The organism is Candidatus Zixiibacteriota bacterium (assembly GCA_040756055.1).
GTDB lineage: Bacteria > Zixibacteria > MSB-5A5 > GN15 > FEB-12.
Genome location: JBFLZR010000006.1, coordinates 115343 through 173013, shown reverse-complemented (window position 1 = coordinate 173013; position 57671 = coordinate 115343). Strand labels below are relative to the sequence as shown.

Sequence of the window (57671 nt, the reverse complement as noted above, 5' to 3'; positions counted from 1 at the left end):
GAGCATGTCATCGCGCCAGTCCTCATGGCCGGGATGGAGTTCTCTGAATTTGATCTCAAGAAGTTCCGGAATCTTTCCGTGAGTCAGCTCAAAAGCGGCATCATTGTAATCCTTCAGAACGAATTCGTCGTCGACCCACTGCCATATATAAGTCGGGATCGGCACGGATTTATAGATAGTACGGGCGCGCTCTTCACTCTGGCGCAGGGCCTCTTCGCGATGCTTCAACTCCGTTATATCGGCGAAGCTGGCAATCACCCCCTGCACCGAACCATCAAGCCCCCGGTATGGAAGCGCGGTCGCAGAAAGAATGGAAATGCGGCCGTCTTGATGAATATACTCCCGCTCGTAACTGCAATACTCTTCCCCGGCAAGCACTACCGCCAGGGGGCAGTGGGATGTTTCACAGATGGCGCCGCCCCAGACATCGTGACATTTTTCCCCGACTATCTCACCCGGCCGTACCCCAAGGTATGAACAATACGTGTCATTGACCCTCAAGATGGTCCGGTCGCTGCGAACCACATACAGAGGCGCGGCTGAATTGAAGATCTGGTTGAGGTCCGAGTGCGCTTCCTTCAAGGCGACTTCAGTCCTTTTGCGCTCGGTAATATCGAGAAGGGTAGCCATAATGGCCGCGCGGCCGCGGTATATCATTCGTGAACCGTAAACATCGACCACCCTCTCCTCGCCCTTTTTAGTCAGTATCCGCAATTCATAATTGGCATAAGCAAGCGTTCCTTTGAGTCTTTCACTCATTTTCCTGCGCAGGGACTCCCTTTCTTCGGGATGCGCGAAATCGAGAGGACCCAACCTATCGACAATCTCGCTTTCCGTATATCCAAGCATCTCGCACAGCTTGGGATTTATATACCGGCAGACTCCATCCTGTACAACGCTGATGCCAACCATCGATCGCTCCGCGAGAACTCGGAATCTTGCCTCAGATTCCCTCAGAGCCTGACGTCCCTTGACCCGGTAATGATTGACAATCAACAGTCCCACTGCCGCCAGAAAAGCAGCAGCCAGTATCTCGTCGTGGTAAGCATACGAAAGATCGCGAAGGTAGGTAATTACACCTTCCCAGGAGCTTACGTGCTCTGTCTTCGTGGGTGCAACTATAATCAGCAGGGGCTTAGAGACAAACCGAACCCCGCTGTTGAACAGAGTAATCAGGTCTATCACCATCAATACTAAATTACTCTATTTTCTCCAATTGTCAAACAATACAAGCGGAGACAGCCTTTGCCGAGAAGTCGCCAAAATTAAGCACAGACTCCCATCCCTGTAGCCAGTCCCCAATTCTGATACGCCCCATGGGCATAAGACGCTTTTTTATTGAACAGCAACCGCTTACGTCAGAATTGTGGAGCCGCCAAAGGACTGAGGCAAAAACTTCGGGCGGGTCTTGGGCACACTGTTGGACACACCGATGGGCTTTTCCGGGAGAATTCCGGTTCCCAGACAAATAGAAAGTCACCTGGGGGCAATGTTACTTGACGAAACCCGTCGGATTTCGTTGCTTCTATCAAGAAAGGATTAACAACGACACCTCGGGACAAAACATACCATGATTAAAATTCCCAAATTTATACAGGAACTCAAAGCGTACAAGGCCGGCAAACCAATCGGCGAATTGGCCCGGGAGAGAAACCTGAACCGCATTGTCAAGCTTGCCTCCAATGAAAACCCGCTGGGACCTTCGCCGAAAGCCGTGGAAGCTGTCAAAGATGCGCTTGGAGAATTGCATCGCTACACCGATCCGAGATCGCACGATCTGGTCATGGCGCTGGCCAATAAATATGATATCCGACCGGAGCATATTGTCTGTGGTCATGGCACCGATTCGCTCATAGCTTATGTTATCAACGCTTTTACCGAGGAACAGGATGAGATCTTGACCTGCGAAGGAACGTTCATAGGAATTTATGTCAACACCCGGAAATTCGGACGTCGACTGAAACAGATTCCCCTCAAGGATTACGGCTTCGATCTCAATGCGATTCTCAAGGCGGTATCACCGTGCACCCGGATAATATACCTGGCCAATCCCAACAACCCTACCGGCACCATGTTCGGCAAAGCCGAATTCGAGGCCTTCATGTCAAAAGTGAGCGACGACATCCTGGTAATTCTCGATGAGGCCTATACCGCCTACGCCGGGGACATTGCCGATTATCCAAACGGAGTCACCTACTGGTATGACAACATGGTCGTCATGCGTACGCTTTCGAAGGCCTACGGCCTGGGTGGACTGAGAGTTGGTTTTGCGGTTGGACCAAAACACGTGATAGACGCCCTGTATAAAGTAAAACTTCCCTTCGAACCAAACATTCTCGCGCAGAAAGCGGCTATCGCCGCGCTCGATGATGACGACTTTCTACGTCTCACGGTCGAAACAAACCGCCGCTCTCTGGCCGCAATGAGCGCGAAGTTCAAACAACTGGGTATAGCGCAGGTAGAAACATCGGCAAACTTCATACTGATGCTGATGCCGGACGAGCAATTCGCGGCTGACTTCACTGCGGAGTGTTTAAACCACGGCCTGATTCTGAGGCACGTCGCCGGCTTCGGGATCCCGAACGGTGTAAGGATTAATTCGGGCACCGATGACGAAACGGTGTTCGCGCTGGATGTCATCGAGAAAGTGTACTCAGATATTGTTCAGAAAAGGTCTGCGGCGGAGCCGATTCAATCGAACCAATAGCGGTCAGGGGGGGGGCGAAGACTCAGGCGTGAGTTATGGGCTAAAGCGTACCGGTGATATCACCGACCGATATGTTTTCCACGAGGACTTTTGACGGTCGTTCGATGGCAAAGGCCACCGCCTCGGCCACTTCTTTCGGGTGAAGCATCTTCTTTTCCGGCCATTCGCCCGGGACCCTCTTCCACAATCCGGTAGCGGTGGCGCTGGGGTAAATGTTGATGACCCGGATATTGCGGGGACGCAGCTCCTCGCGAATGCTCTGCATCATCCCTTCGAGCGCGAACTTACTCATACTGTAGCTGCTCCAGTTGGCGAATCCGGTCTTTGCCGCAATGGACAGAATATTAACGATACAGGCGCCTTCAACCATCACCGGAAACAATTTCTTGACCAGCACAAAAGGAGCGGTAACGTTGACAGCCAGTGTCTCCTGCCATTCCTGCGATGTAATCTCTTCAAATGGCTTCACATGCGCCACTCCTGCATTATTCACCAGTAAGTGGAGCGGCACAGCAGTGACATCGTTCACCAACGTGTCTACGCCTCGCAGGTCGGACAGATCAGCCACCACAGGCGTTGCTTTCCCACCGTTTACCTCAACCATCCGGCAACTTTCGGCCAGGGCGTCGACGTCTCTGCCCTGAAGCATGAGATTATAGCCCTGGCTCGCGACTCTCAGAGCGACTTCACGTCCAATACCCCGACTGGCGCCTGTAATGAGTCCGTTTTTCATTGACTTATCTCCTATCTGTAGCCGCCGGTTACCGACCGCCTGAGCGTGAATCTGTTATTGGGAGTCTCCCAGAGCCTCAGGCGGACAAGTCTCTCGCCAAGCTTCGCATTCAGTCTGGGCCACAGCACGTTTATTATGTTCTCGCCGGTCGTCACCCGATTTTTGAATTCCTCAATCTCCAGGTCCAGATGCTTGTAATTCCACTCATCCACCGTCTCGAAAACCGCTTTCTCCAGATCAGCCAACCTGAACATGGTTCCCGTTCTTTTGTTCAACTCGCCACCGATGCTTGCTTCCACCTTGTACAGATGGCCGTGCCCATACCGGTTGTTACACTTGCCATAAACCGAAAGGTTGTCGTCATCCGAAAGCTCGCTCGAATGAAGGCGGTGCGCGGCGTGAAATTGCGTCGACACTCCCATCAAACACCCATCGCGACCGGAGAATTCAACAAAGAAATGATCGTGCTCAAACAGCCTCACCCTCCCCACCGGCATCTTCTGGCTGAGATGTTTCAAAAAATGGCGCGCAAGTATTTCGGTAGTCACCGGAGAACCACTCAATTCGGGTACGTCGACATTGAGATTGCGATGATCGAATCTCCCACGCAGGTCATCGAGGATCCGTCGTCCCTCAGCCTCCGGGAAAATCATGCCGGAGTCCCCGTCGACAGCCCCCCCGAGTGTAACACGCAGCCGGTAATGATGACCGTGGCCGAAAGCCGATGATGCCTTTCCGAACAAATCCTTGTTTTCAACCTGGGACAGGTGTGGCGAGTAAGTCTGTCTGGCGGCCGAGAAGTCTGTCCATAGATGACGCTCAACCCTTCCATCAGCGTAGGCTGTAGCCTCACTCTGCGGTGACTCGATCAAATGACATGCGGTGGGCCTGGCGGACATATCCGCAAACAGCGGTCGCACATCGGTTAAAAGACCTTTCGCCACGTTTTCGGGAGTCGGCACGACATCTCCGAAGAGAGGAGTGTCGGTATTGAGATATTTGTGATCATACTTGCCGTCGATGAGCGGCTTAACCTTGTCCTTGATGCTGGTAACGTTAATCATCATGCCATTGGATGTATCGACGGGACCGTTAAACACAAAGAAAGCCTCGAAATTGTGTCCATGCCCCCAAAGGCCGGCAGACTCCCTGCCAAAATACTCCAGGTTCTTATCGTCGCTCCAGTTCCTGACGAACAGACGATGCGAACTGGAAAACTCGAAACGCTTGCTTATGAAAAGATACATGGTTTTATCAGGCTGAAAAATTCCGCTCGCGTTGACGGATCTTCATGGAACTCGCCAAGCACACATGATGTCGTCATTACCGAATTCTGTTTTTCGACCCCGCGCATCATCATGCACAGGTGCTGAGCCTCAATGACCACGGCAACACCGACAGCGTTGGTATATTTCTCAATCGTTTCGGCTATCTGCTTGGTCAGTTTTTCCTGGATTTGAAGGCGCCTTGCGAACACATCCACAATACGCGCCACTTTCGAAACTCCGATAACTTTGCCGTTGGGTATATAAGCCGCGTGACATTTGCCTATGAAGGGCAAGAGGTGATGTTCGCATATTGAATACAGTTCGATGTTTTTCACCAGCACGATCTCGCTGGTATCGGATTCGAACAGGGCGTTGTTGACCAACTTGTCGAGATCTTCGCGATACCCCTGGGTGAGAAACTCCATGGCCTTTGCCGCCCGGCGAGGAGTGTCTCGAAGTCCCTCCCTGTTAACATCTTCGCCAATTTTCTCAAGTATTCTTCGATACAGGTCTTCCATCTATTCACCTTTCACTCTGATCCACACGGTTTTCACGGTTTTGCATCAACGGACTTTTCTGTGATCGCGCTGATACCCTAATAACAAAGAGAATCCTCTGAGGTTTACAGAATAATCAGATTTGTGTTTTCTAACAAGTAGATTCGATTTTGTGCCACCATGCCGGAGCCCCATACATTTCTTATCGGAGGACGTCTTTGGATTTGCCGCCACGGAACTATCGCCAGAATGACTTGAGAAGAGCGGACACCGAATACAGCCGACGAGGATTATCACTGTGCGTGATAAACTCGGTACATACCTGGAGGAGAAAGGGACTCCGTTTGACGCGCCAGGCCACAAAATCGTTCAACCACTTTCTGGAGGCCCACTTCTGGGCATATTCGTAACCCTCATGCCGGGGCTTTAATTCCGAGTCAACCCTCGCCTTATATTCCTCAAGGGCAGTATTATCACCGGTAGATAGCGCCCTGTCGATTGCGCCGGCCGCCAGCTCGCCGCATGTCATCGCCTGCCCTATCCCCTCTCCGGTCAGAGGAAACGTCGCTCCAATAACTTCGCCCACCATAAGAACGCGTTTATTGATTATCGGACGGGCGTTTTGAAGGTCACAGCGAAGGGCGGCACTCCTCGAAGGCGAGACTATTTTCGAATCACTCATAATCTTCTTTGCCGCCGGGAATGTTGTCGTAAAGGACTCAAAACATTTATTCAAATCCACGTGTTTGTTATTGTTCAAGAAGTAGCCGCACCCGAGGTTGTACTCATCATTTCCGAGCGGCACAATCCAGCCGTATCCCGGCAGCAAATGTCGCTCGTAACACAGCAGAAGGTGATTTATCTTCACTTTGGATTTGACATAACACCGCATGGCTATGGCGCTGGGCTTGTTGCTAACCACACCCCCGATCCGGCGGGCAAGCCCTATATGTGATCCGGTCGCAACGACAACATAGCGCGCCTTTAATCCAGCCGTGGATCCGCGCACAAACAGCAGCACGCTCCCGTCACTTTCCACCTTCAGATTATCAATATGACCATAGCCGAACGCCGCCCCGCTCTCGACCGCGGCCCGCACCATAATTGTGTCGAGTTGTCTGCGCTTCAGGGTTACGAAGTCGCCGTCGATCGTAAAATTGACTCCCCCGGGGCTGAAGATAGTGATTCCGTCCAGCACTGAGCCAACCGCGCGAATCATATCATAAAGTCCCATCCGCCTCAGGATACCGGCAACATCGGTAATCATACAATCGCCACAGACCTTTTCGCGTGGGAAGCGGGCCATATCCACAACAAGTACCCTGTGCCCTTTACGAGCCAGTTGAAACGCCGCAACCGAGCCGGCCGGACCGGCCCCGATTACCACCACATCCCAGCTCCTGACAGGGATATCGCTCAGGGATAACTGCCATGGCACAGGCGAATCATATCTTGTGGTGTCCAATTCCAATTAGATCCTCATCCCGGCTATTCGACGGTCGTATCAAACAAAGCAGGCAAAACCGGTTGTAATCTCCGATTTTAGCGTTTAGATTAAGTAATCGATTCGATATGTCAAAATTAGAAAAAAAATCCCTGACTGGCAAGCTGATCGTTCTGGCAATATTCGCTGTCGCGATGGGCTACTTTGAGGCTGCCATCGTGGTTTACCTGCGTCGCCTGCTATACCCCGAAGGATTTTCATTTCCCCTCGTGCCGATCGACACGGAGCTCATAATAATCGAACTCTTGCGCGAACTCGCCACCATGATAATGCTCGCCAGTGTCGCCGTTATAGCGGCCAGGAAATTCTGGGAACTCTTCGGCGTATTCGTATTCATCTTCGGTATCTGGGACATCTTCTACTATGTCTGGCTCAAAGCTACAATTGGTTGGCCGGCATCGCTCGTTGACTTGGACATTCTCTTTCTCATCCCGATTCCGTGGATTGGACCGGTTATCGCTCCCGTTTTGATCTCCGTTTTGATGATTGAAGTCGGATTCGTCCTGATTCGCACATATCACCGCGGAAATTACTTCAAGCCTCCGCTCATATCGTGGCTTTGCGGCATACTGGCCACAGGGCTGATTTTGTTTTCGTTTATGAGAGACGTCGATGCCTCGCTCCGGCAGCAAATGCCTCAGGATTACCTGTATTCTCTGCTCGCGACAGGCCTGCTTCTCTATGTAATTGGATTCGTCACTGCTTATCGAAAGTCCAGATCGACGACACCGACGGAGTCCTGAATCAGCCCTTCACGACACCCAGCGGCTTGAACCTGACTACCTTTCGGGCAATTCCGGACCGATCGGAAATGTCAACAACCTCGTCAATATCTTTGTAGGCGCCGGGAGCTTCTTCAGAAATCACCTTACGGCTCTGGGCCTGGAGATATATGCCTTTTGCCTGCATATCCGACAGGACTTTGTTGGTCGGGTACTTTTTTATCGCCGCGTGACGCGACAGGCTGCGACCTGCGCCATGACATGAAGAACCAAAAGTCTCGTTCATGGCTTTTTCGGTACCAACCAGAAGATAACTGGCGGTCCCCATATCCCCCGGAATGAGCACCGGCTGGCCCACCCCCCGATATTTTTCGGGAATATCCCTGTGTCCCGGCCCAAAAGCTCTGGTGGCTCCCTTCCGATGGACATACAGCCAGCGTTTCTTCCCCTCAACGAGATGCTCTTCAAGCTTGGCTATGTTGTGAGCGATGTCGTATATCTGGAACATTCCCATCTCGCCCGCCGATTTGTTCAGCACCGATGAAAACGATTCGCGCACCCAATGCGTAATCATCTGACGGTTCGACCAGGCAAAATTGGCGCCGCACTTCATAGCCGTGAAGTATTGCTGTCCTTCAGGGCTGCCGGCCGGGGCGCATGACAATTCACGATCAATCAATGGGATACCGTATTTTTTGTTTGCCCTTCTCATCATTTCCAGGTAATCCGTACATATCTGATGACCACATCCGCGTGAACCGGTATGAATCATGATCGTGATCTGGTCGGGTTCGGTTATACCAAAAGCGGCAGCGACTCCCCTGTCATAAATCTCATCTACCTGCTGGATCTCCAGAAAATGATTCCCGGCTCCCAACGTGCCGAGTTGATTCGAACCTCGCTTCATGGCAGCATCACTGACCGCAGCGGCATCACCACCCTCGATGCACCCCTGTTCCTCCGTCATAACCAGATCTTCCGGCCAACCGTAACCGTTCTCAACCGCCCACCGGGCTCCATTTTCGAGGACATATTTAATTTCCCGATCAGAAAGGCGCACCCTTCCCTCGGAACCAACCCCGCAGGGGATATTATGAAACATAGCGTCGATCAGCTTGCCGATTCTTGGCTTTATATCGGAAACCGAAAGATCGGTGCGAAGCAGTCTGACGCCGCAATTGATGTCGTATCCCACCCCACCCGGTGAGATTACTCCGCTCGAGGCATCGAAAGCCGCCACTCCGCCGATAGCGAACCCGTAGCCGTGATGTATGTCGGGCATGGCAATAGACTTGCCGACTATGCCGGGTAATGTGGCAACATTGGCGACTTGTTCCGGGGAATCATCAAGCTTAATCGCTTTAACCATACGGTCGTCGGCATATATAACGCCCGGAACGGTCATCCGTACCCCGTGCTGCTGCATAACCTTGCTTTCGTAGGAAGCCGGTATTTCAAACCGGAAGGAATCAATCTTTTTCAACGGACCAGTCCAGGGCATAGATATTCGTTCCTATTTGATGGTCTCTTTCAACAATTCTCTCAATGGTAATCAACCCGGAGCCTGTTCACACGTCGAACAACACCTGAACATAAGCAGGCGTCTCACCTGCCGGGTCAGCTATCTCCATCATATGATACGAAACACCTTTTATGTGGTGACCCGACGCATGCTTTTCTTTGTCGTATTTCTCGCCAAAACCTCTCGCTGTCAGGCGGTTCTCACTCAGAAGAGTCACCTCGAAATCTGTCAGCACCCAGCCGTCAACCTCCCAAAGCAGAATCAATTTCGACAGAAAGCCAACGAGCAGCCCCTCCCGGTCGACAGATTCAACCTCAACAGCGATTTCCTTGTCGGGTCGGATTTTGGAACCATCGGTCATTATGTCAAACATGGCGTCGCCCGCCACGGCGTAGGCTTCTTCCACGGTTTTGCCATACGCCTTTATCGCGATATCGGCGGTGTGTTCCACGAATTCGTAGTGGCGCGAGCCTCCAGCGGCTTTCTTCCTCTCGGCGACCATCTAACTCTCCAGTCCGTTCAAATACGCCTGCACACAATAGGGCATTCCCGATGAATACCCACCCTCCAGCAGTGAAAATGTCGGGACACCCAAAGAGCTAATAGCCTCACCTATTCGCTCGAACGTTTCGATGTCCAATCCCAGATTGGTTATCGGGTCTTCCTTGAAGGTATCAAATCCGGCGGAAACCGCAACCAGTTCCGGCGAAAATTCCCTTACCTCGTCAAGCGCGATCGAGAATATTTTCATGTAGTCGTCGCCGGAAGTAAACGCGTCAACCGGAAAGTTGCGGCAGTTCAGTTCCGAGCGATACCCGGTTCCAGGGTATAATGGGCTTTGGTGCAGGGATACATACAATACTCTATCACTACCCATAAAAATATCCTGAGTACCGTTTCCATGGTGGCAGTCGAAATCGATAATGGCCACCCGCCTCACCTTATCCAGAGCTTTAGCGGCGGCAATCGCGACGTTATTAAAGTAGCAAAAACCTCCGAGGAAATTCTTACCGGCGTGGTGTCCGGGCGGTCGCATTAGTGATATGGACGCGGTCCCTTCCAGAGCTAGCTTCAGAGCCATAAGGGCAGCCCCGGCAGAGAGTCTGGCGTAAAAAGCCAGGTGGGGATAAGCCGGCGAGTCGCCATCATAGAAATTTCCCGCCGATACCCGGTCAATGAGATCGCGCGTGTGAACCAGCAAAAGGTCGGCCACATCGGCCGGGGTCGGCTCAACGACCTCATAGTGGTCCTTAAGATGCTCGAAAGTCGAGCGGACTCTCTCGGGCGACTCGGGATGACCCGGCTGCGAGTACTCGAGACATCTTTTGGAAAAAATGATTTTCATCGTGGCCCTGCTCTCATTAACAATCACTCACACAAACCCGGCACGAGTATCCATCGGATTACCCATTGATTCTCCTGGTCACGGGACATACAAACTACCCCGGCATTGTGAAATTCTACAATAGACCTGCTTTCGTCGCCGCAGAGAAGCCGTGAAGTCAACTTGCTTAGATGCGGAAGATGCCCGACAAGCATCACGTTTTCGCTCATCGACACAAGTTGTTCGGCCCAGACAGCAGGGTCGGCGTTAGGTTCGAGACTATCAGCGGGCTTTATTCCCCCCGGCGGGTTAAGGTAATCCGCCAGCACTTCAGCGGTCTGCTGGGCTCTCAATTTACCACTGTGAAATATGACATTGATGGATGGTCGAAGTTTGGTTGCGAGCCATTTGGCTGTTTTCTCAATCTCAGCATAGCCTCCTTCGGAAAAGGGCCGGCGCGGATATTCAGTATCTCTTTTGGCCTCAGCGTGCTGCACAAGGTACAAGTTCAATTCGTTCCCTCCTTTTTGGCAAGGTCCCGTCCCTGTGTCGCTACCCGCAAGATATACGGCCCATTACCGCTTGACAAGACATTCCCGGAGCTGAGAAACTTAGTTTGTTTCGCGGAAAAACAGTGTTATCTTTGGCGAAAACGGCTTGTAACCTGATGGAAAATATATGGCCAACGACGCAGGAGCCAACTCCGGCAAAGACAGAAAAGTATATCGCGACACCAATCTTCAGATAATCTTCGGCATTACTCTGATGGCCGTGCTGGGGGTTTCGAGTATCACCCCGGCTTTTCCCACCATTGCCCGGGAGTTGAACACTTCCGCTCAACGTGTGGGCCTGCTCATTACCGTGTTCACTCTTCCCGGCGTAGTGCTCACCCCGATTCTGGGCGTGCTGGCTGACCGCTATGGCCGAAAAAAAATCATAATTCCGGCGCTGATGTTATTCGGAATCGCCGGCGGAGCTTGCTTTTTCGCGAGGGATTTTAATGCTCTGCTGATTCTAAGATTCTTCCAGGGAATGGGCGGCGGTTCTCTCGGCTCTATCAACACCACCCTCATCGGCGACATTTACGAGGGCCGCCAGCGCGCTCAAGCTATGGGTTACAACGCCAGCGTGCTCAGTGTCGGAACCGCCAGTTATCCGCTGATAGGGGGAGCCTTGACCCTTGTGGCATGGCACTACCCTTTTCTTCTCTCCCTGATAGCCCTCCCGATCGGACTGTGGGTAATCCTCAAACTGAAAAATCCCGAACCCAAGAAGCCCGAGGATATGCGCCGGTATTTTCGTGGAATACTAAAGTCGATCAATGTACAGGTAGTTGGTCTCTTCTTTGCCAGCATCCTGACATTTGTCATACTTTATGGGGTTTACCTGACTTACTTCCCATTCCTGATAAAAGAGTCATTTAACGGCTCACCGGTGGTAATCGGGCTTTTGATGTCTGCAATGTCTTTGACGACAGCGGTCACATCGGCTCAACTCGGCAGGCTATCCGATACCTTCTCCCACAAGAAACTGCTTGTGTGGGGGTTCATTCTATACAGCATCGCGCTGCTCAGTATCCCTATGATTGGGCATCTATGGGTTTTGCTGATACCGGCTTTCGTTTTTGGCCTCGGACACGGAGTCAATATACCCAGTATTCTCACGCTCATGTCGGGATTCGCGCCACTCGAACATCGAGCGGCGTTCATGTCGATGAATTCCATGGTGCTCCGCGGTGGTCAAACAATCGGACCGCCTTTGATGGGCTTGTTTTACACGCTCGGCGGCGTTGATGCTACATTCTTTGCCGGAGCTGCTCTTGCCTTGATAGTCATGGTTATACTCGTCTTTACTCTCAAATAGTCCGCAAAAACCCGTCTCGATGCCAATTCCTTCAAGCTTGCCATAGATTTTGTCATTATTTATATTTCCCGCGTAAATCAAATCTCTGAGTCGGGAACCATGCAACGACGAGAATTCATAAAAAAGACCGGTAAAGCTGTCGCGCTGGCCGCCGCCGCCGGAGGAGCCGGCTTGCTGCTTCACAATCGCGACGCGGGAGCGCTGCTTTCAGCGCATTCAGGCGACAGGTACACTCCCGTTTTTGTGCCTTCGAGCAGTTTCGAAGTCCCGCCCGACCCAACTTTGCCAAAAGTCACCCTCTGTCATGAGGCTGATGCTGTCAAGGCCCTCAATTATTCTCTCGACGCCATCGGCGGCATAAAACGGTTTGTGAAATCGGGTGAGAAAGTAACGGTCAAGCCGAATATCGGATGGGATCGTGCCCCCGAACAGGCCGCCAACACCAACCCGCTGCTGGTAGCGGAAATGGTCCGACTGTGCCTCGAGGCCGGGGCGTCCGAGGTAATAGTGACCGACATCAGTTGCAACGAGCCGCGACGGTGCTTCCTTCGCAGCGGCATTAGAAACGCCGCTGAATCGGCGGGAGCCAGAGTACTGTTACCGCGGGAAGAAGATTATTTTTCGACCGATATCAACGGCGAATTGCTCACCGTATGGCCCGTTCTGAAATATTTCCTGAAGACCGACCGCTTGATCAATATGCCGATTGTCAAACATCACTCCATGTCCGCATGCACTATCGGCATGAAAAACCTCTACGGCATTCTCGGTGGGCGGCGCAATCAGCTCCACCAACGGATCGACCAGTCCATAGTCGATCTGGCTGCTTTCTGTCGACCTACTCTGACTGTTGTTGACGCTACCAGGGTTCTGCTGCGCAACGGCCCGACGGGAGGTTCGCTTGACGATGTTGCCATCGAAAACACGGTATTGTGCGCGACCGACCAGGTGGCGGCCGATTCACGAGCCGTGGAATTTTTGGGACTCACCGGTGAGAGAGTCGGGCACATCGTTCTGGCAGAAAAGAGCGGACTCGGCAGTATCGATTACAGAGCCGCCGGGTACAGGGAAGTCACTGTATGACAATCAAGACAGTGCGAAACCTTCGTCGCGTATCGCAGATACTCTTTTTTGCAGTATTCTTCTGGCTTATTCTCAAAACGACCTTCGAAGTAAATTTCAACCCGACCGACCCAACCGAGATCATGCTGCCCTACCCGGTATCCATTGCGCTCGAGTTTGACCCTCTGGTAGCTATAGCGACAGTTCTGTCAAGCGGAACACTGTACAAAGGTCTGCTCTGGTCGCTGGTCATTTTAATTCCGACGATATTTATCGGACGCTTCTTCTGCGGATGGGTCTGCCCCCTTGGGTCGCTTAATCACTGGGTTTCCGAGATTCCATCCGAGAGGCTCAACCATCGGGGAGCGGGAAAAATCAGGTCGAATCACTACAAAAAATATCAGCGGATCAAATATTATATTCTGCTGGTCTTTCTTGGCGCGGCTCTGTTGGGAACGCTGCAGATAGGACTTCTGGATCCGCTGGCGTTGCTTGCCCGCTCAATCGGAACAGTGGTACTGCCGGTGACACACACCGCCCTGGCAGGGCTTGTCGATTGGTTCAAAGGACTCGGCTACCCGCCCCTGGGCAAACTGGCGCAGGGTGTGTACGATATTATTGCCCCGCTGCTTTTGACCTACCGCCAGAGTTTCTTTCACACCATCCTGACCATAGGCACACTCTTTCTGTTCATCCTGATCCTCAACCGAATTTTCACCCGTTTCTGGTGCCGGGGCATCTGTCCGCTGGGAGCTCTGCTGGGAATCTTCTCCCGCTTCTCGTTATTCGGCCTGCAAAAGGATGAGCAATCATGCACGCATTGCGGACTCTGCGGCCTGAATTGTCAGGGCGGCGATGACCCCGAGATCGGCCGCAAATGGCGCCAGGCGGAGTGCCACCTCTGCCTCAATTGCCAGGCGGCATGTCCCGAGGGTTCACTCAAATTCAAGTTCTTCCCTCAGCAGATAGTTACGCCGGCAAATCCCGCCGGTACCCCCGAAATAAATATCTCGAGGCGAAAAGCAACAATGTCCGTCGCGGCAGGTCTGGCTTTGTTTCCCCTGCTGCGATCCGGGGACGCTTTCGAGGTGAACGCCAATCCCCTGTTGATTCGACCGCCCGGCTCTCTTGCTGAACCGTCATTCGCGGCAAAGTGCATCCGCTGCGGGCAGTGTATGCGAGTGTGCCCCAACAATGCGCTTCACCCCACTCTGCTTGAGGCAGGTCTCGAAGGTATGTGGTCGCCGTATCTGATAGCCAGAATAGGCTACTGTGAGCCTACCTGCACTCTCTGCGGTCAGGTTTGTCCGACCGGCGCCATAATGGAGCTTTCTCTGAAAGAAAAGGTCGGCGACAAAGATACGCCGCCCAACCGCATCGGCACGGCTTTTATCGATCGCGGACGGTGCCTGCCGTGGGCCATGGCGACACCGTGCATCGTCTGCGAGGAATGGTGCCCTACGTCACCCAAGGCGGTATATCTCAAGGATGAAATCGCGTACGACTCTAAGGGCAATGAGGTCCCGGTTAAGCGGCCGTATGTCGATCCGTATTTGTGCACCGGCTGCGGGGCATGCGAATTCGCCTGCCCTATAAGTGACCGGGCCGCAATTTATGTTACTTCAGCCGGTGAGACGCGTTCGGTAGACAATCAATTCCTGCTCGAGAGAAACCGCAAGAAATCACCTGTCCGAGACCGACAAGCATAGTCTTTCTATCTTCTGATAATCAAACCCAGCAGCGCGATACCGCTAACCGCGGCGATCGCGATCAGCAGATATGTGAGTCCGATCACGGGAAGCAGCACGGCGGTGGAGAACAGCGCTCCGAGAGATGACCCGGCAATCTCCAGAGCATAGCCGGTGCCGCGATTTTCCTTTGCCTTGCGGCCGTAATATTGACGGGTGGCTCCGACAAAGAGGGCCCCGGAAGCCGCGGCGGTCAGCAGCAGAAACCCGGCGTGATAGAAAACGGCAAACTCTATAGTGCCGTTTTCATAGGTGAAGAGAAAACCGAGCGTAAGGACCATAAGAACGATGAGCGCTACAGAAGCGGTCTTATCGCTCTTTATCCAGTAAACAGCCACCGTCCCCAGCGATAATCCGAGCATGAAAGCTCCAATGAGAACAGCCATCGCCCAGTACAACGCTCCGGCGTAAGACTGAAATACATAGAATGAGATAAGTTCGAGCGACAGCGAGACAACTCCCGCCGTAAAGAACAAAAACAGGGCGAACTTCCCTTTGGCCCGCTTCGGAATAATGGTAGTAACAAATAGAATTATCAGCACCACCGGAAAAATCAGAAGCCAGAGCGGTTGCGTGAGAATCTGAGTAATGATAAGGTGATCCGCGCTGTCGACCTTTGACCTCAAAAGCGCCTGAAGATATGGCAGAATCGGCTTGTCGATGCTATTAACGGCATCGTACTGCCCCATCGCCGCAAGCAAACGATCCCTGCTCAGATCGTCCAGCCTGTCCGGGAGATAATCACGCGATACGAACTGAGCATTGTAATCCAGGCTATCGATGCGCGCGATGATACTGTCTACAGGAAGCCCGAATCGTGATGAATCGGAGGCGAAAAATACGGTGCTCGTGCCGGGCCATACCTCGGTGTAATGAAATTGACCGCTCAGGGTGTTGCGAATTACGGATAGAATCTCTGCCTGCTCATTGCCAATATACCGATCCGTGTCGTATCCGGTCGGTATTACAACCATTCCTCCCGGGTTCAGCGGCAGATGTTCAAAAAACGATGGTGTCACCAGTCTTCCGTTTTTATATGTGTCAAACATTCCCGCCGCGATAATCACGATATCGAATGTCCAATGATCGTCTGCTATCGGCGTCATCATGATTCCCGGATCGACATACAGATGTACCGGCAGGTGGTCGGTCGAGATTATGCCATCGATCACTTCACTCAATTGCTGTCGAGGATCTATAGCTACCAGATTGCTTCCACCGAAAATCTCCTCGGCGAGTTGAGAAATTCCGAACTCCGTTTGGCCTACATAGGCTATTGTCTCGGCATCGGGGTGGTACACCAGCGCCGGGATCAGGGCGTTCTCCGCTGCCATCGTCGATGGATAAACCGCCTCTACACTGTTATCGGTGAGTAGAATCACGTTGTCTTCTCTTGAGAGAATGGTTTGACGGCCATAGGGTGTATCGAACGACTTCTCGACCTGATACGGCCGGTATCGCCATTGATCGGCAACAGGTTCCAGATAACCGACTCCCACGAGGAAGATGGCCACCACAACGACCATTAGAAGCAACCGGCGCAGGCGAAAATTCCACGATGGTATAGCGAACATCCAGTCAAACAACGCTATGAACAGACCGACAGCAAAGGCGAGTTGAAGCCCCGATAGCCACGGCCCGATGGCGAACGCAACCAGGATGCCCCCCAAAAAAGCGCCGATACCTTCGAACAGATATACTCTGATAATCGATGGTTCGGTTTCCATTTGCTGACGCGCTATCGATGGGAAAAGCCAGCCTGAGATGATTCCTATCGGAAGCATAGCGACCATGGAAATCAATGCGGCCTGTGTAAATGGAATCACCTCACCGGTCATGTGGTCGGTGAGCATCGGTGAGAAGCGAACCAGCAACACCATTACCGGAAGAAGTACGGCGCCTCGCCAGAAGAGGGCGCCCGGCGAAGTTCGGCTGCGACCACCGAGGTATGCTCCGGCTGCAACAGAAATCAGCCACCCGAACAGAGCGGTTGAAATAAAAAGCTCGTCGCCGTTGAGTGAGGCCACCAGTTCCCTGAGAAGCAACACCTGTCCGACAACCGAGAAAAAACCGAGTAAAAACGCCCGGCGTATCACTTAGAAAATCCCCGGAATTTCGTGCTTACAGAACCGACATCTATTGCCATCAAGATTGAACTCATAGATTGTGTATCCCCGTCGGCCGATAACCGTTTTACCGCATTTGGGACAATAGGTTGATTCGGCCGGATGCCCCCGAAGGTTACCCAGATAAACATACTGTAAACCCTCCGCCCTGCTAATGGCGTGAGCGTTCTCCATAGTTTTTTCGGGAGTCGGAGGGAGATTCTTTAGAAGATATTGCGGGTAAAACCTTGAATAGTGAAGTGGCGTATCCGCACCAAGATAGGTCTTTACCCATCTCGACAGTTCCTTAAATTCCTGCTCGGTATCGTTCAAAGTAGGGACGACCAGATAAACAAGCTCCAGCCAGACACCGGCTTTCTTGATTTGAATCAGACGGTCGAGAACGGGTTTAAGTTCCCCCCCAACGATATCCTTGTAATACTGTTCACGAATCGCCTTGAGATCAACCTTGATAGCATCAAGATGCGGCATAAGTTCGATAAGTGGCTGCTCTTCAATATACCCACCCGTAATCATCACCGATTTGACCCCGTGCCTGTGCCCCTGTTCGGCCGTGTCGAACATGTACTCATAGAAGATGACCGGCTCCGAATAGGTATAGGCGATGGTCGACACGTTACGCTGGCGACATATATCGACCAGGCTCTTGGGGGGGAGGTCGAGGTTTCTTGTCTGTTCCGGACGGACCTGAGATATCTCCCAGTTCTGGCAGAACTTACAGTTAACATTACACCCGGCCGTGGCGATAGAAAGAGCTGTCGTCCCGGGATGAAAATGAAAGAGCGGCTTCTTCTCTATCGGATCAATATTCAACGAGCACGACAGTCCATAGACAAGTGTATAGTAAGTGTCTGACCTGTTTTCCCTCACGCCGCAGTACCCGCGCTCAAGGTCGGTAACATAGCAGTGGCGCGGACAAATTCCGCATTCTATGCCGCCTTCGGGCTTTTTCTTATAGTGTCGAGCCTCGACCGATGACAACCTGGTAGTGTAATCAAAAGCACAGACATTCTGAATACCGCCCAGAAACTCAGGAAGTAACTTCGATTGCGTCGCCGCCACCGCCGCACCGCATCCCACACACCTGATGAACGTTCGTCTTTTCACATTGGCCTTACTGCATATTCGCTATGCCGAGACGAATTGTCTCGACTTCGATTTTATCCATCACCGCCTCACCCAGCCCGATCTGATTGGCCGAAGCGAGATATTTGACGGGTCGTCCCGCCTTGTCGAGCGGCGGCAATCCCTTGTCCTTGCGGATCTTCTCCAGTATCTGAAGACCCACCGTGTCGCAAGCAACCGGGTCCTCTGATAATATTACGCCACCATAGTGATAGAAATAGTCGCCGATAAAACCGGGACCGCCATGATACTGCACCCGGACAGCATCGATAACAGTCAGGCGATTCTTCTTTCTTATCGGGTCCAAATTGCTCACATGCGCGCAGAACGGATTGCAGTTATCACCGTGATACTTGTTGGGATTGTGAATCGCACCGTACATGTTTTTCAGTCCGGCCGACATCCCCGCCAGCGAATGGTCTTTTAAAACAGGCAGGTTGATATTTATGTCAACCATCTCGGTCAGAATTTTTGTTACCAGCGAGTTAACATCGCCCGAAGTATAGAATTCACTGGAGTAGCCCACCCCGTTCGTATCGGTTCCTAAACATCGCCTACCCGCAAACGAGGCATTAAGTTCATATCCGGCCTCGCTGAGTTCCCGGTTGGAGCGCTCCCACACAACAGTGTTGTTCTCCGAGACTCCGGCTTCTACGAGCAGTTCGATGAGCGCGTTGGCAAGGGCTACCGGTGTTGAGTTGAGATGTTTGGCCAGACAGTTGGGTTTGATACCGACCGTCGTTGATTTTCCTTTGGCTCTGCCGAGCAAGCGATCCTTCAGGAAGTTGGAGCCCAACGCGCTGAGTCCGGCCTGAAGAATGTCCCGGTACTGCCTGACGCTGAGCCCGGACATCAAATCGGCGCCATCGTATCTTACAACAACCACACGGCTCATATATTAATTATACTACTTCAACTTACACAGCAACAGTTGTTTTGCCTTGACGAAGCAACATTGCCAATGCATCCTGATATTGATGATGCGTATGTCAAAATCAGCCTGTTTTATGCTTTCGGCGGCGTTTATCCTGATGCTTACGGGTGACACGGCCGCCGGGGTGCGAAAACCCGCGGTGGCCGGGACTTTTTACCCATCCGACAGCGCCGAATTGAGCCGGATGGTCGATGGTCACTTGGTCGCTGCCGGAGAGATTCCTTCGATCGACGGCCAGATAATCGCCCTTGTTGTCCCCCACGCCGGACTGATTTATTCGGGACCAATCGCCGCTTATAGTTACAAGTTGCTCGAAAACAGTAATGTCAACACCGTTATCCTGTGCGGCCCCTCGCATCGTCTCGGATTCGACGGTGTTTCTGTTTACGGCCCCGGCATCACCTGGCAGACGCCTCTCGGCGATGTAAAATGCGATGACTCGGTCTGCCAGACGCTTCTGGACTATGATGGCATCTCGGTCATTCCGGAAGCCCACATCAACGAGCATTGCCTCGAGGTCCAGCTTCCCTACCTGCAAACCGTTCTCAAAGAATTCGAAATCGTGCCCGCCCTGATAGGCTATCGCAACCACGACAATATCAAGCGCCTTGAAGGCGCCCTGTCCAGGGTGACTGATGATGCCCGCACGGTGATGATCGCCTCAACCGACTGGCAGCATTACCGTCCCGCCTCGCAGGGATGGAAACTAGACTCGGCTGGTATCGACTGTATCAAGCGGCTCGACCCCGATGCCCTCGAGTCGTATTTGCAGCAGGGTCGCACCGAAGCCTGCGGCGGCGCGGCGCTGGTCGCCGTGATGCGGGCTGCTATCGCCAAAGGAGCCAACCGCGCGAAGATTCTCAAATATGGCGACTCGGGCGACCTGACCGGTGATAAAAGCAGTGTGGTCGGCTACGCGGCCGCCGTAATATATAAAAGCGATGGAAAGGATACTTCAAACCCCACGGAGCCATCCGGAGGAGAAACCATGAAGAGCGATTCCTCTCCCAAATTTGAACTCACTGATGCAGATCGTCATCTGCTTTTAGAAATAGCCCGTACATCCATTGACTGCCACCTAAACAAGAAGCCTCTGCCGGACTATGATGTATCTCAGACACTCCGCGATAACGGCGCTGCTTTTGTCACGCTGAATAAAAGCGGCCGCCTTCGCGGATGTATCGGCTACACGATGGCGTTCAAGCCGCTGTGGGAAACTGTCTCCGAGTGTGCTGTCAAGGCGGCGGTCGAGGACCCCCGTTTCCCGCCCGTGATAGCGGGCGAACTGCCTGAGCTTCACATCGAAATATCGGTGCTGACACCGCTGGAAAGAGTGAAATCGCTCGATGAAATCAAAGTCGGGCGCGATGGACTGATGATCTCGCTGGGGATGCAGCGCGGGCTGCTTTTGCCGCAGGTTGCCACCGACTATGGCTGGACCGAGACCGAATTTCTTCAGCAGACCTGCCGCAAAGCCGGCCTGCCCTTGGATGCCTACAAATCCCCAAACGCTACCATCGAACGCTTTCAGGCGGTGATATTCGAAGAAGAATGATTCCTTGTAGGCTCCCGCCGCGGCGTGAGGCTACCGTGACGCAGACAAGGATATGCAGTCTGTGTTTGATAAATCAAACGCCTACGCAGCGAACGCAAATTTCCGTTTATTGAAATATCTCTCATACGTTTACAACGATTTGGGTTCGTTTCCTCATTTTGTTTTGTTTGCGCCAGACGCACATCGCTATCAGAAAAATCGAACACCGACGAATAACCCCCTTAGGGCGCATTTACCATCGGAGTTGTAGGAAATTTGTTTGGGGGATGTACATCTGTTGTGCTGCTTCAAAACACCCACCACAACATATAGCCCCCTGTCACAATCCGGATTAATGTGATTTGCGGACCGGGGGATTTGCGTATAATATACTGCACGGATGTATAGTATTGGTCGATATATTCCGGTGAATCTGAAGATTCACCGGGCACAACAGGTGACGGACAAATGGGACATCTGCCGCGCACAAAAACCACAACGCCACGGCGTTGTGCCCGTCGAGTCTTCAGACTCGACGTCGGGTGGCAGGCTCAAACTTGCTTTGGGCCTGACGTGCGCAGACATACAAGCGCAGATGGTAGGCGTTTGATTTATCAAACGCGACCCTAGCACAAAAAGTTAGAGCAACGATGGCTTTCTCCCTCGCCCTCCGGGAGAGGGTCGGGGTGAGGGCGTATTTTGTTCGGGCAGATGATGATCCCGCTTCAGCGGGACCGCGCACAAAAACTGCGTCTGTAGGCTCACGCCGCGGCGTGAGCCTACAAAGGAATCGTTGGAGATAAATGTCAAAACCTCCATCTGACGACGGACCCTGTCGGGTCCGCCGTGGGCGGATTGGGAAACAGGGATCCTGCTACGAAGAAAGAGGGCATAACCGTAGGCGTTTGATTTATCAAACGCATCCATGTTATGCCAAGACAATGGCGGGTTGAAGATAAACATTAAGCGTCGGGGCACAATTCCCCAAGGCGAATCAAGACCCAACGCAATGAAAAAAGGGTGACGGGCAGATGGGACATCCCGGCGCACGAAACTCCCCCGGGTCGATCTTCCGCACTTTCGCTACAACATCTTGGGTGAAAGCCCCCACGGTGCGGTGATGGGAGACCAATGTTGTGAGAAAAGACATGTACTTGAAAAATCATGAGAAAAAAACGGCGCGAAATGGCTTTCTGCAATCGCGCGAATCAGTTGCACAAAAACGAGTTAAGTGAATAAAACGCCTTTTGGGGTCCCTTTAAAAAATGAGCAAACAAAGCCAATTTACCCCCGAACACGGGCAGATGGGACATCTGCCGCGCACAAAAAAAGAGGTCGAAATTACAAAGGATTTCGACTTGCTGGCCCCCCGCGTGCGCGGGGGTGACTGAAAAAACGGGGGTGACTGAAAAGGCGGAAACGACTTAGCACAGAATTGGCAGGATCTTCATCTGACGATGAACCCTGACGGGCAGGGATCCTGCCCTACTGAAAGACTGAAGATGCCACAACGGTAGGCGTTTGATTTATCAAACGCGGCCTCTCGCGCAGATGTCATTTCGAGCTTGTCGAGAAATCTTAAAAGGCGAACAAAAGATTTCTCCCTCTGGTCGAAATGACAAATTTGGCGGCATCGGGTGGCAGGCTCAAACTCTGTTTGGGCCTGTCGATGGCGGGTTCGAAGACGGACAAGATGTCGGGTTTCTCACAATTGTATTTTTTTGAATCGGAACCCGACCTTGTATCTTGTCTTGGTCATTGGTTGCGTCAGATATTATGACAGACCGGGATGAAACTCTAACCCGACCGAGGCCGGAAAGCCTGTCTAGTAGATAAGTTCTCCCGGTCTGCTACAGGATCGTCTAATGCCGAACGGTATCTGAGGCGTCCCTTTGGGGCAGCCTGTATTGACAAGGTTGGCATCAGCGTCCTCAATCTGTAGACAATATAAATACGGGGGTTAAGGTGGACAAGAGTCGTTTTTGCGTGGGTGTGGATGTTGGCAAAGATGAGTTAGTCGTAGCCATTGCCGATAAAAAGACCCGATTCTTTGGTACAACCACAAGTGAGGTCAGGCGTATGTATCGCTGGCTAAACAAGTGTTCCGGCGGCGGTTCGATTCATCTGGGTATGGAAGCGACCGGAGTTTACAGCACCAAAGTAGCATTGAAGTTGGTTGAATACAATCAGACAACGGTGAGTGTTATCAATCCGGCTCAGATAGCAGCACATGGTCGAGTATTGTTAAAACGGACGAAGACGGACAGTGTTGATGCTCAGGTGATATTGGACTTTGTAATCAAGCACTGTCCTTTGCCCTGGCAGCCGCCATCGGAAGCTCATCGCCGGCTCTCTTCGCTGGTGACCCAGGCGGATGCCATCAAGGCCGAGATAGGTCAATGGAGAAGCCGTCAGCACGCCCATAAACACACACCCGAGTTACCCCGGGAGGTAACGAGTTCTGCCGCTAAGATTATGAAGACTCTACAACAGGAGTTGGTAAAGATCGAGGCCGCCATTGAACAACTCTGTCAGCAGGATATGCAACTAGCCGAGGATATAGCTATTGCAACTTCGATTGTCGGTATCGGCAATTGTTCTGCGGCTCAGATATTAGCTTACGGTGGTGACGCTCTGACCCAGCGAACTCGCCGTCAACTGGACGCTCATGCCGGACTGGCCCCGGCTCAAAGACAATCAGGGACTTCAGTACGAGGTAAACCTCACCTGGCTAAACAAGGCAATGCACGGCTCAGAAGAGCCCTCTACATGCCAACCCTCGTGGCGGTGCACCACAACCCTGTTCTGATGCGGTACTATCGGCGACTAATTGATAAAGGAAAACTCAAAAAAGTCGCTCTGGCGGCCTGCATGAGGAAAATGCTGAACATAATCAGAGCTATGCTCATAAAAAGAGAAAGGTTCAATCCACAATATCAACCATTGACATAAAAGACGGTATCTACGAGAAAGATAAGTCATGCGTACGATTACGGATTTGAAAAATATACTCGATAAGAAATGGCCCGAAGCCACTTTCAAAGCCGCCGAGAGCGAAAAAATAGTGTTCGCAACCGGTATCGAAGAAATCGACCGTCTTCTCCCCCACCGGGGTATCCCGCTTGGTCAGATGATCGAAATGACCGGCCCGGTATCATCGGGGAAGACCAGTCTTCTTTATAAAATATTAGCGAAAATCACACACGAAAGGTTGGCGGTTTATTTCGACTTGAGCAACTCTTTTTACCCATCGGCTGCTACCTGTTGCGGCGTCAATATAGACTGTCTCGTGGTGGTCAAAACGGGTGATGTTCTTTTGGGATTGCGCACCGCCGAGAGTCTTTTATATCACGGGAAAACATCGTGTGTAATCCTCGACCTCATCGATCAGGAAAAACCGCTTCCCATGACTTTACTCCACCGTCTTCGCATGCAAACCACCCGGAGCAAAGCGCTGACATTCTTTCTGACCGCCGACAACACGCAGATCATACCATCGAGCATTGTCTCTCTGCGCCTATCCGTGAGAAGGCTTGATCTGCGCCGTGTGGAGGTCGAGGTCACCAAAAGCAGAATATCAAAAGAGGGCCTTAAAACCGACTTGGTGCTTTATGATTAAAGATAGAATAGCCTGTGTGCTGGTGCCCGACCTGGCGATGCAGATTTGTTGTTTGAAAGATCCATCGCTTGAAAGCAAACCGGTCGTGTTAACCGAAACCGACAGCGAGTTGTCATTGGTGCTCGCCGCGAATAACATCGCCAAAAATGATGGCGTTACTATCGACATGACAGTGGCGCAGGCGCGGTCGTACTGTCCGGAGCTGGTCACCTGTCAGGTATCCCGTAAAACCGAACGGGCGGCATCGGAGAAGCTTCGCAATATCCTGTTCACGGCCAGTCCGCTGGTGGAAGAAACCGGCGCGGGATGTTTTTTCGTGGATGCTTCGGGGCTTAAGTGGCTTTACAAAACCGAAGATGATCTGGCGAAGCGGCTGGTTTCGCTGATAAGTTCTCTCAAGCTCAGGGTGCAGGTTGGAATCGGCAACAACAAGTTCGTCGCCCATGTAGCATCGCTGGTGTCGCCGGTAAATTCGTTTACGGTTGTAGCGGCCGATGCCGAACGGCGGTTTCTCAACAATCTGGCAATCGGTTATCTCCCTTTGTCAGATGACATGCGCGATAAGTTCCTGGCGCTGGGGTTGAAAACTATCGGGCAGGTGGCGGCGTTTCCATCGAACGAGATGACCACCCGATTCGGCGAAGAAGGAGCGAAAATCGCCCGTCTTTCCAAAGGTGATGACACCGATTTCTTCCTGCCGGAGTTTTCGCAAGTGCTGTTGTCGGCGAGAGCTTCGCTGTTCGACCCGCTTGAATCATCGGGCGAGATTGTTTTCCACGTCAATAAAATCCTGACCGACCTTCTCGAAAAACTCGGCAAAACCGGCCGGGGATGTAAAGCTGTGGATGTGCAGCTTCATCTTGAGACCGACGGGCAGATGAGGATCCCGCTTCAGCGGGACCGCGCACATACGGGTATTAAAACCTTGCACCTTGTTCTCAAGAAAGTCACGGAGATGCCTTTTAAATTCATTCGTTTGCTCAACGAACAGCTAAATGGTTTGAGGCTTTCAGGCAGAGTGGCGGATATTACCATCACTATCCCCGAAGTTTTACCTCTGGAATCATCACAGCTTGAGCTTTTGGGGGCATCAGGCTTCCATCACCGGCAGATGGGGACATCTGCCGGTCACAAGATGCAGGTGGGGACATCTGACGGGCACAAGATGCAGATGATGGGGACATCTGCCGGTCACAAGATACAGGTGGGGACATCTGCCGGGCACAAGATACAGATGAGGACATCTGACGGTCACAATGTTAGTGATGGCCACATTGTCGGTAATCAACATCAGATACAATTGTTGGCTCCTGCTGTCGGTGATGGGATCACTCCCGACAGTAATTGCAGTTTTTGCGCGATTGACTCGAAACCCAAATCGAAAAACACTGCCGTTGATACTTCGTGGCGTTGTTCTTTCGCTCTCAATCCAATCGCGGGGTTACGCCTGATACAGCCGGCCCGCAAGGCGACGGTAGCCTCCTGCGGCGCGAAGCTCAGTTCGGTAAGATTGCGACATCACACCCGCTCGATAGTCAGGCAGAATGGTCCGTGGGAGTTGTCCGGCGGATGGTGGCAGTATGGTTTTGACCGAATGTATTATGAGGTTCAGACCGATGATGATCGGTTTTACCTGCTGTATTTTGACCGTCAGGCGTCGGACTGGTATGTGCAGGGGGTGTTTGATTGAAGATAAATGTCAAAACCTCCCCCGTGAAACGGGGGACCCTGACGGGCAGGGGATTTTGACCTACTGAAGAAGCGTAACGGTAGGCGTTTGATTTATCAAACGCGGCCCATCGCACAAATGTCGTTTCGAGCTTGTCGAGAAATCTTAAAAGGCGAACGGAAGATTTCTCCCTTCGGTCGAAAAGACAAATTTGGCGGGTTCGAAGCCACCATAGTAGATAGTAGGTCGGCGTTCCGCCGGGCACGCCACGGGCAACGTGGCCGTGAGCCAAGAAACCCGACATGTTCAAACTTGAAAGGGGGCGATACCCTTATGGCGGGTTCTAAGAAGGACCCGCCCTACAGCAAAAAGTGCCTTGGCGGTAGGCGTTTGATTTATCACACGCATCACGTTATGCCAAACCACCGGTGATTACATCGCACTGGTAAATTCGTTCCGTCAGGCTTCCGAGTGCGCCATGCGGCGGATCTTGCGACCTTCGGAGGGCGTGTGACGGTTCGGGGTTGGAATTTGATTGCTGTCAGGTCACATCCCACCACAGGTGGGACAAGACCTGACCGAACAAAGATTATACTGCGTTTGTAGGTTCACGCCGCGGCGTGAGCCTACGAAGAAATCGTCGTGAAGTATATTGAACTACATTGCCACTCAAATTTCTCGTTCTTGAGTGGCGCGAGTCACCCCGAAGCGCTTGTGGAAGAAGCGCATCGGTTGGGGTATGAAGCGCTGGCGCTTACCGATACCAACGGTCTCTACGGTATAGTACGATTCAGCCAGGTGGCGATCGAGAAAAATATCCGGCCGATTTTCGGCGGCGAGATAACGTTGGACAACGGACATCATCTTCTGCTGCTGATCAAAGATGCTGTCGGCTATGCCAACCTGTGCAGTCTTATCAGCGAGGCCAAGCTCAAGAGCAAAAAGGACGAGACAAAGATAACCAAAGAGAGTCTTGCTTCGCACCGCGATGGTTTGATAGCCTTATCCGGTTGCGCTCTCGGAGAACTGCCATCGGCAATCCTGAAAAAAGACCTTCCAACAGCGCAGCGGGTTGCTTCGGAGTACAGAGAGCTTTTCGGCGCGGATAATTTCTATCTGGAGATGCAGCACCACAACCTGCCGGACCATCAGATCTTGTGCGAACAGCTTTCACTTCTGGGGCGGCAACTCGATATTGAAACGGTGGCCACCAACAATGTTCACTACGCCACAAAGAAGGCGCGGATGCTTCAGGATGTCCTCACGTGCATCAAAAACCACACCACTCTGGATGATGCCGCCAATCTTCTGTATCCCAACGCCGAGCGATATTTGAAGCCGCCGGAGAAAATGATTCGAAGGTTTGCGAATTATCCTGAAGCGATTGAAAACAGTGCCGCGATCGCCGGGCGCTGTTTGTTCTCGCTGGATAATCTTCAAACAATACTCCCCGACTTCCCCGTCCCCGACGGCGAGACAGTACACAGCTATCTTCGTAAACTCACCTACGAGGGCGCGAAGGTTCGTTATCGGGAGTTAACACCAAAGGTTGTCGGGCAACTTGAGCACGAATTGAAGATTATCCAGAAGCTCAATCTTTCGGGCTACTTTTTGATTGTTTGGGATATTGCCCGCTTTTGTAAGACCAACGGCATTCTCTCGCAGGGACGCGGCTCGGCGGCTAATTCGGCCGTGTGTTATTGTCTGGAGGTAACCGCGGTCGATCCCATCAAGCTGGACCTTCTGTTCGAACGGTTCGTATCCGAGAATCGTAAGGAACCGCCGGATATCGATATCGATATCGCCAATAATCGCCGCGAGGAGGTTATTCAGTATGTTTACAACAAGTATGGTCGCAATCACGCCGCTATGGTGTGCGAGGTGATAAGCTACCGGGGACGTTCGGCGACGCGCGATGTAGGCAAGGCGTTGGGGTTTTCGCTCGAGGAGGTGAACCTTCTGGCAAAACACCTCGACCACTATTCCGACGCCGAGGAGATGACAGAGCGGTTGAAAGAGATAAATTTCAAGACGGATTCGAGGCGGGTAAAACTGCTGGTCGAGTTGTGCCGGCAGATACATCGATTTCCGCGGCATCTGGGGATTCATGTCGGCGGGATGATTATTACCAAAAGACCTCTCACGCAGGTAGTACCGGTGGAAAACGCCACCATGCCCGACCGGAGCGTGATTCAATGGGATAAAGATGATGCCGCCGATGCCGGACTGGTGAAGATTGACCTCCTGGGATTGGGGATGCTGTCGCTTATCGATATCGCGTTTAAGCTGATAAAGAAAAATCACGGCCTGGATATCGACCCGGCGAGGCTTTCGTATGATGACCCGAAAGTGTATCAACTTCTCAGCAGCGCCGACACACTGGGAGTGTTTCAGGTGGAATCGCGGGCGCAGATGAATTGTCTGCCCCGCCATAAACCCGATTGCTTTTATGACCTGGTGATCGAGGTCGCGTTAATTCGGCCGGGTCCCATTCAGGGAGATATGGTACATCCTTATCTCAGACGTAGAAACGGCGAGGAGGAAGTTACCTACCCGCATCCCCAACTTGAGCCGATTTTGAAAAAGACGCTGGGAGTCCCCCTGTTTCAGGAACAGGGAATGAGAGTGGCGGTGGAGGCGGCCAATTTTACGCTCAGCGAAGCAGATGAACTTCGCCGCGCCATGGGACACAAACGCTCGCGGGAGAAAATGGAAGCGCTGAGTGACAAGCTGATTAAAGGAATGATGCGAAATGGAATCACGCTTGAGGCGGCGGAAAGAATTTTCAAGCAGCTCGCGGCTTTTGCTGATTTCGGGTTCGCCGAATCGCATGCCGCCTCGTTCGCGCTTCTGGTTTATGTGTCGGCCTACTTAAAGCTGTACTATCCGGCGGAATTCTATTGCTCGCTGTTGAACTCTCAACCGATGGGTTTCTACTCGCCATCGAGCATCGCCTTCGAGATGCGCCGCAAACGGGTCAGGCTGAATCATGTCGATGTCTTGCGGAGCAACTGGGATTGTACGGTCGAGGAGAATTCGGTTCGACTGGGATATCAATGCGTCAAAGGAATTGGCGAAAGCTCCGGGGAACAAATAGAAGCTGCCAGAGATGAACGGCTGTTCGATTCGATAAAAGATTTCGTGTTCAGGACCGGCCTCAATCAACTTGAGCTGACCCGGATCGCACAGGCGGATGGGTTTGAGTGTTTTGGGGTAACCCGTCGTGAAGCGGTCTGGCAGGTGTTGTCGCTTTTGAGACAGTCACCCGATGAACTTCAGGTCGAGACAACCGAGACCGGCCTTGCTTTGTTGCCATCGATGACTATCGGCGACACGCTGGTTTCGGATTTCAAAAGCATGGGCCTTTCCCCCGGACCGCACCCGATACAACTTATCAGAGACAGGCTGACCGACAAGGGAGTGGTGAAATCGAAAGACCTGGCATTGTATCCTTCGGGCAGGCCGGTTAAAGTGGCGGGGTTGGTAGTTATCAGACAACGCCCGGTTACGGCGAAAGGGTTTCTGTTTATCACGCTCGAGGATGAAACCGGCTTTTCCAATATCGTGGTCAAACCTCAGATGTCAGGCCGCTTTCGCAAAGAAGTCACACAATCCAAGGCTTTGATAGTGCGCGGAATATTGGAAAAGAAGGATGGGGTAATCAATGTGATAGGCTTTCAATTTACACCGTTTGTGATAAATGAGTCTGACATCGCTGTCCAAAGCCGCGATTTCAGGTAGACCTGTTTTTTACTATCCCGCCCAACCCTGCTTTTCATATATTTAGCGCAAAGATAACCGGCATGGCAGGAAATATACCGAGTGGCTGACTGGTTTTTCGTAACAGACATACACGGCTCAACATCGCGCTTTAGAAAGCTTATCGAGCGCATCTCCATCGATAAGCCACAGGCAGTGCTTTTGGGCGGAGACCTTCTCCCCCACGGCCTCGCCCGTCGCTCGCAAACCGAGCAATACCCCGATGATTTCGTAAACGACTTCATGGTTACGGAATTTGCCAGGATCAAGCAGTCCATGCGAGAGGATTATCCAAGGGTGCTGTTGATTCTTGGAAATGATGATCCCCGCTCGGAAGAGGCCACTTTTGTGGAAGCTGAAAAGACCGGAATCTGGGAGTATATCAACGAGAACTGGGTAACTGTAGGTGCTTATCGCGTCTATGGCTATGCCTACGTGCCTCCATCGCCGTTTCTGCTCAAAGACTGGGAGAAGTATGATGTGTCGCGGTTTATCGACCCGGGTTGTGTGTCTCCCGAGGAAGGTACTCGCACCGTGCCGGTATCCGATCGCGAGATTAGGCACGCCACAATAAAAAAGGATCTGGACGCCCTCGGCGAATTAGATGATTGGCGAAAAACAATATTCTTATTTCACACGCCCCCGTATAAAACGAATCTCGATCGGGCCGCGCTTGATGGCATGACTGTGGATCATGTTCCGGTGGATGTCTATGTGGGCAGTATCGCTGTCAGGGAGTTTATCGAAAATCGTCAGCCGCTGGTCACACTTCACGGGCACATTCATGAATCTACGAGGCTGACCGGCCAGTGGCAGGACCGGCTCGCAGAGACGTACATGTTCAACGCTGCGCACGATGGTCCTGAACTGGCAATAGTCCGGTTCAATCCGGACAATCCGTCTGAGGCGCGACGGATAATTATCTAAGAAGCCTTTATTTCTTCCTTCTCAGCGGAAGCATCCGCGCCGGGTCGGTCACGGCGCCAATTTTAACCGCATAGCTGGTTTTCTGCTCGATATCTTTGTCCGTTATGATGTGAACATCGAGCAGCCCGCCCGACTTATAACCGGTCTTCAGGTAGTTGATCTCTCCGAGAGCAAGGCTCCATCCTTCGAACCAGTGTTCCAGCATTTCACGCTGCTGTGCCGAACCCCGGAAGTGCACCAGCAGGTCGATATCAGAGGCGGCGCCTGCCGATGCGTTCTTGGTGCTTCCGAAAACGTAAAGAGCTTTTACCCCGAAGCGATCCGGGTCGAGCGTGGAAGCTATGTGCTCAGCCATCTGGAATCGCCACCGCCAGCTTGAGTCAGAGGGGTGTTCGGCGAACATGTGCGACACGGTGCCTTTTGTGGTTTCATCCGATGGCGTACAGATTATGCCGACCGCCTCGTCCAAATCAGCATTCATCAGCACCCGCAGAACCTTGCCACCGGTGACCGATGAGACATCGATAAGCCTCACCGTATCCTGCAGAGCGGTGAATTCGGGAGCGACCTCGGAAAGAATGTTCGGTGAGCCTTTCAGGAATCGTTCGTTGAATACCACGCCTTTGTCATCGGGAAACAGCGGCAGATACCTGATGCGCGCCTCTACCAGGTCCTGGAAGAAGTGTGTGCCGAATGACAGGTCGGGCGTGTAGTTTCCCTTTTTGCGGGCGACTTCGGCCAGCACAGCGGTGTTGTTGATATCGGAATAGGTGACTTTGACGCCCAGTTTGATATCCCCGCGACTCCCCCACCGCCCCGGACCAATCAGTATGAATCTGCGTTTGGGAAGCAGTTTGTTGAGCTTTCCGATAGCCCGACCCACCGCAACAAGATCATCACGCTCGGACAACTCGCCGTACTTATCGGGGTCGACATAGACGATGTGGGTGATATCGGGGACCCGCCCGTTGGAGATATACTTGTTGGCGGAGAAAATAATCCGCTCCTCGGGAATATCTTTGGGAATCGGGGCCGCTACACTGCCATCTGACGGGCTCTGGGAGCGGCATTGGAGCAGATACAGGTCTTTTCCGTCGTGGGCGAATTCGATATCAACCGGGTGGCCGATGGTCTCTTCGAGCAGTTTCAGCATATCGTGAATCTGTTTGATGAACGGCGAATCGGAAATGAGACCATCGAACGTGACAACCAGGTCATCCTCGTCGAAATCAATATGTGAGCCTACCGGTTTGGTGATATGCCCGGCCCTGTGAATCGAGACGAGACGTTTTATCATCGGGAATTCGTATCCGAAATTTTTCAAAAGTTCCTCAACTTCAACCGTCTCGAAAGTATTTTTCTCGACATTGATGACATCGATCTTCTTTGGTGTATAGCGCAGGATATCGTCGACCGACACATTAACCCGCAAGCCGGGCTGTCCCGGAGCGCACATCACGGGATAGTCATCACTCAGACGGTCAACTGCCCGCGTGCCCAGTCCCGGTACAAGTCGCACCAGTCCGTCCTCGCGATGAATCCGCGGAGACCATCGGAATTCGTTGCGACTGAATGCCACGCCCGCGAAAGCAGGCATGAAATAGTCGCCCACCCGAACACCGACCACCTCTTGAATCATGATACCCATCTCCTCGCCGAAATCGATCAATCCCCGTTCGGCGCGGTATTCGATCGGGTCAGGACCGAAAGTTGAAGCGTACACCTCGGCGATGCCATCGAGCAGAGCATCGAGCCGCTTCTGCTTGCTACCCTGATTGGCCACGAACACACTCTTATATTTGCCTGAAAAGGCGGCGCCGATGCGGTCTTCGAGCAAGCTGGAACTGCGAACGATAAGCGGCCTTTCCTCAAAATCATCAAGGGCCAGCGAAAGGCCTTTGATGAACTCCGGTGGAAAGCGGGAGTTTTTGAAGCTGTGGATGATGTGGGGATACTCGAAACGGACCTGCTCTATCTCTTTGTATTTTTGCTCCACGCTTTCATCGAGATTGTTGTAGTGCATGAAGTGTAAAAGCATATCAGAGGTGATATACCACGTTTTCGGCACCTTGAGGTTACCCAGACGGGCTCCTTTTTCATTGTGCTTTTTGACAATCTGGGCCGCCAGGTACATACCGGCGCTTTTGCCACCCAGTTTCCCGTGGCTCTCCGGGGCGAATATCATGTTGTTGAGCAGCTCATAGAAATCCCTGATACCGACATACTTTTTGGCGACGTTGATATACTGAAGCTGGTCGGACAGAAAGCGGCGGATGAGCGATACGATAATCCCAATCTTGCCGGGCGATATCGATTTGGTTCTTTCCTCTTTCGTGGCAATGTAGTAATACCGCCTGATGGCATCGGCAACATCGGAAAGCGACAAGTTGCGGTTCACCACCTGGACAAGGAAGCTGAGTTTATCTTCCTGAATCCATTTCTGGATGCGCTCGAAGATTTCATCACCGGACATGTGAGCGGCCGCGATGCGAAAGACTTCGGTACCGAGGTCAACCGGGAAGGATATCTTCATGCGTCGATACGGAATATTGGAGTCATCGACGAACTCGTCCTCGCCGGTGGGTTTGACCAGGCTGGCGCTCTTGAGAAGCTTCTCGGCTTCGGCGACACCGCTCCAGCAGAGATAGTTGAGCATTTTGTGGGAGATGCTCATGAAAAGATCGTGGTCCGTCTGCTGCAAAAGGCCCAGCACCACCTGCCATTCGTTCTGTCTTGACTCGGAGATTTTCTGCCTCGCGGAGTGCCATTCCTGATAGACCTGTTTCATACGGTAGTGCTGAATGAAGTGACCGATTCGGTCGGCAATCGTCTCGATCAACCTGACCTCTTCTTTCAGAAACGGTCCTTCATCGGCCGCCGGCATCTCGCCCACGTAGGACACGCTGATAGTGCCGACGATTCTCCCCTGTACTTCGATATCAGCGCTCAACTCCCACGGTGTTTCCTTGAAACCGGGTGATTTGTAGGTAACATCTTCCAACACAATTTTGGCCTGGCACGCTTCCGGATACTGCCAGCCTTCGGGAGCGGCAACAATAATGGCCTCACACACTTCCTGCACTTCGGCGTCGGGTTGATTGAGAATCTCCTCTATGCGATAGAGGCAGTTCAACTCTTTGGCGCGTTCCTGGAGTGATTCCAGAAGTTTATCAACCGATTTTTTGTCATCTTCCATACCTGATAACCCCTTGCCTGTTGCGTCCATCGACTTTGATCGTCAGTGGAGCCTTCAGTTCGACATGTCTGACAAAGTCTGTTTCTTCCGACGCCGGCTGAGCGTTCAGCCAATCCCACGCGATCCGGTACTTGCTCGCGTGGTGCACCGAAAAATAGCATATTTGAAAACTGGTGATATTGTGAAAGAAGTGCGACCCCTGACTGGGATCGACATTCATATCTTCCAGGGTGGATTCAACGATTACTTTCGCGCCGGCAATCTGGCTCCAATTCACGGGGATACCGAGCCACGGATCGGAACTTCCCCAACGCCCGAAACCCATCAGCAGGTACGGTTTTACGCCAGCTACCAGCCGTCGATTTATGTTTTCGACCTCAGAGGCTATGGTACGGGTATTCTTAGCCAGAAAGTTCTCCGGCCGGACGTAGACAACGTCTCTTATGTCGTTGATTTCGCCGTTGCCCATAACGACGTTAGACGCCAGCAGCAGATCGTCGGCGGCAAGATCAGTCTCGGATACGCTCACACTGCCCTCGGCAACGACCATTGGCCTTACCTGGAGAAAGCCAAATCGTATCTCGGAGTCAATCTCCATGGCGAACTCAACTTCGACCTTCTTTCCCGTTCGCTCTTCACATATCTGCAGGATTCTGTCAATAAGATCGTTCAGGGGGATATCGTCGAGTCTGAGAACGGGCGCGAAGTTGAGCACCCGGGGACCTTCAGAGCCGGTTCCAATGACAATTCGGTCGTTCTGAGCGACGTATGTTGAGGCAACTCTGTCAAGTGTACCATCATACTCAGCATCACCAAGGTTGGCCTCGACTAAATACTCGGTTTCCCTGATAGGGTCGTGTGCGGGCGGCCTTCCCATGTTGACTGCCCAAAACTCTGTTTGAGTCTGTTTGAGGGTTTCGGAAACGGAGCCGTAAGGCGGACCGACTGTCGGATAGGCCGGGCAATAGGTCCAGCTCTTGCCGCCATCGACGATAGTCTTACCCAGTCCCAGCGCGAGCGAGACCACTCCCTGCTCAGGCTGAGCATCGCCGAAGGGGTAATAGTTGTACGAACGAGCGACACCTGATATGTTGGGATAGAAGCGGTCCCCGTAGCGGTTTCCGACGACTTCCTGAATAATCACGGCCATTTTTTCGTCCTGTGGCGACTGGCCGGTGACTTTTATGTAGTCTTTCGCCTCTTTGAAGAATGTCGAAGCGTAGACGAATTTGATGGCCTCAATCAGCAATTTGAAACGAGTTTGAGCATCGGCCTGATTGTTCGGAATCATTTTGGTACCATAGACGCCGGCAAAGGGCCGAAAGATGGCATCTTCCAGAAGACTTGAAGAGCGAACGGCCAGCGGGGTGTGGACTTTTTCGATCAGACCGCGAAGGTCGCCACAAAATTCAGCGGGGAATTCCGCCCTCTGGAACGCGTGGGCGATGCGGTCATCGGGCATATCCGAAAAGGCGTCGTCGTAAAGTTCGTTTCGCTGCATGAAAAGGTCGAAGACATCGGTGCCGATGACGGTCAGGGTGGGGACATTGACGGTGATGTTTTTGTAACGGCCGTTATCCAGTTGAGAAATCAGAACATCTTTTATAAAAGCAAGCCCTGCGGCTTTGCCTCCGATAGAGCCCGAGCCGATCCGCGTGAATTTTTCTTCGGAGCCGAACAGATCGCGATCGAAACGGGGGATTTCGTCGACAATCTTGTTTTTGCTGTCATTTTCCGGCGACTGATTCACGGACACCTCTCCAGTCTAACTACCTGCGGATACAAGATAATGTTTTTATTGCGTGGGCGAAACCCCAATCGAATTACTTATAATGAAACTGTCTGGACCGAAGATTCGGCCCAGACAGTCTTTTATGCGGTTCTACGAAGATGTGGGGGTGATTTTTGTATCTTAGACCCAGCCTCTGTCTTTACAGGCTTGAGCCACCCGGCTGACCGCGATAACATAGGCCGCGTCGCGCATATAAATCTTACGCTTGCGCGCCAGTTCGCTGACCGCGATAAAGGCAGCCGTCATTTTCAGATCCAGCTTGCCCAGAACCTCTTCCTTCTCCCAGAAGTAGTTCATGTTGCTCTGGACCTGCTCAAAATAGCTGCACGTGACGCCGCCGGCGTTGGCCAGAAAATCGGGAATCACGAATATGCCGCGTCCATGTATGACCTTGTCAGCTTCGGGCGTGGTCGGGCCATTGGCGCCCTCGGCTATTACTTTCACCCGCTTGCTGATCTTACCGACATTGTCGCCTGTGATCTGGTTTTCGATAGCCGACGGAAACAGAACATCGACTTCCTGTTCCAACCAGGTCTCGCCCGGCAGCACCTCGTAGCCCATGTCTTTCGCTTTGCCTTTATCAATACCGCCAAAGCGATCGGTGATCTTGAGCAGGGCGTCAATATCGATACCGTCCTTCTTGCGGAAGGAATACGAGGTTTCATCGGACTGATCCCAGCACGATACGCAGACAACCGTACCACCCAGCTGGGTGTACAGCCTGATTGCATACTGGGCAACGTTACCGAATCCCTGGACCGAGGCAGTGGTATCCTGAGGACGGATATTCAATTCTTTGAGTGCTTCGCGCAGCGTGTACACCACACCGTAACCGGTAGCCTCGGTACGTCCCAGTGAACCGCCCATGCCAACCGGTTTGCCGGTGATGAAACCGGGATATTTCCCGCCGTGAATGTGCTCGAACTCATCGAGCATCCACAGCATGTGCTGGGCCGAAGTCATTACGTCGGGAGCCGGAACATCAGCCACCGGGCCGACATTTTTGGCGAGTTGACGTACCCATCCGCGGCAGATCTGTTCCTGCTCACGCATGCTGAGATTGTGCGGGTCGCATATGACGCCGCCTTTCCCGCCGCCGAGAGGAATATCAACCACCGCGCACTTCCATGTCATCCACATGGACAGAGCTCTGACCGTATCCACTGTTTCCTGGGGGTGGAAACGTATTCCGCCTTTGCTCGGACCTCTCGCATCGTTGTGTTGAACTCTAAAACCACGAAAGACCTTGAAAGTACCATCATCCATATGAACCGGAATGCTGAAATGATACTCTCTAAGAGGATTACGCAACAGCTCACGAGTAGCTGAATCCAGCTCCAGGAAGTCCGCAACTTTATCGAACTGTGCCTGAGCCATGGCGAACGCATTGAACGCCTTGGTGTTCATCTAAAATGTTCCTTCTTTATGTTGGACCCCTCATAAGCAACCACCGACACTTCGTTATTCATCGCCGTAACCCGAAACGAACCGTAAGCCGCCACAGGCTCCGGATGGTCAAAGCGGGCGATTGTTACATCAAAAGGTCTCATCTTCAAATAACCACATTATGTGACTTTTTTCACAAACAGTAATATATCATTATCTACTATTTGTCAAGACATTTAGAATAAATTTGACGAATTTGTCGGGTCTTTTCACAAATACTGGTGACTTCTCGATCGGAGAATCATGGCCCAAAACTTTCCGACAACGGCCAGATCCCTTTCGGTCTCGTAGCCGGACTGATTTTAGCATTGTGAGCTAACCTACTTCTTTGTTGGCAGTTTCATTGTCACAAGGCAGTTCGCTCCGGTCGCTGCTCAACCCGCCGTAGACTTTAGATTTGCTCGTGCATGTTCAAACATCCCTTGACTTTGACACCGGAGCATATTAGACTGAAGGGGCTCAGGAAGAAACGATTCCCCGATCAGTTAGTAAATAGGGCTTGTGAATTCTTTCACTATCTTATCTTAGGAAAAGGAGGTCCAATGACATCATCCGTAACAACCAAACAACGCCTTACCAATTGCCTGCCGGCGATCCTGATTCTGACCGCACTGCTAACTTTATCACTTGCAGGAGCTGTAACAGCTGCCGAAGGACCGCTGGGCTCGAAATCCTACGATGATTACGATACGCCGGACTATTGCGGCAGTTCGTGTCATGTGGATTTCTATCGACAGTGGCGACAGGCAATGATGTCGCAGTCATACACCCATCACTGGGACGAGATTGAGTACTTCAAGCTGGCCGTCCCACATGCGGAGAAGGATGAAATTGTCGCGGAAGTGAAGGCCGGATGTAACGGGTGCCACGCTCCGATCTCTTTCCTGACCGGTGATGTTCCTCCCCCTCGCCCTGAAGAAGGCAGCAGGGCCAACGAGGGTGTGCAGTGCGATCTGTGTCACACGGTGACCGGTTTCCAAGGGGACACCCCGTTCAATTTCAATTTTATTTCCAGTCCGGGCAATGTAAAATACGGCCCTCGAGAAGGCGACAACTCCCCCGCGCACGAGATGGCCAAATCCGACTTCCTGCACACTGCCGAATTCTGCGGCACCTGTCACAATGAGAAGGATCCTTATGGCATCTGGGTTAAATCAACTCACCTTGAATGGAAAGAAGGGCCTTATTCGAAGCAGGGCGTGATCTGCCAGGATTGCCATATGACCTATGCTCCCGGAGTGACGGCCTCCATGGGCACGGAATATCCGGACGCCCGGCAGCACCTGTTCCATGGCGCTCATGATCCGGGCAAGGTTCAGGGGACTATCGAACTTCGTATTCATCCCGATATCACCGAAGCGGAACCGGGCGAACCGATTAAATTCACGATTGCCCTGTTCAACCAGAAAACCGGCCACAAATTCCCAACCGGCTCGGTAGAAGACAGAATCGTGTGGATGCATGTCGAAGCTACCGATGCGTCCGGCAAAGTTTATCACCTGCCCGTAGACCTCAAGGGATTCGAAGGTGAAGAGTACACGGTGGGCGCTGACGTGCTGGCATACCAGGATATGGGTATTGCCCTTGGCGATCCTAATTTCAAAGGTGTACAGCGCGACGGTATTCCGATTGGTGACCGTATTTTCCGCATGCCCTATTTCGATCCGCAGGGCCGCATGACCATTCAGCAATGGAATACCAAGAGCCTTGGCGTCGATTATCGTCTGGGGCCTCGCGAGACGAAGCTTGAGACATGCAGTTTCACAATTCCCGACGACGCCGCGCCAGGTCCCATGACGGTAAAGGCTACCCTGAATTACCAGAAACTGGTCAAGCCGGTGGCGGATTTTCTCGAGGTTCCCGAAGATGAAGCTGAGATAATAGTTGTAAACAACCACTCTACAACAGTAGAGGTATTACCTTAATCTGGAGGAGGAAGAAAAGTGAAGCAGATTTTACGTACGCTTTTGATCGCTGGTGTATTTATCGGTTTAACGGCGGCGGCCCTGGTAATTCAGACCGACAGCGCCAACGCCATACCGGCCTTTGCGCGCAAGTACGGCATGTCGTGTACCACCTGTCATGCACCTTATCCGCGTCTGAAGGCCTATGGTGACGAGTTTGCCGGCAATGGTTTCGCGCTCAAGGATCAGGACGCCCCCAGATATTTTCAGAATACCGGTGATGAAGATCTGGATCTCATACGCGATTTCCCGTTCGCCGTTCGCCTGGAAGGGTTCATCAAGCATCAGACCGAAACCGAAAAAGATGTCGACTTCACGACACCGTACAATGTGAAGTTGCTCTCAGGCGGCGCTCTCTCGAAAAACATCGCCTACTACTTCTATTTCTTCTTCAGCGAACGGGGCGATGTGGCCGGTCTCGAGGACGCGTTTATCATGTTCAACAACGTTTTCAACAGCGAGCTGGACATTTACGTGGGTCAGTTTCAGGTATCGGATCCTCTGTTTAAACGGGAGCTTCGGCTGACTTACGATGACTACCAGATTTATCGCACAACACCGGGGTCGTCCGATATTAACCTCACCTACGATCGCGGTATAATGCTGACATACGGCTTCGAGAGCGGCACGGATATAGTCGTCGAGGTGGTCAACGGCAATGGTTTGGCGGCGGCCGATGATTTCCGGACATATGACAAGGATAAGTACAAGAATTTTGCCGGACGTATTTCGCAGGACATAGGCGCCTACTTACGGTTAGGTGGGTTCGGATACTACGGTAAAGAGGCCCGCTTCGCCAATACCAACGAGGTGTGGATGCTGGCGCCGGATATGTCCATCACGACCCCCAATGACAAGCTGACACTCAATGTTCAGTATGTCGAGCGAAGCGATGACAACCCGAATCTTGTAATGGTGAAACCAGACGACGAAGTCAAAACCCGCGGCGCGTTTGGCGAGCTTCTGTTTATGCCCGATGGTGAGCGGAGCAAGGTCTACGCGGTTGGTTTGTACAACTGGGTTGACTCCGATTTTGACGGAGATGATTACGAGACCATCACCGGCCATGTGGGATACCTGCTCAAAACCAACATTCGTCTCATCGCCGAGAACACTTACGACATCCAGAACGAAGAAAACAGGCTGGTTCTGGGCTTTATCGCAGCTTTTTAACATTACCGTTTTTGTTCAAAAAGTCAACACGGGCGGCCGTTTCCGGGCCGCCCTTTTCTTATATGGCATTGTACCTGCCTTTTCCCCGCCCAAAGACGCGATTCGATTCTGTCGAATGCGAAGAATTCTTTTAAGTCTGCCGATACTTTTCATATGCGCTATTTGTGCTGGGGCATAGCAGCTTTGTTCGCACTCGCGGTCGCGGCGACTTTCAAGTTCGCATTCGACACGGCAAGCGTGCGATCAGCCGAGAGGTTCGACAACCCTCACAAGAACATCCCGTGCACCGACTGTCACCCATTCACCGCCGATTTAAACGCCGGTACCGGTATCAACACGGAGTACCGCCAGCAGTGCGAGAGGTGTCACCAAGCGAGGTTGGTAAATCCCAGTGGTATTCCGCTCAATTTTCACAGCACTCGCGACAGGGCCTGTCGTGAATGTCACAGTTTCCACAAAACCGAGCAGATAACGGCCGCGAAGAGAAGCTTTCTCGTGAGCTTTGAAAACAGTTTCCAGCGGGGACAGTGCTTTTGTTGTCATGGTCCGCGAGAGAGTTTATCCGGTCTTTCGCCGGATCACCGGACCGCTGCCGTAATATTTCACTCGGATTTCGCTGTGCTGGGAAAACTGAGCGTCTCGCAGGCGTGCCTGATCTGTCACTCGCAAACCGCCGCGCAAATATCAGAGGAAATCGCTCATTTTGCCCAGGATGCTCCCAGGTTCAAAGAGCACGGCAGTCATCCTGTCGGGGTGGAAGTCGTGCCGGGGGCGGGTGAACCGGGGAACGCGATCGCCGATCAGATCAGCCAGGAGATACAATTATTTAACGGCCGGATAGAATGCCCCAGTTGCCATTCTCTTTCGGCCGGATATGCTAAGGCCCGCCTGGTTTGTTCTTCGCAAAACGAACTGTGCCGGGCCTGCCACAAAGTCGACTGACCCTTATCTTCTCTAAGGTAAAGACCCTCACAAAAAAGAGGAGAGCTTTTGGGCTCTCCTCTCTGTGAGGGATATATAACCCGATATTTCGGGCTATATATTAACCACCTTGTACGTGACACTGATTACAGACTTCCTGGAACCGGGTGCCATCGCCGTCCTCGCCCCAGTTGGCGTCGCCGGTTGCCCAGATAATGCCGAAAGCGTTCTGGTTACCGTGAGCCTTGTGGCAGGACATACAACTCGGAGTTAAATCAGCCGGAGCGCCAGTCCATGGCGTTCCCCAATCACCCCAATCGCCGGTTGCGCTCATCACCTGGACGCGATAAGCATGGCCGGAGAATGTGGCTGTGCTGGAATGACCACCTGTGATAGCACCAATGTTGGCGTCGGCGGTCGGGTGACGGTACCACTCGGTCTGGGTAGCCGCGCCGACATTTCTCATGTTAGCATCGGTCGATGAACCATGGAAATCGGTGTGGCATCCCTGACACCAGGCGCCGTAGGCCGAACCGGTCGGGTCGGGCTCGTTGAAGAACACGTTCTGGATATCGTAGTGGTCGCCACCAAGGGCAGCCGATATCTCATAGATATCCTTCGTGAGGTCGTTGGTACCAACTGCATAGCTTAGACCGGGACCGGATACTCCACCGGCGCTGTAGAGCAGGTTACGATAGGGATTGTTGCCTGCGGCAATAAATCCACCATAACCATGCTGCTGATGGCAGTCGACACAATTGAGACCATCGGGGTTGCTGAATACGCCACCCGGGGCAGCATCAGTGGAACCGAGGGTATGACCCGTAGCATCGAAATACGGAGCCGTGTTATCACGGTTCAAGGCGCCAGCCTGGCGACCGTTGGTCGGGGTGTTGCCACCATTGGCGGCCAGTACGTCGGGAGCGAACGACTGATTGTCGTGACAGGCCAAACAGAGATTGTTGATCTCGTCACGAAGCAAAAAGTGATACGGACCCGAAGCACCCAGACCGACAGTTATGCCGCTGCCGTTGCCATTGTACCCGTGAGTTTGACTGTAGTGCATCACGTGGCACTCAGCACAATTGAGCGATGCACCCGTATGGTAATCACCGGCAATTGCACTGGAGGTAAGAAGCGCGAAAGCCGCGATTCCCACCAGGATGAGTTTCTTCATGAGTTTTACCTCCATACCTTTGCTCTTAAAAGTTAAACTCAGTGAATAATGATTAATGAGGTCAGTGTTCCAATCTTCTGAAGGGCCAGGATTCGGTTGGCGAGACATATCGAAGGGCATACAGTATGTGAGAAATTTCACAAGCCCTAATTTAAGAAATCCGCCCTTTTGTAGCCCCTTTTTTGCCATTATGTCTGCGTCCTTGCCAACTAACGAAGTAATCTATTAGTACACTTTGTGAAAAAAGTATCTTTATTTCTCAAAAGGTAAGTAAAACGGTCTTATTTGTCAAGTCCTTTGTGTCTTTTTTCCGGAGAAATTTTATGGCTGGAGCGAGTTGTCATTAGTGCGTATTCCCTTTTTTATATCTAACACAAATACGCACTATAAACAGGACTTATTTGGCCTCAAAACGTTGGATTCGACTGCCTATTCGTTCCACGATGAAGAAAGCTGAGTCCCCGGCGGCCACTATATCGGTCGGATAACGGAATTCACCGGCATTAACGCCGTATCCACCCACAATTTCACGGAACTCCCCGTCATTGTTGAAGACTTTGACCACCTGCCGAAGGCCGTCGGTCACCCATATGGTCGGCAGAGCACTATCACCCATTGGCAGGATTTCTATTCCCGAGGGGAAGGACAGGTCGCCGCGCTCGATCTGGTGACCACTGAACCCATAAAGGAACGTACCGATGGTATCAAACACTTTAACGGCGGGGTCGGCGTACAAATCGGTGACAAATACGCGGTCCTGCCAGACCTGAATGGCCAGAGGGGTGTTGAAGTCGGATGGGCCTCCCCCCTTTTGGCCGATTGATCTGACCAGTTCAAAATAGTCATTGAGAACCATCACCGTGACAATGTCGCCGGAGGCGATGACATACAGGTTCCCCTGTTTGTCAATTGTCAACCCCTCCGGTTTGATCGTAAGAGTCGTATCTCCATAGACAGCGTTCAGGTAAATTTTTTGAAGAGATTTCCCCCGGAAGTCGAGCAGGTCGAGATAATCAGCGAAATTATCGGATAGTATGATTTCGCCCACGGCGTTGACAGCCAGATCGCGCGGTTCGCCCTTGACCAAATTTCCGGAACGTTTCTCGGTGACATAGTGCTCAAAGGAATATTTTGGATTGAGCAGCGAGTCGTAGATTACAACCCGGCCGTTTCCGGCATCGGCCACGAAAAGTTCGCCGGCGGACCTGTCGAAAAAGAGTGCCCCGGGATTGCGAAGGTGTTTCTGCCAGCCATCATCGAAAGCGGCAGCGGTGATATCAAAATCAAAAGGTGGCGGAGATTCCTGCGCGACAGTCTTACTGGAAAGGCACAGCAACACCAGCCAGAGAACGACAGCGATCAGAATGGTCGTGTGTTTAGTCATCCGCGAATAATCCAGAAAGTTCACTGACCACATCATCAACCATCTTTCCGGCAAGATTGTCGGCTGACCTGACCGCGCCGATACCAAAAGCTATTTCTCCTTTATCACCCCGCCCGTTAGAGTTGGCCACCCACACGGTCTTTTTGGTTTTGCAGTCAATCAGACGGCAGTTAAACGAGACTTCGGGGACCTTGCCGAGATAATTGTTGTCGTATTCTTCGTATTCGATGGCCGAGCCGGTGAGAAGCAGGTCCGCGTCCAGACTGGCGGCCAGGCTGTCGATTTGGAGGTCGGTAAGAAGCGACGATGACCGAACCCTGAATTTCCTGAGGCTCTCGTAGACTTTTCCAAATTCAATGGTCTCGAATCTCATCTTAGCGGTCATGGCGCTGAGAAAGTAGTCGGTCAGTTTTTCGGCGGCCTTTTCTTTTCCGCTGAGGTTCTCGAACGGAAGCACGGCTATCCGCGAAGAAGAGGGGAGCTTTTCTTCGATGCGTTTCTTGGCTGTCATGTTGGCGGCACATCCAGCCAGCAGCAGCACCAGACCGATCGAAACGATTCGTGTCAGCACCTTGTACATGGTTACCTCGACACTTCGCCGAACGCCCGGGCAACATCACGGCAAACCTTTGTTGTCATATCCCCCAGAGTATGGGTTTCTCCGAAGGAGAAGATGGGGAATTTGGGGCCGCCCTTGCGGGATGTTTCATAACTCCAGACCACTCTTCCGGTTTGACAGTCGATGAATCGCACGATCACCGCCACCAGCGGGAACTCATCCTGTCCCGAGCGCACCATGGTGAATTCCTTCACCGCACCCACAAAGACACCTTCGACCTGGGCCTGCTGCCCGACCGCCATCGCCTGCTCGCTCGTTAATTCATCAACGGCGTTCACCATATCCTGCTTGACCACCGTCTTGACCACCTTCTCGACATCGCCCATATTCGCCACCGAAACGCTGTTGAGGATGAGCAATTCCGTCACGAAGCTTGATGTAACCTTGTCGGAGGCGTTTTTATCGGTAGTCAGGTTGGAGAACGGTATGACGGCAACGCGCGTGTAGAAACCGAAGTCGGCTTCGTCATTTACGTACATGCGGTTACCGCCGCACGAGGTCAGCAGCATTATCAAACCGAAAATTAGTATGAGCTTTGGTCTTAACATAGAATTACCTGCTTCTTCATATCTGTATACTTAACACACTTTGAATGGATTCGTTTTCAATTTTTTGGCCCAGCGCGTTTTGAGTCCTGCTGTGCAGGTAGGCCACCGACAACGTCACTTTCGGTGAGAGGTACATCAGAAGCTGCCCGTTTATGTTGCGGGGCCTTATGTCTGTCGTTTCATACTGGGCCTCGTCGGCGATGAAAATCTCCCTCGTCTGCTTTTGTTCGTTTACGGAAAGATAAACATTAAACGCCCGCCGAAAAGTATAACTGATATATCCGGTCGCTGAACTCTGGCTGGATCTTACAGAACTATTGTAATCACTATATATATAAGTCGCGTTCATATTGAGATTCGAGCGGGGCGTGTAAGTAAGCCCGACATTATAGTTCTCAGAGAATGAACTGTTGAAGCGAAGCGCGGAGCCGATATACAGCGCGGTGACTCGGAATCGTCCTTCGAGACGGCGCGAGAAATTGAGCCTCGTGTCGAGCGAGCGGGTCAGCTGGTAGCGACGCTGCTGGTCCACCGGATCACTGTCGTGAGTCAGTGAGACATCGATAAATGTCTTGATATACTTGCGCGGAAACAGATTGAGCGACGCCTGATAGGTATCCAGAATATAGTCACCATCGTTGACAGTATTTATTACCAGACCCGAAGTATCAAGAATCGGAACCAGCCTCGTGGATTGCTGAAAAATCGTTCGATTATAGGTGAGCCGGGTATCAACGCCGCTTCGAAAATAGCGAGTCAAAACCGCCCCGAGATTGACATACTCGACAATGTTGTTGTCGCCATTCTGCCGATTGTTCTGGTAGCCTTTTCCGGCCTGAAAGCTCAGGTAACCGGTCGGCGAGAACTCCGCGATGGCCGACATGGTCTGATTATCGTTTTCTATCACCGACTCCTGCTGCTTCGCTTCGAGAAAACGCCCGGAGTAGCTCAGGTTAACAGAAAGGTTGTCTAAGGCATTCAACAGAATCAGCGAGTTGAAGCTGTGAGTGAAGGAAGTCTGGCTGAGTATGGTATTGCTTTCGCGGCGCGTATCGTAGTAATTGTAGGTCGCACTGGCATATCCTAACCCGATGAGATTCCGGTTGAAACCGACTGTACCGGAATAGGTCCGCGTGGTGACATCCCTTCCCCCGGGTAAATTACTTACCTGCCTCAGATTGTTGTAGTTGGCCCGCAGCGTAAGCGGGTCGATTGAATACGAACTCTCCATGACGAGGTTGCGATTGAAAGCATCGAATTTCGGCTCGTCTTCCTTGTCGAAGTTCTTCAGATGCGAGTAAACAACATTGAGGGTAGGATAGTCGGTGTACGCAAGTTGCCCCGTGAGACGCCAGTCCCGATAGTAAACATCGACATAATCCGTCACGGCCGCCGTGAAACTGCGACGCTTATAAGGTGAATACCGGGCATTGAAAGCATATCCATAGCTTTTCAAGTCAAAATAGTAGATGGGCTGAAATTCGTGGTAGCCCGTGAAAGATTGTTCTCTTCGCTGGAGATTGGCGGTAAATCGGATGTGGTTTTTATAGAAGAGAACGTCCTCATAATTGAGAATGGCCGTCTCGCGGGTGACATCGTCCTCGGCTGTCTCGCCATTTTGTTGTTTGAGGTGTTCGTATGACAGGGAGGCATTACCGAAGAACCTGCCGGCATACGCTGGCTCATCGCAAAGCGCGAGGGAGATTATGGAAAGAGCGAAGACGGCAACCCGATACATTAATAACTCTCTCCTGTCGGATGGTGGCAGTTGGCATAACAGGTGCTCGTAGTGGCATCGATCTGCTCCCAACCATTGATATAACCACCGAAGATGAAGGCGTTCGACATACCGGCGGGAGTCGGGGAGCAGGATGGGAAGATAAAATTGGAGCCGTGAATCTTACCGATTCCCGAACCATTGTCGCAGGTTGCATCCTGGTCGGTATCGTAGCGCCCAGCATGACATCCGCGGCAGGACTGACCGTTTCGGCCGGCCCCGCCCGGATCGGTATGGGCTCGGCGGTCATGGTCCGCGAAGCGTGAGACATTCTCCGAGTTGAAGACATAGTAGGTCTCGTCGTGACAGCGAACGCAGAACTGCCTCTGAGCCGACGTAAACAATGTTCCGATAGTCGGTTCGCGGAAATATGTCTCGGTCAGAAGCATGCCACTGTTGGCGCTGCCGTGACCACTTGTTTCGTGACAATCGAAACAACTTATCAGATCGTGCGCCGCTGTCTGGTTGAAAGGCGGCAGCATCGTGGCGGTAAAGTTGTTCTGCGTGCCGGGCACGGTGTAGGGATTAGTGCCGACAGCGCGCACCGGATGATACGACGAGTTGAGCGGGTCAAACTGGGTGAAAACATCGATGACCGTCGCGGCCGGGTCCGAAAACGGTGCCAGAGAAGATCCGCCGGGCACCCGCGCTTCAACCGCCATGGCTCCATTATCGTCATGGCACTTCAGGCAGAACGAATTCTGTACTTGTACCACCCAGCTCTCCAGAAAAGCGCTGTTGAGGTCACGCGTAAAGCTCGTGAAGCCATTAAGGGATTGCCCGTTGTCCGGGTCACGCAGTTCAACAAAGCCGTTGGCATGGTAAGCGCCGTTGATATCGCCGGTCACCGCAATCCCCTCCATGTGACAGACACCGCAATCATTGTTGGTCACGGAATCGGTGACACCGATGGCGTTGACGTGGTGTGCCTCAAGAGCGAACTCTCCCACCACGGGACGGCGAGTGCCGCGCGCGGTAGCGTGACAGGCCACACAACTTCCACCTATACCGGGATTATGAACGTTGTTGCCGGTTGGCGAAGAATAATCGCGTCCGTGGCACTCGTAGCAATGTTCGGTCGAGTTGGCGACGTGCTCGGCGACCGATGCCGGCAGCGGCGGCAGCATCAGACCTTCAACCGCGTCCGCCGGCGCGACACCGTCGGATGACGGGTGACAGCCAAAACAGAACCGTCGCACCTGGGTGTTGTCGTTGCGAATATCAGTCAGCCCGTACCATCCGGTCCTCTGGTCACTGAGCAGGTATCTGTTGCCGCCCATCCCGCCATACCCCGTAGAACCATGCGGATTGTGGCAATCATAGCACGGCAGACGCATCCCGGAAGACACATACCCTCCACCGGTAGTAACGCCGTGACCGCTGCTGGCGCCGGGGTTGATTGACCTGTCGTAATAGTAGGCGATTGTCCGCGAGGTATCATCCATACCGACCGGTCCGTCGACGCGATGACACTCGAGACAGAGCGCGTAATTTTCAGCTTCCAGACCGACTTCCGAGCCGGTGATGCCGCGATAAGTCGTGTCCAGCATATCGTGTGGCGCGAGTGTGCCGTGGGGGTTGTGACAATTATCGCACGAGCCGTTGCCGAACCAGTCTTTGACCGGCATATCCTGATCGAAATAGTGTGGCGAAAACATACTGTTCTCCCACACGACCCGTCCGGGCCATCGCACGCGATTCTCCAGACCGGGTAGTCTGGTGCCCCCACTGTTGAATTCAAAGTAGCCGGGGTCGCTGGAGCCTATCGGTAAGCGGTCGGATTCCTGCGCCGGATAGCCTGCTGTCGCTCCGGTAGGCTGGTCGGCGTGGCAGCCGCCGGAAGAAGCCGAGAAACACAGCTCATTCGAATTGAAAGTGAAAAGACCGTAGGGAAAGGTATTGTCGGGGTCATGGGTTACATGACACTGGGCACAACTGCCCTGCGGATAATCCGGCGTCCGCAACACCCCGTTATCTACCGAGCCGTGAGGTGATTGACGGTACCGGCTGTCATCGGCTCCAATCTGCCCCGCGGTTGCAAGCACAATCGCGGCGAACAGGGCGACCGCGCCTGCTGAGCGCAATGCTCTGATGTAATTTATTTGTTGTGGCATTGTTGACACCCCGCGATAAAGTCTACATCACCTTCGAGATATGACCACAACAGCGCTTTCTCATTGGAGCCGCCGTGGGCCTTGTGGCAACTTCCGCAGAATATTCTATTCGATTCCGCCGGCTGACTCGCGCTGGTAAAGTCGGTGGCAGTGGGGACCTCGAATGGAACCCTGATAATCCCCGCGGCATTATCAGCAAACCCTTCTCCGCTTCCGGTAATCCAGTGAGCGGCATCCGTATGACCATCGACCGGAAATTCGTTGATAGCCACGTTTATCGGATGACTGTTGAAATGGGCCGGAGGTGAAGCCACGCTGTTTGTTGCCAGCTGGTTGTGGCAGGACGCGCACCAGGCCGAGTAAGCTTGCTTATAGCCGACATTGTCGCGGCTATAGGCTGTGGCCGAGCCGCTTGTCGTAGGAGGGATGTCGGGCGGAAATTCCGTGAACAGATCGACGTTCTCCGTCAATATCAGCGAGTCGCCAACACCGGCCGGGTCGAAAAGCAGGTTGCGGTAGTTGCTGTTGCCGTGCGGAGCATGGCAATTCGCGCAATTCAGTTCCACGAACAGGGCCTCCGTTTGAAGAGGAACAATGGAGCCCAGCGCCAGATTGTGACCCATGATATTATCGACACCAATCAGGTCGAAATGACCGCCGGCGCTTTGCCCCGACAGAGAGGCATCATACATCTGTACCGGTTGTTGAATATCGGGCGCCGTCGGATCGGTACCATCGTGGCACGAAAGGCACAACTCGTTTACGGTATTTTTCAGAAGAAGCGTGGAGAATGGACCGCCCGGCAGCGGCTCGCCTTCTTTGGAAGCATGCTGGATGTGGCAATCCTGACACCGCAGGTTCGGCTCAACGTGCCAATTGCCTGCTTGAACAACGCCTGCCGCCGCCAGTAGAATCAACATTATCGTTATACGAATCTTCATATACGCCTTTACTGCAGGGTGTAAAAAATCAGTCTGCCGGTTTCTTCGAGTACGGCCATCCGGTTATCGATTGTCCCCACCATGGCAATCGGGCTGACCGCGCTGTTGTCAAACGGCACCTTGCTCAGTTCTGTGCCGGTCTGGTCGAATATGCGGTACTGGCTGTTGGTTTTGTCGGCCGCCCATATGAACCCCCGGGAATCGACTGCTGCGCAAACCGCTTCCCAGCCTCTCTGCTGGGATGGCTGGTTCCAACCGCATTGATAGAGAAATTTACCGTCGGAAGCGAATACCTGCACCGGGAAGTTCTTGGAATCGGCGATTACGAGTTCGCCCGATGTGGTAGTGGCTATGTATGATGGCGCGAGCAGGAGCCCCTTACCTGAACCGTCGCGAACGACAATCTCTGGGCCCTCCCATTCAGAGTCAAACCGATACAGGCGTGCGGCACTCTGGTCGAGGATAAGGTAGGTGCCGGCTGGTTCACGGATTATCTGATCAATCGTAAGATTATCGAACGCGCCCGAGAGATTCTTGACGGTATCGATTACGGCGGCATTGTATTCGTCCACGCCATAAACGATTGGGTGGTTAGCCTGGGTAAACAGCAGACGTGTGTCGGATTCGAAACAGACAGCCGCCGGTTGCTCCAGCCGAATCTGCTCGCCCACTGTCCACAGCAGGCGGCCTTCGAGATCAATAATGATTATTCGATTGGTGGCGAGATCGCTGATGGCAATTTTTTCGCCGTTGGGTGAGACCGCCATGGCCGACGGTCGGTCAAGCTTGTACCGCCCGCCAATGACACTGTAGTCGCCTGTTATAGTCTGGGCGGAGGCTATCGATGCGCCACCACCCGAAAACATACCGGCGAGTAATACCAGAAGGCCGGAGAAATAAGTTGCTATCTTGTACGCAGTGTTCTCCCTAGCCCTTATCGAGACACCGTGTGACAAATGATACACAGCTTTCTATCTTTTTCGGCCACCAGTATCGCCGTGTAATCGGACGAATGCGGCGAATGGCAGCCGACACAATTCAGTGGTTCCTTTGTTCTCGGATCCGTTACGCCGACACCCATCGGGTGATAATGCGTCTCCACAGCGCCTTCGTGGCAGGTCAGGCACAGCTCCATGATGTCGGCTGTGGCCAGTAAACCGGAATTGGCGCTGGTGTGGGGCTGATGGCAGTTGCCGCAATCCTCAAAAGCTACGGCGTGTTTATTCTTGCCCTTGAATTCGTTATCGTCGTGACACGATAAGCACAGCGAAATACCCTCTTTTAACAGAAGCTTCGAGCCATATCCAACGTGCGGCCCGTGACACTCAACGCAGCCATCTTCCCTTTGCAAAGGAGCGTGAACGACCGCATTAGCCGTGCTCTCCAGGAAGTCCTCGTGACAGGCAAAACAAACTCGATTGACCGGCGCGATCAACTGATGCGCCTTCATACCATCGTGACATGAAGTACAGTCGCCATCGGCGAACGGAACGTGCACATCCGGCAGCAACAGTCCTTTAGAACCGGCCGGTCCGGCGTGGGCGGCGTGACAGTTTTGACAATCGACACCCTCAAGGCTGAATCCCTTGTGAGCCGTGCGCAAATCGCGGTCCGTAAGATCGTGACATTGCCCGCACAGTTCTACCTTCGATGTTGTCAGCAGCGCGGACTGATTGCCGGCGTGAGGCACATGGCAGGCACCGCAGTCGCCATCGGCAACCGGCGCGTGCGGGGCGCCTTCGGTAATCTGACGATTGATGTCCTCGTGACACGAGACGCAGAAACTTTCCGCCGGCTTGGTTGTCAGGCCCGGATAAGCCGATGCGTGCGGACGGTGACATTCCAGACACTGACCTTCTTCAAAAGGACGGTGGCTGACCGACAGTTGTTGCTGGTCTTTAATATTTTCGTGACAGGTCATACAGAGACTGCTTCCTTCAAACCTGAGCAGACCGGCGTAATCGGCGGCGTGCAGACTATGACAGGCGCCGCACTCTTCACCCGCAAAAGGAGCGTGTTGATGCTCAAGTTCAGCGGATTCCGTCACTGTCTCATGGCAGGCGCTGCACAGCTCTATGGCCGAAGCAATCAGAACCGCCTTGCCATCGGGACCAATCTCATGGCAACTGCCACAGTCATTGTCGGCGAACGGCGGATGAAGCGTATTGCGGACCAGCTTGGGCTGATCGCTGATGTGCGGATTGTGGCATTCCAGACAATCGGCAGTGGTGATATCGTATCCATCGTGCGCTGTCGTCAGGGCATCATCGACATCGTGACAGGTGACACAAAGATCCGGCGCGGCCGCGACTACGAAGCCGACGTTATCCGACCCGTGAGCGGCGTGGCAGGCATCACACTCACCCTGCGCTACTGGAGCGTGAGCGTTCTGTCTGCGAAACTCTTCCTTCAGATCATCGTGACAGGTGTAGCACAGGTCGGCGGAAATGCCGCTGAGTTTAGGAAGTTGCCCGACCATCAGACCGCCAACGTCGACTTTCGTCATTCTACCCGTGACGAGCTTTGGCTGGTTGCCGCCGTGCGGGTTATGACATCCAGCGCAATCTCCCTGCGCGGCTGGAGTGTGTACAAATTCTTTCTGGAGATCGAGGCTTTCATAATCGTGACAGGATGAGCAGAGTTCATTGGGTCTCGCTGACAGCAGATGCAGATTATCCTTGCTGTAATGAGGCACATGGCAACCCTGGCACTCATCAACCGCCGGAGCGTGCGGGACATCCATACTGAGCCGCTTTTCGATATCGACGTGGCAGACCAGACACGGGGCGGCGCCTTCACCGCGAACCAGATGAGGCGTATCGCTGAAGTGCGGTAGGTGGCAATCGGAACACTCGCCGGTCATGTAAGGCTGGTGCCCCGATGCCGCATTGAGGGCCTCGCGGTCGGGTTCGTGGCACCCGGCGCACAATTCCACGACGGGAGCCCTGAGGAGCTTCTCAGCAATACCCTCGTGCGGTTTGTGACAACCCAGACAGTCATCCAGAGCCGCGTGAACGTTGGCGGCGGCATCGCGCGACTGCGCAAAATCCTTATGACAGCCAAGACACAGAGTGGCATCATCCGCCTTCACAAGAGCAGCGTTGTCTGAACCGTGCACTTCATGACAGCCGCTGCAATCTCCCGTCACCACCGGCATGTGCGGCTTTTGGCCTTCGCCGGTCAGCACACCATCGTGGCACTCGCCGCAAATAGCTCCCTGGCTGTCCCTCAGAAGACTGCCAAAACGTGATGAGTGAGGACTGTGGCAATTATCGCAGTTGTCCGCCTCCACAGCAGGATGCGGATGAGATTTGGAAAGGTTTTCGATGATATCGTCATGACACGCGGCGCACAATCCACCGGGAGAAGCACCTTCTTCAAAAGCCACTTTTCCGTTGGCATCCGGTAAACTGTGGCAAATTTCGCAATCCCCGCCGGCAAACGGGGCATGGGCGTCATCGTTAAGCAACCCTTCGCCGTTCGAAGCGTGAGCGTCGTGACAGTCGCTGCACGGCAGCCCCCCGGCGTTGCGCTCTTTATGCACCGCGGCCCAGGTCTCATCGGACTGGTCATGACACGACCCGCATACGGCAAATATATCGGCGACAAGAAGACCCGGATTAGAACTGTTGTGAGCGGCGTGGCAGGTCAGGCACTCCAGTCCATCGTATGGAGCGTGGATGAATTCCTTCTGGCGGGCGGCGTCCATGTTGTCCTGATGACACATCAGGCAGAAGTGCTCCACCGGCGTGTCCGGCGATGGTTCCCACAGCATGGCGGCTTCATTGGAACCGTGCGGGTCATGACAATCCCAGCATTTGCCCGAGGCTACCGGGAAGTGGACACTTCCCTGGCTGTATTTTTCTTTCAAATCGGCGTGACACTTGTAGCACAGTTCGGAGGTGGCATCCTGAAGAATCAGCTTCTGCGCGAAACCGTGACGTTTGTGGCAGCTTTCGCAGTTTTCGTCTTTGACCGGCTGGTGCGCAAACTTGACCTTGGAGTAAATTTCTTTCTCCTTGGTGTGGCAGTCGTAGCAGGTTTTCGCTGCGAAGGCCGATGGTGCGAAGGCCGCTATGGTTATTAATGTAAAGCTGATCGCTATGCTGTATGTGACAAGTGTTCGCCGCACAACTACCTCTCACTTTCTGGCTGGCGCCTCGACGTATTTATCACTTACTTTGAAGTCCACAAGCTTGAAAGCCAGAAGATCGTCACGTTTGAAATGCGGTGACGACAGCACATAGAACCCCCAGCTTTCCTGCTTTATCTCATCATCAACCGAAACCCGGACTCTCACTGCGGGATTGTACAGAGTGTCGGACATTTGCAGGGCCTCACCTTTCTGGGTTATGCCCAGATGCGGATTGAAGCCAACTACAGCGGCCTTCCACTCATCTTCCCCAATATAAAACGGTTGGTCCATTCCGACAGTATCGATTTGCACAAAATCGGGATAAAGTCGGTGGCGGGATTCGATTATGAAATATTCTTGCTGCTCGCTTACATCGGTGGAATCGGCCTGTTGGGGCCAAACTTGAGAGGTCAGAGTAAGAATCAGGATGAGGGCAAGAATTGACGAAGACGGGCGGTTATTCATGGTGTGTTTAGGTCTTCCTTGTTTTATTTGATTCGTCCTTGTGAATAAAATAACAAATTTTGTCCTGTTGTCAACTTTTTCTTGATTTTGTTAGCGATTGCTATAGTCCAGAATGCATGCCGTAAGGCGTTGATATAACGACACTTAACTATCGCTCGCCATAGCTGCTCAGTCGAACTGGTCAGTCTGTCGGTCAGCAGACATTTGAGAAATCCAAGAAATATTCGAGGGCAATGGCTCTACAACAGCAATTGCTTGCTGGCGAGTTCGCGGTATAAAATCGAGGAAACCATCAGACCATCGTGCGTTCCCTGATCAACAATCCGGCCGTTGTCCATCACGACTATGCGGTCGGCGTGGCGGACGGTGGCCAGACGATGGGCCACAATCACGGCGGTTTTCCTCTTAAGAAGCTGGCTCAGGGCCTGCTGAATCAACTCTTCGGATTTGGAATCGAGCGACGAAGTAGCCTCATCGAGCAATATAATCGGCGGGTCATTCAGGACAGCACGGGCGAGGCACAGGCGCTGTTTTTCGCCGCCTGATACAGTCACGCCCCTCTCGCCTATTTCCGTATCATAGCCTTTCTTCTGACTGACGACAAAATCATGGATATTGGCTATCCTCGCGGCCTTCTCAACCATCTCCATTGTGGCGTTCTGGTCAGCGTAGGCGATATTATCACGGATGGACATCTTAAACAGCAGCGGATCCTGATCGACCAGGCTCATGTAACCGCGGAGGGCCTTGAGGTCGATTTGCTTCAAATCGACGCCATCGAGCGTCACGATACCGCTATCCGGGTCGAAAAAACGCATTATAAGATTTATCAGCGTGGTTTTCCCCGCGCCCGACGGTCCGACAATGGCTACTGTTTCTCCGGAGCCTATCTCGAGCGAGAGATTCTCGATAGTGAACCCGGAACCATCGTGCCGGTAGCTCACGTTGTCAAGGCGAATAGCGCCGCGCACGTCTTTGAGGATTACCGGCTGCGAGGGCTGCGTAACCGCCGAAGGCAGGTCGAGGTATTCGAATACGCGATTGACCGAAGCCATCGCCGACTGTACGTTGACATTTATCGCGGCAAGGTCCTGGACCGGACCATACAGATAGGCCAACAGCATGTAAAACGCCATCAGGGCGCCCAGCTTCATACTCCCCACGGCAATCAGGTAGGTACCCCAGGCGAGGACAATCACGGGGCCGAGCATGTTCAGGAAGTAGACAAAGTTGTAGGACAAAGAATTGACGACGGCGTTTTTGATATAAAGGCCCCACAGGCGCTCCAGGATGCCAACCATTTTGCCGGTCTCCGCTTTCTCCTGTCCGAAAGCGCGCACTGTTCTGAGGCCGCCAAGCGATTCTTGAATCCGCCCTTGAAAAGATGCTATCGTCTCCTGCAACCGTTTGGCAATTCCGTGAGCCTTAACTCCAAAGTAATTGGAAAAGACTATCGTCAAGGGAACCGGCGCCAGAGCAACCAGAGTGAGTTTCCAGTCAACGAAAAGCAGATAGACCAGAATACCTAAGAGAAGCAGCACATTCTGGAGAAACCTGAGGATGGTTACCGCCAGAAGATTCTGGATTCTGGAAACATCCGAGAGAATTCTCGAAATGATTTCCCCCATCTGGTATTGCTGGTAGAACCGGAATGAAACTGTTTCGAGATGGGCAAACAGCTCGGTTCGCATGTCGTTAATTATGGAGGCTCCGATCCTCGTGGCGAGGTAATCTTGGATGGCCGAGAAGACGACCCGCAGAAAGTATATACCAATCAGAATAACTCCGAACCACAGAGCCGGAGTCCAGTCGATACCGTTTTGAGTCGTTTCGGTCAGATGGGGGATCAGGTCATCGATCATGTACTGAACGGCCGCCGGCAATGCCAGCGCCAGCACCGCCAAGACCATCATCACCAGGAAGGTTATAACCTGGAGATGCCAGTATGGGCGAAGATAGCCCCACAGACGTTTCAATACAGCTTTATCTGGAAGCATAGAACCCTGTTGCCCGGGGGAGGTTACTTATCATCTATATAGTATAGCCGTCGTTTGACGCCAGCGCTACTGGAAATCTTCCAACAACCTCAAAACGAGTTCATCATCCACCGGCTCAATTCCCTGTTTCTGCTCTATCTGGTACATGCAGTAAGGGTTATTGGCTCTCTCACCGGTCGCCGATACTGATGTCGTGGCACAGCCACCGCGGCACAGCGGAAGGTATCTGCAGTCATGGCACGCGCCGGTAGCCGTCTCGCGGGTGAATTTGCGGTTATATAGAAAATTATCCGGGTCATTCCAAATTTCCGTGAAGGATGAATCACGAATGTTACCTTCGACGAACTGTTCGGGCATCGACAGGCAGCCTTTCACTTTGCCATCGGACTCGATGCCGGCTATCCTTGTACCCGCATAACAACCGAGGTAGGGATCTTTCCCCCACAACTGCGCGCCCTTGCAGCCGTAGTAGCCGATATTTTCACCGACAAAGACCTGGATCTGGCTGGAGTCCTTGGAGAATTCAAGAAGCTTATCGATCAGCACCGGGTAGTTTTCGAGAGTGAGAACGAGGTCACGCTGCATGCGACCGGTGCAGGTGGTCATTTGCACTCTCCAGCGCTTACAGCCTGCATCTATCAATATTTGGCGAATATCATCGAGTTCTTTAAGATTCAAATTGGAAACTTGCGTAACCGCCTGACAGGGCAAATTTGCCGCCGTCATCAGTTTCATGGCGTTTAAGGCCCGCTCGTAGCTCTTGTCGTTCTGGCGAATATAGTTGTGCGTTTTCTCGGTACCATCGAAACTGACGCCAACACTGCTGATACCGACCGCCTTGAAGTCCTTAACGATATCTTCAGTGACAGCGTAGCCGTTGGTAATGAGATACAGGTCAATACCCTTTGATTTTATGTATCTTCCCAGTTCGCGCCAGTCTTTTCTAAGCAGCGGCTCGCCGCCCGATATCGTTATCGAAGCGCATCCGAGGCTGTGCAGTTCGTCGACGAGTTTAAAGGCTTCATCGGTTGTGAGCTCTTTGGGGCGCAGGGTTCCGGCGGAAGTTCCGCAGTGAAGGCAGCGCATATTGCAGGCGAAAGTTACTTCCCATACCACGGCAGCGGGGTAGAATTTGAAGTCGTTCATGATTGCTCCTTGGCCGACCTCGCCATTTCTTGCTGTTTCGAGGCCGCTATTATCTCCAACATAGGTTCCAGATTATATTTCCAGCTTTCGCAGACCTGTTCACCTGAAAGTCCACGGTCAGCCCTCCGACTCGGGCATCCTCCCATGCAGATGGGAAGCAGATTGCACGAGCGGCAAGTTTCTTCTTCGAAAGGATCCACTTTAAACAGTCTCCTGAAGTTCGCGTGCTGGAA

At 52.7% G+C, this 57671-nt stretch carries 43 protein-coding genes (2 of these 43 running past the window's edge); 14 read left to right on the top strand and 29 right to left on the bottom strand.

Going from position 1 to position 57671, the window contains the following annotated elements; all coding sequences use genetic code 11:
* Positions 1–1188, bottom strand: partial view of a PAS domain S-box protein gene (locus tag AB1483_12205; GenBank protein ID MEW6413213.1) — the beginning only. The gene continues 1986 nt to the left of window position 1, outside the view; the window shows 1188 of its 3174 coding nt (coding positions 1–1188); it begins with the start codon at positions 1186–1188; its stop codon lies beyond the left edge, outside the window.
* A gap of 382 nt (positions 1189–1570) precedes the next feature.
* Between AB1483_12205 and hisC the strand changes: the two genes are divergently transcribed.
* The gene (gene hisC / locus AB1483_12200) at positions 1571–2707 is read left to right on the top strand and encodes a histidinol-phosphate transaminase (GenBank protein MEW6413212.1); all 1137 of its coding nucleotides are present in this window, start codon (positions 1571–1573) and stop codon (positions 2705–2707) included.
* 40 nt (positions 2708–2747) lie between these two features.
* On the opposite strand, the gene AB1483_12195 is transcribed toward hisC, so the two are convergent.
* From AB1483_12195 to AB1483_12180, 4 genes are all read right to left on the bottom strand, one after another.
* Positions 2748–3440, bottom strand: coding sequence for an SDR family oxidoreductase (locus AB1483_12195; GenBank protein MEW6413211.1), 693 nt, complete (start codon positions 3438–3440; stop codon positions 2748–2750).
* An 11-nt stretch (positions 3441–3451) separates the two neighbouring features.
* Positions 3452–4687 carry a 6-carboxytetrahydropterin synthase gene (locus tag AB1483_12190; protein ID MEW6413210.1) on the bottom strand — a complete coding sequence of 412 codons (1236 nt, stop codon included), beginning with the start codon at positions 4685–4687 and terminating at the stop codon, positions 3452–3454.
* Entirely contained in the window at positions 4672–5226 is a 555-nt protein-coding gene (gene folE / locus AB1483_12185; protein ID MEW6413209.1) for a GTP cyclohydrolase I FolE, read from the bottom strand. The genes AB1483_12190 and folE overlap by 16 nt, the downstream gene beginning before the upstream one ends.
* A 217-nt stretch (positions 5227–5443) precedes the next feature.
* Positions 5444–6643, bottom strand: coding sequence for a geranylgeranyl reductase family protein (locus AB1483_12180; GenBank protein ID MEW6413208.1), 1200 nt, complete (start codon positions 6641–6643; stop codon positions 5444–5446).
* Positions 6644–6777: 134 nt separating this feature from the next.
* Between AB1483_12180 and AB1483_12175 the strand changes: the two genes are divergently transcribed.
* Positions 6778–7452 (top strand): hypothetical protein, encoded by a 675-nt coding sequence (locus AB1483_12175; protein MEW6413207.1) that lies wholly within the window; start codon positions 6778–6780, stop codon positions 7450–7452.
* A 1-nt stretch (position 7453) separates the two neighbouring features.
* Here AB1483_12175 and AB1483_12170 read toward each other — a convergent pair whose 3' ends face one another.
* The 4 genes from AB1483_12170 to sixA all read right to left on the bottom strand — a co-directional run bounded on the left by AB1483_12170 (position 7454) and on the right by sixA (position 10789).
* Positions 7454–8932: an RtcB family protein gene (locus tag AB1483_12170; protein MEW6413206.1), complete on the bottom strand. Its 1479-nt coding sequence runs from the start codon at positions 8930–8932 to the stop codon at positions 7454–7456.
* A 67-nt stretch (positions 8933–8999) separates the two neighbouring features.
* Entirely contained in the window at positions 9000–9455 is a 456-nt protein-coding gene (locus tag AB1483_12165) for an archease (protein MEW6413205.1), read from the bottom strand.
* Positions 9456–10298, bottom strand: coding sequence for a histone deacetylase (locus tag AB1483_12160; protein ID MEW6413204.1), 843 nt, complete (start codon positions 10296–10298; stop codon positions 9456–9458). It abuts the gene before it with no gap.
* Positions 10299–10321: 23 nt separating this feature from the next.
* Positions 10322–10789 (bottom strand): phosphohistidine phosphatase SixA, encoded by a 468-nt coding sequence (gene sixA / locus AB1483_12155; protein MEW6413203.1) that lies wholly within the window; start codon positions 10787–10789, stop codon positions 10322–10324.
* A 166-nt stretch (positions 10790–10955) separates the two neighbouring features.
* Here sixA and AB1483_12150 point away from each other — a divergent pair, with 166 nt between their 5' ends.
* The 3 genes from AB1483_12150 to AB1483_12140 all read left to right on the top strand — a co-directional run bounded on the left by AB1483_12150 (position 10956) and on the right by AB1483_12140 (position 14911).
* Positions 10956–12140, top strand: a complete 1185-nt coding sequence (locus AB1483_12150; GenBank protein ID MEW6413202.1) for an MFS transporter — start codon at positions 10956–10958, stop codon at positions 12138–12140.
* 99 nt (positions 12141–12239) lie between these two features.
* Positions 12240–13223 (top strand): DUF362 domain-containing protein, encoded by a 984-nt coding sequence (locus AB1483_12145; GenBank protein ID MEW6413201.1) that lies wholly within the window; start codon positions 12240–12242, stop codon positions 13221–13223.
* Positions 13220–14911 carry a 4Fe-4S binding protein gene (locus tag AB1483_12140; protein MEW6413200.1) on the top strand — a complete coding sequence of 564 codons (1692 nt, stop codon included), beginning with the start codon at positions 13220–13222 and terminating at the stop codon, positions 14909–14911. Before AB1483_12145 ends, AB1483_12140 begins: the two co-directional genes overlap by 4 nt.
* A gap of 5 nt (positions 14912–14916) precedes the next feature.
* Here AB1483_12140 and AB1483_12135 read toward each other — a convergent pair whose 3' ends face one another.
* From AB1483_12135 to AB1483_12125, 3 genes are read right to left on the bottom strand one after another with little or no spacing between them, the layout of a single operon-like run.
* Positions 14917–17046 carry a hypothetical protein gene (locus AB1483_12135; protein ID MEW6413199.1) on the bottom strand — a complete coding sequence of 710 codons (2130 nt, stop codon included), beginning with the start codon at positions 17044–17046 and terminating at the stop codon, positions 14917–14919.
* Positions 17047–18183, bottom strand: coding sequence for an AmmeMemoRadiSam system radical SAM enzyme (gene amrS, locus AB1483_12130; protein ID MEW6413198.1), 1137 nt, complete (start codon positions 18181–18183; stop codon positions 17047–17049).
* 7 nt (positions 18184–18190) lie between these two features.
* Entirely contained in the window at positions 18191–19096 is a 906-nt protein-coding gene (locus AB1483_12125; protein MEW6413197.1) for a DUF362 domain-containing protein, read from the bottom strand.
* 91 nt (positions 19097–19187) lie between these two features.
* Between AB1483_12125 and amrB the strand changes: the two genes are divergently transcribed.
* From amrB to AB1483_12095, 6 genes are all read left to right on the top strand, one after another.
* On the top strand, positions 19188–20690 hold the full coding sequence (gene amrB, locus AB1483_12120; GenBank protein ID MEW6413196.1) for an AmmeMemoRadiSam system protein B: 1503 nt from the start codon (positions 19188–19190) through the stop codon (positions 20688–20690).
* Positions 20691–22634: 1944 nt separating this feature from the next.
* Complete coding sequence (locus tag AB1483_12115; protein ID MEW6413195.1) at positions 22635–23621, top strand: IS110 family transposase; 987 nt, start codon at positions 22635–22637, stop codon at positions 23619–23621.
* Positions 23622–23649: 28 nt separating this feature from the next.
* Positions 23650–24288: a hypothetical protein gene (locus tag AB1483_12110; GenBank protein ID MEW6413194.1), complete on the top strand. Its 639-nt coding sequence runs from the start codon at positions 23650–23652 to the stop codon at positions 24286–24288.
* Positions 24281–25978 carry a hypothetical protein gene (locus AB1483_12105; GenBank protein MEW6413193.1) on the top strand — a complete coding sequence of 566 codons (1698 nt, stop codon included), beginning with the start codon at positions 24281–24283 and terminating at the stop codon, positions 25976–25978. Before AB1483_12110 ends, AB1483_12105 begins: the two co-directional genes overlap by 8 nt.
* Positions 25979–26599: 621 nt before the next feature.
* Complete coding sequence (locus AB1483_12100; GenBank protein MEW6413192.1) at positions 26600–29698, top strand: error-prone DNA polymerase; 3099 nt, start codon at positions 26600–26602, stop codon at positions 29696–29698.
* 81 nt (positions 29699–29779) lie between these two features.
* Positions 29780–30643: a metallophosphoesterase gene (locus AB1483_12095; GenBank protein ID MEW6413191.1), complete on the top strand. Its 864-nt coding sequence runs from the start codon at positions 29780–29782 to the stop codon at positions 30641–30643.
* A gap of 7 nt (positions 30644–30650) precedes the next feature.
* Here AB1483_12095 and AB1483_12090 read toward each other — a convergent pair whose 3' ends face one another.
* The 4 genes from AB1483_12090 to AB1483_12075 form a co-directional block, all read right to left on the bottom strand.
* Positions 30651–33839 (bottom strand): PEP/pyruvate-binding domain-containing protein, encoded by a 3189-nt coding sequence (locus AB1483_12090; protein ID MEW6413190.1) that lies wholly within the window; start codon positions 33837–33839, stop codon positions 30651–30653.
* A complete protein-coding gene (locus tag AB1483_12085) occupies positions 33829–35589 on the bottom strand; it encodes a PEP/pyruvate-binding domain-containing protein (protein MEW6413189.1) in 1761 nt (586 codons plus the stop codon). Before AB1483_12085 ends, AB1483_12090 begins: the two co-directional genes overlap by 11 nt.
* A 162-nt stretch (positions 35590–35751) precedes the next feature.
* On the bottom strand, positions 35752–37038 hold the full coding sequence (locus AB1483_12080) for a Glu/Leu/Phe/Val dehydrogenase (GenBank protein MEW6413188.1): 1287 nt from the start codon (positions 37036–37038) through the stop codon (positions 35752–35754).
* Positions 37035–37181 carry a hypothetical protein gene (locus tag AB1483_12075; protein MEW6413187.1) on the bottom strand — a complete coding sequence of 49 codons (147 nt, stop codon included), beginning with the start codon at positions 37179–37181 and terminating at the stop codon, positions 37035–37037. Before AB1483_12075 ends, AB1483_12080 begins: the two co-directional genes overlap by 4 nt.
* Before the next feature lie 438 nt (positions 37182–37619).
* Between AB1483_12075 and AB1483_12070 the strand changes: the two genes are divergently transcribed.
* From AB1483_12070 to AB1483_12060, 3 genes are all read left to right on the top strand, one after another.
* Positions 37620–39002, top strand: a complete 1383-nt coding sequence (locus AB1483_12070) for a multiheme c-type cytochrome (GenBank protein MEW6413186.1) — start codon at positions 37620–37622, stop codon at positions 39000–39002.
* 18 nt (positions 39003–39020) lie between these two features.
* Positions 39021–40214, top strand: coding sequence for a hypothetical protein (locus AB1483_12065; GenBank protein ID MEW6413185.1), 1194 nt, complete (start codon positions 39021–39023; stop codon positions 40212–40214).
* Between the two features lie 153 nt (positions 40215–40367).
* A complete protein-coding gene (locus AB1483_12060; GenBank protein ID MEW6413184.1) occupies positions 40368–41156 on the top strand; it encodes a hypothetical protein in 789 nt (262 codons plus the stop codon).
* A 100-nt stretch (positions 41157–41256) separates the two neighbouring features.
* Here AB1483_12060 and AB1483_12055 read toward each other — a convergent pair whose 3' ends face one another.
* The 13 genes from AB1483_12055 to AB1483_11995 form a co-directional block, all read right to left on the bottom strand.
* The gene (locus AB1483_12055) at positions 41257–42312 is read right to left on the bottom strand and encodes a hypothetical protein (GenBank protein ID MEW6413183.1); all 1056 of its coding nucleotides are present in this window, start codon (positions 42310–42312) and stop codon (positions 41257–41259) included.
* Between the two features lie 397 nt (positions 42313–42709).
* Positions 42710–43696: an NHL repeat-containing protein gene (locus AB1483_12050; protein MEW6413182.1), complete on the bottom strand. Its 987-nt coding sequence runs from the start codon at positions 43694–43696 to the stop codon at positions 42710–42712.
* Positions 43689–44276, bottom strand: coding sequence for a hypothetical protein (locus AB1483_12045; protein MEW6413181.1), 588 nt, complete (start codon positions 44274–44276; stop codon positions 43689–43691). Before AB1483_12045 ends, AB1483_12050 begins: the two co-directional genes overlap by 8 nt.
* A gap of 2 nt (positions 44277–44278) precedes the next feature.
* Positions 44279–44863 (bottom strand): hypothetical protein, encoded by a 585-nt coding sequence (locus tag AB1483_12040; GenBank protein ID MEW6413180.1) that lies wholly within the window; start codon positions 44861–44863, stop codon positions 44279–44281.
* A 16-nt stretch (positions 44864–44879) separates the two neighbouring features.
* Positions 44880–46601, bottom strand: a complete 1722-nt coding sequence (locus AB1483_12035; GenBank protein ID MEW6413179.1) for a hypothetical protein — start codon at positions 46599–46601, stop codon at positions 44880–44882.
* On the bottom strand, positions 46601–48754 hold the full coding sequence (locus tag AB1483_12030) for a cytochrome c3 family protein (protein MEW6413178.1): 2154 nt from the start codon (positions 48752–48754) through the stop codon (positions 46601–46603). Before AB1483_12030 ends, AB1483_12035 begins: the two co-directional genes overlap by 1 nt.
* The gene (locus tag AB1483_12025) at positions 48739–49695 is read right to left on the bottom strand and encodes a cytochrome c3 family protein (protein MEW6413177.1); all 957 of its coding nucleotides are present in this window, start codon (positions 49693–49695) and stop codon (positions 48739–48741) included. Before AB1483_12025 ends, AB1483_12030 begins: the two co-directional genes overlap by 16 nt.
* Positions 49696–49703: 8 nt before the next feature.
* On the bottom strand, positions 49704–50660 hold the full coding sequence (locus AB1483_12020) for a hypothetical protein (protein MEW6413176.1): 957 nt from the start codon (positions 50658–50660) through the stop codon (positions 49704–49706).
* Complete coding sequence (locus tag AB1483_12015; GenBank protein MEW6413175.1) at positions 50630–53827, bottom strand: cytochrome c3 family protein; 3198 nt, start codon at positions 53825–53827, stop codon at positions 50630–50632. Before AB1483_12015 ends, AB1483_12020 begins: the two co-directional genes overlap by 31 nt.
* 9 nt (positions 53828–53836) lie before the next feature.
* Positions 53837–54295, bottom strand: a complete 459-nt coding sequence (locus tag AB1483_12010) for a hypothetical protein (protein MEW6413174.1) — start codon at positions 54293–54295, stop codon at positions 53837–53839.
* A 239-nt stretch (positions 54296–54534) separates the two neighbouring features.
* The gene (locus AB1483_12005) at positions 54535–56292 is read right to left on the bottom strand and encodes an ABC transporter ATP-binding protein (GenBank protein ID MEW6413173.1); all 1758 of its coding nucleotides are present in this window, start codon (positions 56290–56292) and stop codon (positions 54535–54537) included.
* A 66-nt stretch (positions 56293–56358) separates the two neighbouring features.
* Entirely contained in the window at positions 56359–57438 is a 1080-nt protein-coding gene (locus tag AB1483_12000) for a radical SAM protein (protein ID MEW6413172.1), read from the bottom strand.
* A protein-coding gene (locus tag AB1483_11995) for an SPASM domain-containing protein (GenBank protein ID MEW6413171.1) crosses the window boundary here: on the bottom strand, positions 57435–57671 show its final stretch. 1107 nt of this gene lie beyond the right edge of the window; the window shows 237 of its 1344 coding nt (coding positions 1108–1344); its start codon lies beyond the right edge, outside the window; the stop codon is at positions 57435–57437. Before AB1483_11995 ends, AB1483_12000 begins: the two co-directional genes overlap by 4 nt.

Excerpts from the sequence above, each read along its gene's own strand:
- AB1483_12160 (MEW6413204.1), bottom strand. The coding sequence starts at position 10,298 with ATGAAAATCATTTTTTCCAAAAGATGTCTCGAGTACTCGCAGCCGGGT.
- hisC (MEW6413212.1), top strand. The coding sequence starts at position 1,571 with ATGATTAAAATTCCCAAATTTATACAGGAACTCAAAGCGTACAAGGCC.
- AB1483_12075 (MEW6413187.1), bottom strand. The coding sequence starts at position 37,181 with ATGAGACCTTTTGATGTAACAATCGCCCGCTTTGACCATCCGGAGCCT.
- AB1483_12105 (MEW6413193.1), top strand. The coding sequence starts at position 24,281 with ATGATTAAAGATAGAATAGCCTGTGTGCTGGTGCCCGACCTGGCGATG.
- AB1483_12165 (MEW6413205.1), bottom strand. The coding sequence starts at position 9,455 with ATGGTCGCCGAGAGGAAGAAAGCCGCTGGAGGCTCGCGCCACTACGAA.
- AB1483_12145 (MEW6413201.1), top strand. The coding sequence starts at position 12,240 with ATGCAACGACGAGAATTCATAAAAAAGACCGGTAAAGCTGTCGCGCTG.
- AB1483_12150 (MEW6413202.1), top strand. The coding sequence starts at position 10,956 with ATGGCCAACGACGCAGGAGCCAACTCCGGCAAAGACAGAAAAGTATAT.
- AB1483_12040 (MEW6413180.1), bottom strand. The coding sequence starts at position 44,863 with ATGTTAAGACCAAAGCTCATACTAATTTTCGGTTTGATAATGCTGCTG.
- AB1483_12025 (MEW6413177.1), bottom strand. The coding sequence starts at position 49,695 with ATGAAGATTCGTATAACGATAATGTTGATTCTACTGGCGGCGGCAGGC.
- AB1483_12030 (MEW6413178.1), bottom strand. The coding sequence starts at position 48,754 with ATGCCACAACAAATAAATTACATCAGAGCATTGCGCTCAGCAGGCGCG.
- AB1483_12035 (MEW6413179.1), bottom strand. The coding sequence starts at position 46,601 with ATGTATCGGGTTGCCGTCTTCGCTCTTTCCATAATCTCCCTCGCGCTT.
- AB1483_12190 (MEW6413210.1), bottom strand. The coding sequence starts at position 4,687 with ATGTATCTTTTCATAAGCAAGCGTTTCGAGTTTTCCAGTTCGCATCGT.
- AB1483_12000 (MEW6413172.1), bottom strand. The coding sequence starts at position 57,438 with ATGAACGACTTCAAATTCTACCCCGCTGCCGTGGTATGGGAAGTAACT.
- AB1483_12125 (MEW6413197.1), bottom strand. The coding sequence starts at position 19,096 with ATGAGCCGTGTGGTTGTTGTAAGATACGATGGCGCCGATTTGATGTCC.
- folE (MEW6413209.1), bottom strand. The coding sequence starts at position 5,226 with ATGGAAGACCTGTATCGAAGAATACTTGAGAAAATTGGCGAAGATGTT.
- AB1483_12070 (MEW6413186.1), top strand. The coding sequence starts at position 37,620 with ATGACATCATCCGTAACAACCAAACAACGCCTTACCAATTGCCTGCCG.
- amrB (MEW6413196.1), top strand. The coding sequence starts at position 19,188 with ATGTCAAAATCAGCCTGTTTTATGCTTTCGGCGGCGTTTATCCTGATG.
- AB1483_12060 (MEW6413184.1), top strand. The coding sequence starts at position 40,368 with ATGCGCTATTTGTGCTGGGGCATAGCAGCTTTGTTCGCACTCGCGGTC.
- AB1483_12045 (MEW6413181.1), bottom strand. The coding sequence starts at position 44,276 with ATGTACAAGGTGCTGACACGAATCGTTTCGATCGGTCTGGTGCTGCTG.
- AB1483_12140 (MEW6413200.1), top strand. The coding sequence starts at position 13,220 with ATGACAATCAAGACAGTGCGAAACCTTCGTCGCGTATCGCAGATACTC.
- AB1483_12005 (MEW6413173.1), bottom strand. The coding sequence starts at position 56,292 with ATGCTTCCAGATAAAGCTGTATTGAAACGTCTGTGGGGCTATCTTCGC.
- AB1483_12090 (MEW6413190.1), bottom strand. The coding sequence starts at position 33,839 with ATGGAAGATGACAAAAAATCGGTTGATAAACTTCTGGAATCACTCCAG.
- AB1483_12010 (MEW6413174.1), bottom strand. The coding sequence starts at position 54,295 with ATGAATAACCGCCCGTCTTCGTCAATTCTTGCCCTCATCCTGATTCTT.
- AB1483_12050 (MEW6413182.1), bottom strand. The coding sequence starts at position 43,696 with ATGACTAAACACACGACCATTCTGATCGCTGTCGTTCTCTGGCTGGTG.
- AB1483_12110 (MEW6413194.1), top strand. The coding sequence starts at position 23,650 with ATGCGTACGATTACGGATTTGAAAAATATACTCGATAAGAAATGGCCC.
- AB1483_12080 (MEW6413188.1), bottom strand. The coding sequence starts at position 37,038 with ATGAACACCAAGGCGTTCAATGCGTTCGCCATGGCTCAGGCACAGTTC.
- AB1483_12055 (MEW6413183.1), bottom strand. The coding sequence starts at position 42,312 with ATGAAGAAACTCATCCTGGTGGGAATCGCGGCTTTCGCGCTTCTTACC.
- AB1483_12170 (MEW6413206.1), bottom strand. The coding sequence starts at position 8,932 with ATGCCCTGGACTGGTCCGTTGAAAAAGATTGATTCCTTCCGGTTTGAA.
- AB1483_12195 (MEW6413211.1), bottom strand. The coding sequence starts at position 3,440 with ATGAAAAACGGACTCATTACAGGCGCCAGTCGGGGTATTGGACGTGAA.
- AB1483_12175 (MEW6413207.1), top strand. The coding sequence starts at position 6,778 with ATGTCAAAATTAGAAAAAAAATCCCTGACTGGCAAGCTGATCGTTCTG.